The following is a 48,208-nucleotide window of genomic DNA, read 5'->3' as shown; positions in this document are numbered from 1 at the left end:
GGCTATTACTTACCATCACTGCCGTATTAGTTGTGGTTATGAGCAACCACTTAACGCTATTTTGGCTAGGCTGGGTGGCGATAAGTTTAGCACTACATAAACTATTAATGTTTTACCCTGAGCGCCCTCGAGCGGTGCTCGCCGCCCATAAAAAATTTATTGTGGCACGTGTTGCCGAATCCTTATTACTGATTGCATTTGGTATTTTGTGGTTCATTCACAATAGTCTGTACATAACTGATATAACCGCCTTTTATAACACCACCACGCTACCACTGTCTTTTGCAGAGCAAGTCGCTGCTTTTTTAATTGCCTTTGCGGCTTTAATAAAATGCGCTCAACTCCCAATACACGGCTGGCTAATTAAAGTGGTTGAAGTACCCACACCGGTGAGCGCTTTATTACATGCCGGAGTCATTAATTTAGGAGGCTTTTTATTAATTTTATTTGCGCCTTTGTTCATTCAAGCTAGCGCAGCACAATGGTTAATTTTAATTGTTGCTGGCTTAACTACAGTGATCAGCGCATTAATAATGACCACCCGAATAAGCGTTAAAGTTCGGCTTGCTTGGTCTACTAGTGCGCAAATGGGGTTGATGCTGGTAGAGTGTGCGCTGGGGTTATTTGAACTGGCTTTACTTCACCTTGTTACCCATTCGACTTATAAAGCTTTCGCATTTTTAAACTCAGGTAATGGCGTAAATGAAGATCTTATCCGCCGCCATATTCCAAAACAATCACCCGCATGCTTTGCTTGGTTAACAAGTGCGTTAATTTCAATAATAATAGTTAGCGCAGCATGGGTTATTAGCTCTTATCAGGGAGCGGTAAGTATTTGGTTGCTTTTAGCCTCAGCATTAACCATTTTGCTTGCTAATCAGCATGGTACGGCTACGGCTAAAACACGCAGTAAAAAACTGTTAATTGCACTATTAGTGGTCTTTAGCTATGTGGCCGCTAAAAATATCTTTGCGTTTGCACTTCCCCTTGAGCAGTGGCGCGAACCTGCATTTAGCCTAGCCGACAGCTGGGTAATAGCCCTTATTTTAACCTTAATGATAGCAAGCTATTGTTTGCGCTATCAGTCTTGGCGACCTCAGGTTAAGTCATTATCCACTTTATTATTTGCAGGCTTGTATTTGGATGAGTGGTTTACACGATTAACACTAAAAATATGGCCGATAAATTTGCCTAATAATGGCCACACTGATTTAAAAAATCATGCCGCTGGGATCACTATTGAGGAATCAAAATGAGCACTCTAACGCCTTCAGATAATAGAGCACTCTCGCTAAGCGACAGTCAAAATAGCCTACTTAACAAAGTATGCGGTTACATAGCACCAAACTGGCCGTTAGATCAGATGATTGCAGTAAACCCATTTTGGGAAATGCGCCATATGCCAATTGAAGATGTAAGCGCACGACTGGATACCTTATGTAATGCCAACATGCTAATGCCTAAAGGTTTTTATCTGCAAAAATATAACTCCGGCATAATTACCGACAAACACTTAGCTGATGCCGCAACGCTACTTAATAGTGACTTTAATAAAGAGCAATTATTACAAACGCTTAAGATTGATGTGCCATTAGTAGACTGGCACAACATTGCTGATTTACTCGACCAACAACGTAATAAGCATAAAATGGCTTGGCATGATGAAATTACTCATCAGTTAAGTCAGTTTTGTGCTGCGCATTATCAACAACTCGGTCCTATGCTGCATCGTAATGATACTCAAGCCCCATCTGAATTATATCGCCATTGGCTTACTGTTATTCAAGCTGATAAAGGCATTAGCATTGTTATGGATGAACGGCATTTAAATGGCTATTTTAAGCAATTACCCACATCCGCTGATGAACTAATTGCACTGACTCTTAAAACGCTTAACATAGATAATGACTCGTTAGAGTTATACGCGCACTCATTGCTCTTAGATATTAACGGTTGGGCATCGTGGCTTGCGTATTTACGTTTTCAAGGTCAGCTTTACGACACCCCAACAGATGAGATGAAGCAACTTCTAGCCATGCGCATGGCATGGGACTTAGTAATTTGGCAATACCTGACCGATCACGATAGTGCTACATTTAAACAACTGCAAAGCCAGTGGCAACAAGAAAAGGCGCTTGTTGTTGAGCGCTTACATGCACATAAATTAGCACAAAAGCCATTATGGGTGTGGGCAAAAGCAATGGAACTCAGCTTTCAATATCCGCTTAATGAGGCTCTGCAAACCGCGACAAAAGCCCCCGTGACAAACGCTCAATTACAAGCAGTGTTTTGTATTGATGTTCGCTCGGAAGTGATTCGCCGTGCGCTAGAGTCTCAAAGTCAACATATTGAAACGTTTGGCTTTGCCGGTTTTTTTGGTTTACCGCTGGAATATCAAGAAAATGGCAGTGCTATTACTCGCCCACAGCTCCCTGGGCTACTTAAACCGGCTATACATGCCACGCAAACTCACAAAGACGCGACACTTGAAGCATCACGCCAAAATAGTGCCACATGGCAAAGCTGGTCAAAATCGGCCCCTTCATCGTTTTCTATGGTTGAGTCAGCAGGCTGGCTGTATGCATTTAAATTAATAAAAAATACCTTTTTATCTAAAGGCGATGCTAAAAAGTGCACTCCGACTGACTGGCAATTAACACAAAACCAGCAACAACTTACCCTAAAAGACAAAACCGATTTAGCCCAAAAAGTGCTTACAACTCTAGGTATAAAAGAGTTGGCACCACAGGTAATGTTAGTGGGTCACGCTAGCCATACAACTAATAACTTACACAGTGCTGGCCTAGATTGCGGCGCCTGTGGCGGGCAAAGTGGTGAAGTTAATGTGCGAGTACTCGCAAGCCTACTTAACGATTCCCAAGTACGTCAAGCGCTTAAAACTCGGGGACTCACACTGCCAGAAAATACCCAGTTTATTGCAGCCATTCATAATACAACCACAGATGTGATCACCACCTATGATGCTCAACTGGATGATAATCTAAAAAAATTGCTCAGTGTGGCAACGCAAACAGCTCAGCAAGAGCGCTTAGTTAATATAGAACCAGAACTGGTTGATAAATCAGCGGATGAAATTAATCACGCTTATCATCAACGTGCCCGCGATTGGTCGCAGGTGCGCCCTGAATGGGGGCTTGCAAATAATGCCGCCTTTATTGTCGCGCCGCGCGCATGGACGCGAAATATTAACTTACAGGGACGCTGTTTTTTACACGATTATGAGTGGGAAAGCGATGGCGACTTTGCGATATTAGAGCTTATTATGACTGCGCCTATGATAGTCACCCATTGGATCAATAGCCAATACAATGCCTCGGTTAACGACAATCACAAATACGGCAGTGGTAATAAAATACTTCATAATGCGGTGGGCGGTAACATAGGCTTATTTGAAGGTAACGGTGGCGACCTGCGCATTGGCTTGGCCATGCAATCGCTACACAATGGCGATAAATGGATGCACGAACCTATTCGCCTCAATGTATATATTGCTGCGCCACAATCAGCAATCTCAGCAATTTATAACAAGCATACGATGGTGAAGGAACTAATTGATAACCATTGGCTAACACTCATTCGTTGGGGCGATGACAATACGCTAGAGCGCTTTGAAAATGGACACTTCACTGCAATTGCTCTCTCTACAGAGCGAGTATAATTTATGTTAAAAGCCGTCATTGCCACTAAACATAAAAAGGCACCTTTGATCGCTCCTGCATTAGAACCACTTGGCTATAATGTGGTAACAACCAGTCTATTTGATACCGATACGCTTGGGATGTTTACTAATGAGGTGCAGCGTGATTGCAGTGCCCAAACAGCGGCACTAATAAAAGCTCAACGCGCATGTGAACTCACTGGCGAGCAATGTGGGCTTGGTAGTGAAGGCAGCTTTGGAGGTGGGCCATACCCTGGGTTAATGAACTGGGATGAAGAAGTAATTTGTTTTTACGATAAGCGCACTAATACTGCTATTTATGGACACGCTGGCGGGCCATTTTCACCCAGCAGCTTAGCCATTAACAGCGAGACTAACGTTGAATCAATCACGACTGCATGCCAGCGCTATAAAGAGCAACACTGGATACTTGATGACACTCAAACACTTTATAAAGGGCTAAGCTTTGAAAGCTTGGTTGCTTTATTTACAGAAAAATCGCCCAAAGCCGGCATAATCACGCCGGATTTAAGAGCCATGTATAGTGGGCAACGCCAAGCTATTATTCGCCGCGCTGCCGAGGACTTAGCAAGACGGTTGGCATCAAAATGCCCACAATGCCAGAGTGCTAACTTTGTTGCTAAACAGCTCACTAAAGGCTTGCCTTGTGAGCTGTGTAACATGCCCACACAACAAGTAAAATCAACAACCTCTTTGTGTGATTGCTGCGGCTATAACCATATTGAAGCGAATGAAAAACACGTTGCTGATGCAACATATTGCCAGTTTTGTAATCCTTAAGAGTTATTATGACATCATTACAACCAACTCAATTATTAAATACTGAAGAGCGTATTAACCAAGCCGTTGCATTATTAAAAGCCGGCGAATGCGTCGCTTTACCCACAGAAACTGTTTATGGTCTAGCTGCAGATGCGACTAACAGTGGTGCCGTAGCGAAAATATTTACCGCGAAAGGACGCCCAACAAATCACCCGCTCATTGTGCATATTCCCAATCAGTCGCATCTACACAATTGGGCAAAAAATGTAAATAAGGCAGCCATCACGCTTGCTGATGCATTTTGGCCTGGCCCACTCACCCTAATTTTAAATGCTAAAGATAATTTAAACAGTCCGGTAACAGGCGGTTTGCCCACCATTGGGCTTCGCGTGCCTGCGCACCCTGAGTTTTTAGCGGTATTAAAGCAATTAAACACCGGTCTTGCAGCTCCCTCGGCTAATCGCTATAAGCAATTGAGTCCAATCAGTGCAGCTCATGTAATACGCGATTTGAATGGTCGAATTAGTGCGGTATTACAAGGAGGTGAATGTAATGTAGGTATTGAATCGACCATTGTAGATGCAAGCTCACAGCAGTTACGCATATTACGCCCAGGGCCAATTTCAGCAGCTGATATTTTGCAAAAAACCGGACTGCATGTCAGCACACCACATTCACATAACGAAGTGGTACCGGGTAATGTAAAAGCGCATTATCAGCCTAATGTCCCTGCCATGTTGGCTAATACTGAAGATTTCGCTAAAATTTTAACTGAGAACTCTCAGGGTAAAAGTCACTATTTAATCTATTCGACTCAAGTGCAACAGCAATTATTAGCGAGCGACATTCCATCCGAACGTATTACTAAGCTAAGTAGTTGCCCTATTGAATACGCTAAAAATATGTATAAAGCACTGCATCTTATTGATGAGAAAACACCATTGAATATTTATATCGAAAAACCGCCAGTAGGCAGTGAGTGGGCTGCAGTGAATGACCGACTTAGTCGCGCCACCACAGTATTTGTAGGATAAGTTAATTAACCGTTAGGTATTCAATAACCGTTGCTGCTGCCACTGGTTTATAAAAGTAATACCCCTGAAAGCGTTTACAGCCAATATCCACTAACATATCAAACTGTGCCTGTTCTTCCACGCCTTCAGCTATAACACTTAAGTTATGGCTGTTGGCAATGGCGATAATACTTTGCACCATACTGTTAGACTTAGGGTCTATTAAAATATCATCTACAAAGCTTTTATCTATTTTCAGTTCATCTATGGGTAAGCGCCTTAATAAACTCAGTGATGAATAACCTGTACCAAAATCATCCATCGAGAAGCGTATCCCTCTAGATTTTAAGCTATTTATCGTATCAATCACATGCTCAAGGTTATCCATAAACAGTGACTCTGTAATTTCTAAGATTATACTTTGCGGGGCAACATTGTGCGCCTCTATACTTTGCAATAATGTTGTAATGAAAGCACTGCTTTGAAATTGCATCACTGAAATGTTGATTGCTAATTCAAGAGGGGTATCGCTGTGTTGTTGCATCTTTGCAAATTCACTAATAGAACGCGCTAAAACAAAGTCACCTATTTTAAATATTAAATCACTTTGTTCTGCAATAGCAATAAACTCGGCAGGTGAAACCATACCCAATTCACCGTCATGCCAACGAATAAGTGCTTCCATAGCATGGATTTTTCCCTGTTCATTCACTTGGCACTGATAGGCCATAGAAAATGATTGTTCACTTAGCGCTACATTTAATCGCTCTTCTACTTTTAAACGGCGCAAATAAGCTTGTTTTATATCTGCATGGTAATGGCACAGCCATTGCCCTGTATCTTTTGCCCATTGATTAGCCAAATGCGCACTGCGGACCAGCTTACTTTTGGTTATGCCATGCTCTGGGTAGTTGGCCACACCAACACTCATATTTAAAGGACGTTCGGTATTTTTGGTTTCATATTGTTCAATAGAAGATGCTAATATTTGTTCAAAAGCGTGCCTATTTTGCTCATCCGATAAATGCGGTGTAATAATGCAAAACTCATTACCACTGTTTCTAAAAACTAGGTATGGAACTGCGAATGTAGCTTGCAACATTGCGGCATAGGCTTTAATTGCCTTATCGCCATACTCCATACCAAAGCGATTATTCATTGAGCGTAAATTGGTAATGTTTATGATTGCTAGACTAAAAGATGTCTCTTTTTTTGCTTCAAAGCTATCACGCAGTGCTTTTCGATTGGGTAACTTTGTTAAATCGTCGTTCCGAGAAAGGTAAAACAGTTCATCAACTCGTTTTTGCTCAGCACGAGCAATAAACCTAAAACCAAAATATAACACCGTACAAATCAGTAAGTAGATTAAAAAGTACCAGCATACCTTCCAATAAAAGACGTTTTTTATTGGCTGCATTGCCCGATTTGAGAGTGTCCATAATTGATAGCGATTATCAAATTTTGCAGATGTTAAATAAGGCTTACCACCTACATGTGTATCAATACTAAACACCTCTTCTGAGGATTTAAATATTTCTTTATCCTTGCCTGTTTGCTTTATCAAAGCATTATCAGATAACCCTAATGCCTGCTTAATTTTGGTTTTTGTATAGCTAGCTATATCTGCATCTTTTACGGAACTGTATTGAATAAAACCATCAATTTCTCTTGCTAGCATTATGTAATCGTCACTATTACTTTGCAAAATATTGAGGTATTTAGCGCCTCTTGATACCGCCATCCCTGCAGTCATTACAGCAATCACAGTGCCACTTTTGTCTCGTAATGACTTCCTTATTGGAATAACCCATTCTTGTAACGATAGATTAAAATAAGTTTGCCCTAACACCATTTTGTCTGAGCTAAGGGTTTGTGAAAAACTTTGGCGGGTTTTTTCATTTTCTTTCAGATTAATCATTGTTGAGGCATTTAAATTTGAGCTGTAGTAAATAATTTCCCCTTGGGGATTAAACAGTCCAAAGCCTAATAACACAGGATTCTCTAGTAAAATATTGTCGAGAAGTTTAATTGTTGATGTTTTTTCGGTTAAGTTATTGTTTGAAAGGATGTCTCTGCCAATTAAATCCAGCATAAGTTCTTTATTTCTAAGGGTGCTTTTAAGTGCTTGCGCAGAAAATTCGACACGGTTTTGGGAGCTTGTGCGGTATTCTTTTTCGATATTTCGCCATTCATAAGCCAACAAAACGCTTAATAGGACTAGACCGCCCAATAGCAAAAAACAAAAGAGTTTCCATAAATTATTTTTTATTAGTGCCATCTAATTTCTCACAACCCGTTTGGTAGGTAGTGTGTTATGTATTTGGGCCCTTAAATGCACTTTATGGCTAGCTTGGTTTTTTTTCAAGCTGTTTTATTGCAAAGTTGAGAAAAACACATAAAAAAAAGCCCATTATTTAACATTAAAAATAAAATAAATTAACAATAAAGTTGGTAAGTGTTTTATTTTATTGTTAAGACAAGGCTCGTATACATTTGAACCCGGTAAACTGTATTTACGTTTATCGCAGAGGTTATTGAGCGACTATTATAGTTTATTTATTAAATATAATATTGATTTAAAACAATAGCTTTAGTTATAAACTGCAAGTCAAATTAACCCTTGCATCAAGCGCTTTAGTTTAGTCATAATTTTGCAATAATCATCAGCGATAATAGCTGCATTATTAGTCAACAAAGCTTTATAAGACCCTCATGAGCGAATCTATGGTGCAATTAACCTTTGCACTACCGTCATTTGAAGATCCAATGTCTGCGGCATTAAGCCACAGCATGGAATTTGAAACGCTGTCATTGCATGCTAATAGCCAGCATCAAATTGCTTTGCAATGCGTTTTGCCTGAAGCGGCCCATGAAGGTGATATTATTTCGCTGAGCGCAACTTTACCAAATGCACGAGCAGCTCAGTACTACACAGAAAAAAAGCTCAATCAATTTGATTTAGAACAGGGACGGGTCACGCTTAGGTTGAACCAAATAGCGCATAGTCGTGGTTTTGTAATGCAAATGATTTTGCACGGTAAACACGGCACGTTAAAGAATAGTTTGCAGTTCGATATGCATATTAACCAATTTGGTAGTGGATATACTATACCAGTAACTTCGATTACCCCACCAAAGCCGCACCGCGTTCGTCAGTACCTCGCCAGTATGGGAACAGCTTTAATCTCACTTTTTTAGCTCTTGTTATAAATTTTACCATTAAGCTTTAATTAGTTAATCAGCAAAGCTCACTTTACCCATAGTAATATCTAAAATTCCACCTCTTTTATTTTTAGCACTTTGTCGCTGCCCTGCTAAACATTCGTTTGCCAAAATAGCAAACAGCACCGCCTCTTTGGCATCAGGGTGAACACCCAAATCATCAGTATTCTTAAACGCCTTAATATTTAGGCAGTGTATTAGTAATTGCTCCATCAATAATGGATTATGAATACCTCCACCACTGGCATATACCACACAGTTTTGAACCCCTTTAGCACAGTCATTTAACGCCCTAGCAATCGTAGTCGCAGAAAGCGCATTTAATGTCGCCAACACATCTTCATGGCTTAAATCTTGGGTTGCGGTTTGGGCTTGGGCTGCACGTAATAAGGCTAAATTAAACACCTCAGGTCCTGTTGTTTTTGGCAGTGGTAATTTAAAAAACGCATTATCGCTGAGCGATTTTAGCAGTATTACATTTACCTTGCCTGCTTTGGCAAGCTTTGCGCCCTCATCATAATGCATTCCTTTAAAATAATACTGTACATAGGCATCCATAATAGTATTGCCAGGTCCAATATCAGAACTGAATATAGCTGCAGTATCACTATTTTTAGGTAAAAATGTTAGGTTAGCAATGCCCCCCATATTAAGTAATATTCGGTTTTCATTAGGGCTGGCAAAAAACAAATAATCGCCATACACAGCCAACGGCGCACCTTCTCCACCAGCGGCAATATGCTTTTGTCTAAAATCGCCAACAGTGGTAATGCCTGTAGTAACGGCTATTTGGTCACTATCACCTATTTGCAAGGTGCCATGTTTAAAGCCATGGTGGTTATGCTGCGACTGCGGACAGTGATAAATAGTTTGTCCGTGACTGGCTATAGCATCAATACTCGCAGGGTCAATACCCCATGCAATCAAGCACTGATTAACCATCTCACCATGGAGTTTGCCCACCCAAGGGTGTAATAAAGTCAACACTTCTAAATCGCATTCGCGCTTGGCAAACACCTGCTTTATTTTACTTTTATACTCGTCGTTATATTCAACTGTAGTAAAATTTAACACCTCTATTTGTGTATGCAAACCTGCACCGGTTATTTTACATAGCGCCACATCTAAACCATCTAACGAGGTGCCACTCATTAAACCAATAATTAAACGGCTAGGCTTTTTAGCGCTATTGTAAAGTGCTTCGATATGAGGGTGCATTGAGAGACTCTGTCTGGGTGTTTTTTTTATTTTAAAAGAGTTTTAAGCAAAGTTATACCTGTATACACTTTAATTTTAATGAATGGGTTTTCATTGTTTAAGCGTTTAAAGCTTGCTAAGTTATTGGCTGATAATAACAAACTCATTTATAGCATGATCACTCTACGAGCATTTAAACGACACGATACCTGCCAAATAGTCACCATTTTGAACGATCAACAAGTAGCTCGCTATTTGTCCTCTAAAATTCCATTTCCTTATACCCAAGCAGACGCCCAGTGGTGGATAAACCATGGCTCAAAATTTGGCATCATTAAAGCCATCGAAGTTGACGGCCTGTGCGTTGGTTGTATTGGTGTTACTCCCGGTGAATTTGAGTATAGTCGCAATGGCGAAATTGGTTATTGGCTTAGTCAGCAATATTGGGGGCAAGGAATTATCACCCAAGCCATTAAGCTTATTTGCAAAGAAGCATTTGACAGTAGTGAGTTAAATAGAATCTTTGCTACGGTATTTTCAGGTAATATTGGCTCCATAAAAGCACTCACCAAAGCTGAATTTTCATTAGAAGCGCAACTCAAGCAAGCTATCTATAAAAACAACCAATTTTACGACGCTATTATTTTAAGCTTACTTAAAAACCATCAACCTAATCTAAATTAGAATAAATACTCTATGCAGGGTTGAATTAACACTCTCTCGCCCAAAGCTCGTGTATCAAGGTACAAATTTTGTCCGCCTATCCGCGCATTATTGTTTAGCAATGTATCGTTTTAAAGCTTAAACATTCGGTATATAGGTGGTTTTTTCACTCTATTTTGGAGATTTTTATGTCCACAACCAGCCGTCAATTTACTTTAGCATCGCGCCCACACGGCGCACCGACCAATGAAAACTTTGAACTTAAAAACGTAGGGCTGCCATCATTAAAGGATGGTGAAGTATTGCTGCGTACTATTTATTTGTCACTAGACCCCTATATGCGTGGCCGCATGAGCGATGCTAAGTCATATGCCGACCCGGTAGAAATTGGTGATGTAATGGTCGGTGCAACGGTTTGCCAAGTCGAATCATCTAAAAACGATACCTTTAGCGAAGGCGAATGGGTATTAGCATATACAGGCTGGCAAACTTACGCTATCTCAAACGGCGAGGGCTTAATGTCATTAGGCAAAGAGCCTAAAAATCCATCTTATGCACTCGGTATTATGGGTATGCCTGGTTTTACTGCCTACATGGGATTGTTAGATATTGGCGCACCTAAAGCAGGTGAAACTGTGGTCGTTGCAGCAGCAACAGGGCCTGTGGGGGCCACGGTTGGTCAAATAGCGAAAATTAAAGGCTGTAAAGTAGTAGGGGTTGCCGGAGGCAGCGAAAAATGTACGCATGCTGTTAAAAATCTTGGCTTTGATGCCTGTATTGACCATAAAGCTGATGACTTTGCCGAACAATTAGAAAAGGCATGTGAGCAAGGCATTGATGTTTATTATGAAAATGTGGGCGGAAAAGTATTTGATGCCGTATTACCTTTGCTGAATACCTCAGCACGCGTACCTGTGTGCGGGTTAGTATCGCAATATAATGCCACCAGCCTGCCTGAAGGCCCAGATAGAATGGGCATGCTTATGGGTCAATTGCTTACTAAACGAATAAAAATGCAAGGCTTTATAATTTTTGATGATTACGGCCACCGCTATGACGAATTTGCCCAAGACATGCAACAGTGGCTACAAGATGGAAAAATTCAATACCGCGAACATCTTGTCGATGGGTTCGAAAAAACCATCAGCGCATTTAACGATATGATCAGTGGTAAAAACTTTGGTAAAACCGTAGTAAAAATTAACAGCCCACTATAATAACATTCATGCTGTGTTGTAATTCAGCACAGCCCAATAAGGAAGATAATGATTAAACTACACCACTTAAATAAATCTCGCTCTAAACGTATTATTTGGTTACTCGAAGAGCTTGAAGTTGATTACGAAATTGTTGCTTATCAGCGCAACACTGAAACTTTTTTAGCCCCTGATGAGCTTAAAAATGTGCATCCGCTGGGTAAATCACCGGTTATCGAAGATGACGGCTTAGTGATTGCCGAGTCTGGCGCTATCACAGATTATTTGATCACTAAATATGGCAAAGGTAAATTTGCACCAGCCACAGGTACTGCGGAATTTGTAGACTATCAGCAATGGCTTCACTTTGCCGAAAGCTCTGCTATTTTACCATTATTGCTGAAAATGTTAGTACAAAAAGATGGCGCTAAAACGCAATTTTTAGAGGGCTATGCCGATGCTGAAACCGCTAAAGTAATTAGCTATTTTAACAACCGCCTTGAAGGTAAGCGCTATTTAGTAGGCGACACCCTAACTGGTGCCGATTTCATGATGTCGTTTATTGTTGAAATAGTTAAAAACGCTGGCCAGCTTACACACTTTAAAAACCTTGTTAAATATGATGAGCAATTGCAAAGCCACGAGAAGTTTCATACTGCTAACGAGCTTGAAGCTAAATACGATTAACTGGTTAAACACGAATGAAGAAAGGGTCATAAGATCCTTTTTTTTATGATCACCCTTTGCAAAATTGCATTTTAAATACCCGCCAATTCTCGCTCAGTAATACACTCATCAGACGCCATTTCGAATTCTCGACACGTTAATGGGCGATTTTCGTAAATAGTACACATTAACGTGTTTCTATCGAGAGCTTGACACCAGCCATCGTCGCCACGCTTCATAACTTCACTGCCCCATTTGTCGTAATCAATATACTGAAAAGGCACACCGGTATCACTAACAATACGCACTTCTAATTGACAACAACACGCTTGGCAATTAGCGCATGTGATGGGTTCGTTAGTCGGGGTTATATTTCTTACAGGGATAACGTTGTGCGGCATAATGGCTTACTGTTTAGAATAAGCCATCAGAATACAGGAACTAATAGCAATTGCATTAAATTAATATAATTTATCGTGCCAGTAATATCGCTTTAGTTTCGCTGTAGCGCTGTTGCTCACACAGTGCAAAACCACTTAGCTGGCGTACCTTATTACGCGCAAATAGCGGCACACTCATTCCCGCTAAAAACCGACATTGGGTTTCAATGCCCACATTGTGCGCTCCTTTCGTTGCCATATGCGCCAAAAACTCATCCACCTTTTGATAGATAAGTGACTCATTAATCTCTGGTGGGGTGAGTGAATACTCAAGCTTGACCGCATGCCCACGGCACACACTACAATGCCCACATTGCTGTGGCGCATTCGCATCATCAAAATAACGGGCTAAGTTATAGCTTAAGCAAGATTGCAGCTCAAAAAAGCGTACTAGTGCAGCAATTCGTTTTATTTCAGCTTGCTCTTTATCGGTAAAATAATCGTGTAACTGCTGGGCAAGTTCGATGTTATTAATCACCTCGCTATGCACTTTGTACACTTGAGTAATACGTTTGGTTTCAAGGGTGATAAGGTTTTTTTCTGCTAGGTAATCAAGTGCGGCTACCACACGTTTACGGTCAACTTGCGCGGCTTGGGTCAAGCTATCAAAGTTAAGTGTACCCCATATTTTTTTAAAGTCGGTATGGCTAAATATTTGTGTTAAAAAGGCTTGGCGCTGCTGATCAAACTGGCTAAGTAACTCACTTTTATCAACCAAAAATTTATACTTAAAATCGGCGTAATACGCATACTGCGGGGTTATTGCGCCTTGCATTTCCAATTGTACCAGCAAGGTTTTAAGGGCAAGCTGGCGAATATTACTCTCGCTTGAAAGGCTATATTCTTGCATTTCCCATTGCTGTTGGGCTTGGCGAATATCGTTAATCACGTGCTCAATACCGCTGAGCTCTGGGGTATCGCCGTACACAAAATTTTCTACTGTGTTTAAGCCATCTAAATTAGCCAATGTATAACAATTGGAAGGGTTGCCATCACGCCCTGCACGACCAATTTCTTGGCTGTAGTTTTCAATTGATTTAGGTAAATCGTAGTGAATCACAAAGCGTATGTCTGATTTATCAACCCCCATGCCAAAGGCAATAGTAGCGACCACCACATTTATTTTACCCGCCATAAAATCATCTTGAATTTGCCCGCGTAAGGTATCTTCAAGCCCTGCATGATACGCCACCGCCTGCAGACCCTGTGCGCTTAACATATTGGCCACTTGCTCAGCACTTTGCTGCAGCGTGACATACACAATACCGGGGCCGGTTTGCGCACGGACAATTTTAGTAAGCTCAGTGTTTTTATCGGCAGTTTTAACACTCAGCACACTTAAATCTAAATTAGCGCGATAAAACCCCGTTTGCACAATACATTGTGGCTCAATAGCAAAGCGTTCTGCCATATCGCGTTTTACTTTTTTAGTGGCTGTGGCGGTTAATAGTAACACTAACGGAATATTTAGCTCTTCACGGTAACGCGGTAGTTTTAAATAGTCGGGTCTAAAATTATGACCCCACTCAGATATACAATGCGCTTCGTCTACCACCAACATAGAAAGTGCCACTTGGTTAATAAATTCTCTAAAGCGTTCGTTTTTAAAGCGCTCAACTGACACCATTAACACTTTAATTTTACCACTGCGCACGTCGTTCATTACCGTACTGCTTTGCATTTGATCTTGGCTTGAATCAAGACTTGCGGCATAAATGCCTTTACTGTTTAAAAAACTTATTTGATCTTTCATCAACGCTAATAATGGCGATACCACCAAGGTTAAATGCGGTAAATGTAACGCAGTAAGTTGATAGCACAAGGATTTACCCGATCCAGTTGGGAATATAGCCAGTGATGATTGGCCATTTAGCAATTGCTCTATGGTTTGTTGTTGCCCTGCTCTAAACTGATTAAAACCAAAATGTTGCTCAAGAGACTGAACTAGCGAGGTACTCATAAAAGCGTCCTTTTTATGTCGGTGCCCATAAATACTGTAAATGCGCAGTAGATGAAATATTTGCATATCAGTATACAGCATATCGTTGGATTTATTGCTGACATATCCTTCAATTAGGCGCACACTATAGTCCTATAAAAGCATGCTTTGCCAAAATAATTTTTTTGATACCCAAGTCATTTTAAAAATCAACGTACAGAAATTGCTTCGGTATATTATTTTTAAGGGCATAGTCATGGACAAAACCATACCAAAAATTGTCATCATAGGCGGTGGCGCTGGTGGGCTGGAGCTAGCAACTCAATTAGGGCACAAATTAGGAAAGAAACAACACGCAAATATATTACTCATTGATAAAAACCGCACTCATATATGGAAACCGTTATTGCATGAAGTAGCAACCGGCTCTATTGATGCCGATTTAGATGGCGTTGTATACTCAGCGCATGCGGCCAAGCACCACTATAACTTCCAACTTGGTACCTTTTGTAACCTCGATAACAATAATAAAACCATTACCTTAAGCCCTCTATATGACGAGTTAGGGCATCAAATATTACCTAAACGAACCGTTCACTATGATCATTTAGTTATTGCCATTGGCAGTGTCAGTAACGACTTCAACACCCCGGGTATTAAAGACCATTGCTTTTACCTTGATTCAAACCAACAAGCCGAGCGTTTTCAACACGCCTTACTAGATAACTTTACTCGCCTTCATCAAGACGACGACCCATTGCATTCATTAAACATTGCTATTGTTGGCGGTGGGGCAACTGGCGTTGAGCTCTCAGCTGAGTTGTATCATGTTTCTGATTTACTCAAAATATACGGTTTAACCAATATGTCGGCGAAACGCTTGCACATACATTTGATTGAAGCGGGTCCTAGGATTTTACCTGCGTTGTCTGAGCGAATTGCCAGCTCAGCCAAACGTGAATTATTAAGATTAGGGGTTACCGTTCGAGAAAACACCCAAGTTAAACAAGCAACTGAGCATGGCTTTATCACTAGTAATGACGAGCAAATAAATGCGGATATTATGGTGTGGGCAGCAGGGGTAAAAGCCCCTGACTTCATTAAAGAGCTAGACATATTTGAGCTGACACGTAGCAATCAAATAAAAGTGAATGATTACTTACAAAGTAGCCTAGACCCTCAAATCTATGTGCTTGGTGATTGCTGCGCGTTTACCCAAGACGATGGGACGCAAGTGCCGCCACGCGCACAATCGGCTCATCAAATGGCGCAATGCGTTGAAAAAAATCTAATTGCTACACTACGTGAGCAGCCCCTGAAAAAGTTTGAATATAATGACCATGGCTCACTGGTAAATTTATCGCGCTACAGCACGGTGGGCAGCTTAATGGGTAACCTAACCAGTAGTAGCTTTTTTATTGAAGGTAAAATTGCCCGCTTTATGTATATTTCACTATATAGAATGCATCAGCGCGCTATCCACGGCAGTGCCAAAACCTTTGCTTTGTGGATCAGCGAAAAGGTGCTGCGTGTTGTTCGCCCAAAAATGAAACTACACTAAATAACCTGAACTCCGGATAATAAACATAAATATCATTTTGATTAAATATGTTAGTAAATCTCTTAACTAGATTTCAGGTTAAATAGCTACATCAGCCGCGGTAATAAATAAGATTAAACAAATATTTATTACCGCCGTCTTTAATTTTTCACAATTCCCATATAAATTTACATAAACCACTCACGGAATTTAGTAATGACCTTTAAAACGCTTATTTTTAATTTTGATGGTACCGGCAGTGAACCCCGCGACGCAGATCAGTTCAGTACAGAGCATTTTAAAGAAGACGCCAGTATTTCTAATATTCTAAAACTACACTTATTGCTCGGCGGTAAACTTGATGATTCACCCACTACCCCATTTTCACAGCAATTAAGCTTTTATTACCAAGGCATAGGCACCAAAGGCAGTCGTTTAAAACGAATTTTAAATCAAACACTTGCCCCACGTTCTGAAGATGTGGCCAGCATTTTGACTCAGGCTATCACAGATTTTAAGCAGCATTATCAAAGTGGCGATACTGTTCTACTTACCGGTTTTAGCAGAGGCGCTGCATTAGCAAGGCGTTTTGCTAAATGCCTAGAGCCATTAATAAATGAGCAAGTATATTTGTGTGTTTTTGACACCGTGGCCTCAATTGGCCTGTCAAAGATAAATAAAGCGACCCGTGGCGCAGAGCATGTGGTTTTTGAAAACCATACTATTGCCAATAATGTCGCTGGGGCCCTGCATTGTGTTGCGCTTGATGAGAAACGACGGGCCTTTGAGCCTACATTAATGAATCAACAAGCAAACATTACCGAGCTGTGGTTTGCAGGAGCCCACTCCGATGTAGGAGGAGGCTACTATCGCGATGGGCTTGCCGATATTTGCCTGCGTTATGCGCTTGAGTGGCTCATTGCTCAGCCGCTATCGGTTTCGTTATTAACCAGCCATGACATAGACTATGAAAACCTTTTACCTGAGAGTAACTTGGTTGCCCAAGATGATGTGACAGTTATTCCCGATCCACTGGCGCTAAGTCATCAGCAAAGTTACTTTTGGTTAAACCCATTTTTTAAGCTGGTTGATAGGCAGTGCTGTGTATTAATTAACGATGAGATTAGCCACAACGCTCCATTAATACATCACAGTGTTGCACAGCGAATTAATAAACTAACCAGCTATCGCCCTGAATCGTTAAAAAATATACATTATAAAATAATTTACAGCGATGACAGTACACTGAACTTTATGGGGCTAAGTGCTCATATAATGCTCGCCAATCAAAATATGAGCTTACTGAGTGTTAATCAAAGCCAAGATGTGATGGTATACGCTAGTGAAGCCTACAACGCTACCGGCTTAATGCTTGCCCAAGATGCAACGTATCGCTTTACTCCTTACCCTAACCAATTTTGGTATGACGATGGTGTAAAGTGCCCTCCTTCTGGCTGGCATCGCGATAATGTGCAACTCGGCGTTAAAGAAATCCCTATGGCATTACTTGAGCCATTTAGGCGTTTAGCCACGGCGCAGTGGTTTAGCTTAATAGGAACAATTGGCCAAAGCGATGACCATGCATTTGAAATTGCCGAAGGCGTTGAAATAACCATTAAAAAATCAGGAGAATTTTGTCCATTTGCTAATGATTTAAGTCGTTTTTATGGGGCGAATGCTGGCAGAATAAAGCTCAAGGTAACACGCTTAAGCTGATAAAGTGCCCTAATAATCAGTGCACTTTATACTGCAAAGTGCACTGAGCTAGGGATAGCTGGTGGATGTTATTGCTTTTTCATTTTATGCCCTTTCACGGCATAAAATAATATAAATAAGTAACAAGGTAACAATACAGAGTAGCCAGTTTGTAGCGAGGTAAAGCCGCTCAGTAAGCCCCATAACACCGGACCAAATGCACCGCCCGCTATGCCCATTACTAACAGTGCTGAGCCTGTGCTGGTTAGTTTACCTAAACCCGATAACGCAAGTGGGAAAACCGCCGGCCAAACAATGGCGTTTGCTAAGCCTAAAAAGGCAATTAGCAGTAAAGCATCTGGTAAATTAGCGCCTCCTAAAGGCACCAGTATGGCATTGGCAATAACATACGACTGCGCATCAATAAACAAAATGCACAGGGTGATCACAATACCCAATACACCCGATGCTGTTAAGGCCGCTTGCTGAGAGATAAATTTAGGGATAAGTAAAATACCTAAAATATAACCAAACACCATAAACATCATAGTGTATGAAGTCATTACCCCATAGTTTTCAATACCCAGCGATAGTGCAAAAGTACCTATGGTATCGCCAGCAATAACCTCTACCGCAACATACAAAAAGATAGCAATAGCACCTAACACCAAGTTTGGATGAGAGAGTGTTTCACGAATTTCACCTTTGTCGTTTATTGCTTCTACTTCATCATTGATAAGCTCAGGCAGCGGAGACTTTTTAACCGCAAAAGCTAATACACCAATAAATAAGGCCATGCCTAAGTAAGGTAAAATAAGACCATTTGCCATATCATCAACTTGCTCTTGGCTTAGATCTGTGCCCACGGTACCGGTAAAGTTACTTAAAATTAAGGCGGTAAAAACCATCGGTGAGATAACTCCCGCGCCTTTATTTAAAATCCCCATAATACTAATACGTACAGCAGCCGATTCTTCTGGCCCTAAACGTACTACATACGGATTAACCGCGGTTTGTAATAAGGTTTGCCCTGCGCCCATTACCAACTGCGCTAGTAAAAACAAAGGAAAAAACTGCGACATAGCAGCAGGAATAAACATTAAGCCTGCTAACATCATACAGCCCATCCCCAATGCCATACCGTTTTTGTAGCCGACCTTTTTGATCAGTACTGCCGAGGGCAGCGCAGTAAATGTGACCGCAATATAAAAGGAAAATAAAATTAACGACCCTTGAAATGGGGTTAACTGTAAAATTTGACTTAAGTAAGGCATTAACGAGCCATTAAGCCAAGTAGCAAAGCCCAGTATAAAAAATAATACCGCAACAATGGCCATTGGGACCACGCTACTATTTTTGGACGTATCCATAACATTCGTTGTCATGTTATTTTCCTTTATTTATATTTATTATGTTGTTAACAAACCCGAGCGCCGCCAATCCACGTGCTAATGACTTGTTGTTGTGTGTTTAATTGTACAAAATCTGCTGGACTACCCAGTATTAATCGCCCGTGTGTGGCAGGCAACTTTAAATACTGAGCAGGATATAAACTCGCCATTTTAAGCGCTTGCGCTAATGGCTGTTTTAAATGAGTTACAGTGTTTCTAACTGCGGTTGCCATATCAAGCGCAGAGCCGGCCAACTCGCCTGTTGTAGAGGTGAGTTTACCATTCTCTAAGCTGACAGTTCGGTCAAAAAAAGCAAACTGAGTATCATCTGTTCCCACTGGTGGCATCGCATCAGTAACTAAAAACACGTGCCCTATTGGTTTTGCTTTTAATGCCAGTTGGCATGCTGCGTAATCAACATGATGGCCATCAACAATTAAGCCACAATAAGTATCATCATTTAATAATGCACAGCCAACCACTCCCGGCTCACGCCCTTGTAGTGGTGACATAGCATTATACAAATGCGTAAATCCGGTTGCCCCAGCATCAACGCCCTGTTGAGCCTGTTCAAAGCTTGCATTGGTATGACCTAGACAAACCTGAATCCCTAAATCGCGCATTTTGGTAATATCGCTTGGTAGTACATTTTCAGGCGCTAAGGTGACTACGACTTTACCTAAATCTTGACGAGATAACACCTGCCACTCTTGTTCAGAAATAGGACGAATAAAATCAGCGCTGTGAGCCCCCTTTTTTGCCACTGATAAGTGCGGCCCTTCAAAGTGAATACCAATAATACCTGGCGTTTTTTGGGCTATCGCCTTAGCAATTACATCGGCTGCTTGGCGCATTACTTCTACGGTGTCAGTAATTAACGTTGGCAGCATAGCAGTTGTACCGTATTTGGCATGTGCTAGCAGTATTTTTTTAACCCCTGCAACACTGCTAGTACGGTTAAACAACTCACCGTCACCGCCATTAACTTGTAGATCAATAAAGCCAGGTGCGACTAAACCCGTTAGGTGCTCATCTGCCTGCTGTACGTTATCATCTATTGCCGTAATAATACCCGCATCAACGCTTAGCACTTTGTCGTTAACAAAGTGCTCGCCATCAAAAAACTGGGCTACATGAATTCGTTTAACTGACATTTATAATGTCCTTGTTACTTTTTTAAGCCCCTTTGGCTCATCAGGATTAAAACCACGGCTTAATGCCACTTTTGCCACATCAAGGTAAAAACGCTGTAATACTAAAAATGGCGCTAATCGCGGGTGTACTTTAATACCTTGTTGATTAAGACTAATCACTTGTGCACCGCGTTTTTTGACCTCAGCAATTTGCTGCTGATGTGACTCTTTGGTTTCATCTTCAACCGAGCAATCTAAAATCACTAGCCCTTGCTCAACTAAGGTCACCGGACCATGTAAAAACTCCGCACTACTAAATGACTCAGCATGAATAGCACACACCTCTTTAAGCTTAAGTGCCATTTCTTTTGAGATAGAAAACCCTAAACCTCGTGCCAATACCACCATATTCTTAATATTTGCAAACTCAGTAGGTTGTAGCTGAGTTGGTGAATCTATAATGGCATTAAGCGCGCTAGGTAACTCGTCAAGCCCTTGTAATAATGACTCATTTTGAGTCCAATTAGCAACAATATGTACTAGGGCTGATAACGTTGCCAAATAGCTTTTTGTTGCCGCCACCGAAATTTCATCGCCGGCTTTAAGAGGAACAAAATCATCGACTATGTCTTGTAGAGGTGACGCTTCATCGTTAACCAGTGCAATACAATAAGCGCCCGCCTCTTTCGCCATTTTTGCCTGGGCAAGAATGTCTGGGCTGCGTCCTGATTGAGAAATTACAATCACAACAGCGCCTTCAAGCTTTAATGTTTTACCATATACACTCGCCACTGATGGCGCTGCAGAACTGACCGGTACACCCGCTTCAATTTCAATTAAATATTTACCAAAAACACCAGCATGATCTGATGAACCGCGACCAATCATCATAACCACCTTAGGGGCCATATCGCGAAGCTTATGACCAATTTTTTCCACTAAAGGTTGGTTGGCAATAATTTGCTTTTCAATAACATTTGGCGTTTGCGCCGCTTCTTTTTCCATTAGTGTGTTAAACATCATAACTCCTGGCTGCTGTAATTAACGTGCTGTTGTTTAGCGTAAAGTACAGACCCCATTTCTGGTGACGATAATGGGGCTGATAAAATAGCTTGTATGTCTGGGTCTAACCATGTTGTCATCACGGTTGATAAGCCACCAATAAACGAAAGCCTAGGTGGGTTTTTATCTAATAATTGTCGTGCAATGTCGCTTAAATAAGCGCCACCTTCTTTTAAAATGGCAATTGCTGTGGCATCGTTCGCCTGTGCTGATTGAAAAACACATCCTGCAAGTTGCGCAAAAAAGGCTGCAGGCTTATTGGCAATCACTTCAACAAGTTGCATTGCATCGCTGACTTCTAAATAATTCATTAACAAGTTAGTAAGCGCACCACTTGGGATTAATTTATCTAGGCTAAGCAGCACATACTGACAAGCAGTAAAGCCAATCCATGCACCACTGCCTTTATCACCATGTGGAAAGCCATGACCACCAATCATAAACGATTGGCCATTAACGTATGAAAATCCACACGAGCCAGTGCCAGCAATCATCACTGCGCCATCCTCGCCCTGATGAGCGCCCATACAAGCAATAAGTAAATCAGTAGTTAAGTGCATGGTTTTAAATGGGTGTTGCCATTGTGTCATTTGATTATGCAAACTTGGTAAGTTAACCCCTGCTAGGCCAACCCCTGCAATAAGCTCAGATAAAGGCGTATCTTTAAGCCCTGCATCTTGTAATGCTAAACGCACTGATTGCTCAATAGAATGAGTTGCTTGATTAAACCCATGTAACGGGTTACCTGGGCCTGACACGCCGGTGCCGACTATGTCATTACAGCTATTGACGATAATTGCTTTACATTTAGTGCCGCCGCCATCGATCCCCACAAAGAGTTGATTGTTTTTAAGATTGTTGGTGATCATTTTTGCCTCTTAAGTTGTTCGACCGTTTTGCAAAACACTAAAATAAAACCGGACTGTCATACTGTATGAATCTTATACTAGCACAAATGACAGCGTTGTCATTATTTTTATTTACAAATAAATAACTTCTTTTTGTCTTCAATAATTTAAGGAAAAACGCACCTTATCGGTGCGTTACTTTGAGTTTTCTGCTAACACGATTTGCATAAGGCGTTTTAGAACGAACCCATACATCTTGTGTTACTTTGACTGGTTGTGTGTAGGTTTGCCATTGCTCAGACCCTTGTTTATATTCAATCACTAAACCAGGGTAAGCAATATTGGCAAACAACATACCGTTATCAATTTTAGCCCCCGCATTTGCAAGACGATAATGCACATCCGCACGTTCTAACTTGGCAAATTCCTTTAGCCCCATGGTGGCAGCAAATGTTTGCCATTGCTGATCGCGCTGCTGCTTTAATTCAGGGCTAAAGCGATTTGTTTGTTGGCTATAAACAAAGCCATTATGATCATACGGTACCGCCCAATCCGCTTTATGCCATGCACGCTGGGCCAGCGATAATAACCGTGGGAACAGCTTATATTCAGCCATATTATTGGTGCGCGTATTTTCGCTCCATAATTGACCCTGAATACCCACAAAACGTTTATCTTTTGCTAAAGGCGCGGATACGACCTTGCCTTGCTCATCATGCTTTAACGTGTCATCAGCTACATAAGGCTTATCTTCTCGATCGAGCCAAAATTCAGCATGAATAGGCAAATTATCTGGCATAAACTGAAATATCTTTTCAGTATTTATATGCCTTGAAGCCCAGTAATAACCATGCTCTTGTGGGTCTGCCTCATACGGGAAGTCAAAATACAATACATCTGGCGAAGAAAGCACTGCTTGCCAATTTCTATTAGCAAATTCATGTGCACGCTGATGGCCATTCCACATTAATAAATCCCAAACATTACCTTGCACAATCTCTGGCATATTTTCTGGGTTAGTATGCGATAAGCCATCGCTCCATGCTGCGGTTTCAATATTCATATCAGCCAACATATTGGCAATACGTTCAATAAAATAGCTGCCCAGCTGACCTGCTTCAGTAATTTCTAACTTATTTTGTTTAATAAAATCGGCACAAGCAGGTGAATCAACCCATGCACCTGCAGTTTCATCTGCGCCTATATGATAACGAGTTAGCGGATGCTGTGCCTCACTATGAATACTTTTTACTTGTTCCATTACCTCACGGATAAACGCATAGGATGAGTCTAAACACACATTAATAGTATTGTCGTTATAATGTTGTACCGACGAATAGAGCGTTGTATCAAGCGGGTCATACAGTAAAAACTGTTCGGCTTTTTGTTTATCGCCTTGTTTTATGTATTTATTATAACGCGCTTGCATGGCTTTAATTGCAGCGCGAGAATGCCCTGGCATGTCAAGCGATGGGATCACTTGAATGTGGCGCGCACTCGCCGCTTTAAGTATTTCTTGGTAGTCAGCTACCGAATAGTAACCGTTTGCTGCACTTGAAGTATCTAGTCCTGCGCCTAATTGTGGCATTAAACATTGCTGCTCACTTTGATCAAAACAGCGCTTTGCACCTACATCGGTTAGCTCAGGAAGTGATGGAATTTCTAAACGCCAGCCTTCATCATCACCTAAGTGTAAATGTAGCTTGTTAAGTTTATAAGCTGCCATTTGATCAAGTAACTTTAAAATAAAGCCTTTGTCACGAAAGTTCCGTGCTACATCAACCAACACCCCTCTAAACTGATAATGCGGTGCATCAATAACCTCTCCCACAGGTAATATATTACTGTTAACTTGGTATAAACTCGCTAAACTTTGCAGAGCATAAAAAACACCCGTTTCGTCAGCGGCATCAATAACAACCTCATCGGCTTTAATCGCTAATTTATAACTGCCATTAAGCTGATCTTTTTTAACAGTGGAATTAAGTGTGACTTTAATTGCCGCTGCATCATCGCTTACATTAATACCTAACAGTGCCAAGCGCTCAATTGCAGCCAATACACTTGATTTATCAACTTCTGCATAGTTAATATTAAGCCCTTGGCTAATATCAAGCGTTTGAGTTTGACTAAACTCGCTAACGCGTGGGGTAGGTATAATTTGTTGAGCAATCACATTGCTTACTTGATTTTGCGAGGTTAAATAAGCTGAAAAGTCATACTTTTCATTACGCTCAAACAAGCGCTCAGCAGTAAGCCACTGAGTTTTATCGCTCTCAGTACGTTTAAACTGACGAGTGTAATCGGTATAAGGCTCTACATGTGGTAATAGCTCTAAGCCCGTCTCCGGGTCAATTTTAGGCCTTGTACTTTCAATCACTTTAGCGGTGTCATTGTTATTCACCACGATATAGTTAGGAATAGCGTCGCTTTGCGATAATGACCAAAAATGCGCATAAAAAGTAATCGTTTTAGTCTCACCGGCTTTAAAGCCAGTAAACCCGTCTTTAAGCTCAATAACATGAATATCGCCATTAACGTGTTTAATAGTAAATTCATCGCTAACCGACTTTTGTATTGGCGTAATTTGACTAAAGTAAATTTTCCATTGGTCAACATTGATCGCCGAGTTGGCAGTTAAATGTAAGTTTGCTTTAAAACAGTGACCGTTTTCAATATTTGGATCGCACTGAGCTGATGGGCGGTTATCAACTTGCTGATATTTTATTTGTAATGTGTTGGCAAGTAACTCCACCGCACTGTCGTTTGCAGGGCTTAGCTGAACCGATACGGTGTTTTGTTCATCAACATTGCCCTGACACGCACTTAAACCCAGTGCTAAGCAGCATGCTGTCAGTAATGATTTAATCTTCATTCGCTACTTTCCTCTATTGTATTAACTTAGTCACTTAAGCACCTATTTCAAATGCTAAAAATTAAGTCGATTTTTCAATGCATTCATTCTTAGTGTGGTTAGTTTATAATGTACCATCAGCTAAAAAACATTTTATGCTTTTAAATCAATCACTATTCATATCTAGCAATTGCTACCTTAGCCAAACAATGCACTAACGAAGGTTTTAAATAATAATTAACATTGCGCTTTAATTTATGACAACGCTGTCATTTAACGGTTAATGTATCCTTTTTTTTCTTTTATAGCTACACAAGGGGGCAAAAAAGATACAAATAATTTACATGCATACGTATGGTTTTATTTTAAATCATTGTATTTAAATGAGATTTAAATATTACCAAATCATTACCTGAAACTTTATCTACCATTCTCACAAGAAAGGCGTATAAATTAACTGTTAATATTCAATGATGTCTTTATAATTTAGCCGTCAAATAATAAAAACCGAGTACAGTTAACTGCATTTGCTGTAGTTGTTTGCCGATAAAGATAATTTAGTACCCAAAATGATATGTAAAGGTCTATTAAGCCGATGAGAACAACAATAAACGACGTGGCAAAAGATGCCGGGGTATCAATAAAAACGGTATCAAGAGTAATAAATAACGAAACCTCGGTACGTGACAACACCCGTGAAAAAGTCATGGCGTCGGTCGAAAAGTTGAACTTCCAGCCTAACTTAGCTGCAAGAAGTCTTGCAGGAACAAAAGCTTACAGCATAGCTTACATATACGACAACCCTAATGCGTACTACATTATTGACATGCAAAACGGTATTTTAGATGCGTGCAAAAAGCAAGGGTTTGAACTACTCATTCACCCTTGTGACGCTAAAGAAGCACATATTTTTGATGAAATTACGAATATGATTAAACGCACACGTATCGCGGGAATCTTACTCACCCCGCCCTTTTCTGAAATGCCTGAGTTTGTTGAAAAGCTAACTCAACTAGACCTAAAAGTTGTGCGTATTTTATCAGGGCACGACGCGCCTGACTCATTAACACCCTGTATTATGATTGACGATAATCTCGCCTCAAAGTCAATTACTGAGCATCTAATTAATAACGGCCACACGCGCATTGGCTTTTTAGCCGGGGGCAGCGAGCATAACTCGACCAAAGAGCGCTTGGAAGGTTACAAAGCAGCGCTAACCCAATACGACATTACTATAGATCCAAGCTTAATTATTGATGGCGAATATTCATTTGAGTCGGGGGTTGAGGGCGCTAAAACACTCATTAGCCAAACAAATAGGCCAACCGCTATTGTCTCATGTAATGATGAAATAGCCGCCGGTGCGTTATTTGCAGCCAGATTAATGAACATTGATATACCCAGCGAGCTTTCTATAACAGGGTTTGAGGATAGTCCATTCTCGCGTCAAACCTGGCCAAAACTCACCACCGCCCATCAGCCTAATAATAAAATTGCCGAAGATGCGGCCAGCTTGTTAATAGCCCAAATTCGTAATGGCAATGACCGCGATATTATAAAACTATACACTCCTGAACTTGTCGTAAGAGACTCTACCGCACGCCCTAGTTAACCGTGTAAATGGGATCACCGTATTATTAATATTCCCCTGTGCGTTGTAAAAAAACCTTCAGCGCAGGGTTATATTAAAAACGGCCTACTTTTTGAATATACCTTCTGTATTACTGAGTTTATTAACAGTTAGACGACTTTCAATGTAAATTTTACACTTAGGCTCGGTTGATCTTTCAAGGTTACATAACTCAGTTCAACTCTCTAATACCGATTCGCTTAATTAAGTATTATTGCAGATTGGTATAAATATACAGGAGTAAATTATGGCCAAATCAGCCCAATTGTATAGAATGGCAACCGATGAACATATTTGCCCATTTGGTTTAAAATCTAAAGATTTGCTTGAACGTCAAGGCTTTGAAGTAGACGATCATTTACTCACCTCAAGAGCGCAAACCGATGCGTTTAAACAACAACACAATGTAGAAACAACACCACAAACGTTTATAGATGATGGGCGTATCGGTGGCTACGACGAACTTAGAAGTTTCTTTAATAAACCGCCTGCCGGTCAGCAAGGTACAACCTATACCCCTGTTATAGCGATTTTTGCGGTTACCTTGTTGCTAAGTTTAGCCTTTTCGTTAAGTGGTGCAGGGCTAAGCGTGTATACGCTTGAGCTTTTTGTAGCATTAACAATGGCCGTACTAGCCATACAAAAGCTGCAAGATTTAACCAGCTTCTCAAACTCGTTTATCACTTACGACTTATTCGCCATGAAAGTGATCCCTTACGCTTACGTATATCCATTTTTAGAAGCCTTTGTAGGTATAGGTATGATTGCAGCACTACCCGCTTATATGGTTGCCCCTGTCTCCCTATTTATAGGTAGTATTGGCGCAATCTCTGTTATTAAAGCTGTATATATAGATAAGCGAGCACTAAAATGCGCCTGTGTTGGCGGCAATAGCAATGTACCGCTTGGCTTTATTTCATTAACCGAAAACCTATTTATGATAGCAGCCGGTCTATGGATGCTAGTCAAATAATAAAAAGGCGCGGTAAGTTAAAACTTACCGCGCCAGCGCAAACTCTTCGAATATTAAAGCCACATGAGTTATTTTAGTAAATGAGAATTACCCCTCACTTATCGCTGTATTTAAACCGGCCTCAGCATCAGCGAGCATAGCAAACTCCTCATCTGCACTTTTGGCCACTAAATGTTTAGAGCTAAAGCCAAAGTAATACGCCGCACCGACTATAAACAGCACCATAGTGTATAAAAAAGCACGGGGGTCAAAGGCGTACACACCGGTCAGAGCAATCAAGGATAAACACAATGCTATGCTTGAAGTGACAATGCCGCCAGGCGTTTTATAAGGTCGAGGTAAGTCGGGTTGTTTTAAGCGCAACATTATATGACTGAACGCCATTAACGCATACGATACTGTTGCACCAACCACCGCCATAGCTAACATTAAATCGCCCTCACCACTTAGTGAAGCTAAAAAACCAAATACAGCAGGTACAATAAGCGCTCGTGCAGGCACTTTACGCACTGTAGTAATTGATAACGAACGCGGTAAATATCCTGCACGCGATAACGCAAACACCAACCGACTATAGCCATAAATAATAGAGAAAAATGAAGCCACCAGCCCTGCTAATCCCAGTATATTAACCACGGTTGCTAAATCGCTATTGCCTGTTGCATTTAACGCATCTACCAGCGGAACTGCACTTGCGCCCATTGCTGTTGCACCTGCTGCGCCGGGTACTAACACAACCACTAACAACGCAGTAAACAATAAAAATACCATAGCGCCAATAATACCTTTAGGTACATCTTTAGCCGGATCTTTTGCTTCTTCAGCCGCCAATGGCACGCCTTCAACCGCTAAAAACAACCACATAGCAAAAGGTAATGCAGCCCACACCCCATACCAACCCAGAGGTAAAAATTCATTCGCACCTGCGGCATCTGTTACTGCAACATCAAATAAATTGGTAGCATCAAAATTTGTAATTAAAACCACTGCCGTTGCAACAATAGCCAGTACCGCTAAACCGCTTATGACCATCATTACTTTTAGCGCTTCACCTACACCCGCTAAATGAATACCTACAAACACCAAATAAAATAGTGCATAAACCCATGGGCCATTGAACCCCGTTAACGCCTCCACTGCAGAGCCAATAAATATCACAATGGCGGCCGGTGCTAACGCATATTCAATTAATACCGCAAGACCGGTTAAATAACCCCCCGTTGGCCCCATTGCTTGACGAGCAAAACTATAACCCCCTCCAGCAGCAGGAATAGCAGCCGACATTTCAGCCAGCGATAACACCAAAGTTAAATACATAATCGCCATTAACACTGCAGCTATCGCGAAGCCGCCCCAGCCAGCTTCTGCAATACCAAAGTTCCACCCAGCAAAGTCACCTGAAATAACATACGATACCCCTAACCCTGCCAGCAATAACCAACCTGCAGTGCCACCTTTGAGCTGCCTTTTTGCTAAGTATTCTGAATTATTAGTAGACATAACATCCTCTTTATCGATTTTTTATTTTTAGTTACCGTTATTCCGCATTTAAAAAATGACGGCTCGATTGTTGATGCTCAATCACATCATCCTGTGTCCGATCTTTTAAGTTCACTCCTGTTAGTTTTAATGTTTTAGCTTCATTTAATAAGTAGGCTGCCCGTCTTGCCGCATCGATATAGGGCAAACCAGCAGGACGAATATTAGATATACAATTACGCAGCGAATCGTTAAGCCCTGTTTTAGGCTCCCAGGTTAAATACAGTCCCAAGCTATCTGGTGAGCTAAGCCCAGGACGTTCACCAATGAGCACCATCACAATTTGGGCATTCAATAACTCACCAATATCATCACCAATGGCTACTCGCCCTTGTTCAACTAAGGTGATTGGAGCAAGAGTAAGTGGCTTATTAACGCTCAACTGTGAAAGTAATTCAGCTATAAAAGGAGCTGCATTTTTTTGAACCGCCAACGATGACAAACCATCAGCGACTACAATGGCTAAGTCGTATTTTTCTTGGGTGCTTTGCTGTTGCTCAGCAACAAAATCAAGTAATAATTGACGACTATTCTCATTTAGCTTTCGACCCAAATCTGGTCGTTGTAAATAAGTAACTCTATCAACCGCTTGGCTATGTAAATGCAATACACGCGCATTAGCTGCATTAACAGTCGCTAACTTTGCTTTCATTTCATTGATATCAAGTGGAAAATTGACTGCATCGCGCGCTTGCGCATGCGACAGTTGAAACGCCAGCATTTCAGAGGTTGGTAAACTAATACCCGCTCGACCAAGTCCTATGCGGGCATCAGTAAACTGGCGTAAGTCACGCCATGGGTTGTGTACCACATTGCCATTATTTTTATGATCAGTATTAGCAAGGTCATTTGATTTAAAATCAGCAGTCATGAACGACCTCCCGCCAGTGCATCTAACGGCTTAGCAAATGCAGCGGGAAGACTGTGTGATAAAGTAACATCGCTACTGTTTTTCATAATGTTCATGTTAGTAAGCCACTTTTCAAATTCTGGCGCGGGACGAGAGCCTAGAACTCGGCGCACGTATAACGCATCATGAAATGAGGTAGTTTGGTAATTGAGCATAATGTCATCGGAGCCCGGAATCCCCATCACAAACGAGCACCCAGCTACACCAAGCAGCGTAAGTAAATTATCCATATCATTTTGGTCAGCCTCGGCATGATTGGTGTAACACACGTCACATCCCATCGGAATACCCAGTAATTTGGCACAAAAATGATCCTCAAGCCCCGCGCGGGTAATTTCTTTGCCATCAAATAAATACTCCGGGCCTATAAATCCCACCACCGTATTAACTAATAGCGGATTAAATTTTCGTGCAACGGCATACGCGCGAGTTTCGCAGGTTTGCTGATCAAGCCCGTGATGAGCATTAGCCGAAAGCGAGCTGCCCTGTCCCGTTTCAAAATACATCACATTATTGCCTACCGTGCCACGCTTTAAACTCAGCGCGGCATCTTGTGCCTCAGCTAAAGTATTTAAACTAAAACCAAAGCTCGAATTGGTGGCTTCTGTTCCACCAATAGACTGAAACACTAAATCAACTGGCGCCCCCGCTTCTATGCATTCAATCGTATTAGTGACATGGGTAAGCACACAGCTTTGGGTAGGAATTTCATATTTTTGAATCACCTCATCCATCAATGTCATCAATTTAATAGCCTGCGCCACGTTGTCGGTTGCGGGGTTTATACCTATCACCGCATCACCATTACCGTACAGCAACCCATCTAAAATACAGGCGGCAATGCCGTTAATATCATCCGTAGGGTGGTTAGGTTGCAAACGCGTGGATAAATGCCCAGGTAAGCCAATGGTGTTTCTAAATGCACTGGTTACATGGCATTTTTTAGCAATCAGGATAAGATCCTGATTGCGCATTATTTTGCTGACAGCTGCAGCCATTTCCGGGGTGATCCCTTGTCTTACACTTGCAAGTACCGAGGGAGTTGCAAAGTCACTTAACAACCAATTACGAAAATCTCCCACGGTTAAATGAGCAATCGCCATAAATGCATTAGCATCGTGATCGTCCATAATTAAGCGAGTTATTTCATCGTCTTCATAAGCAATCAGTGCCTCATTTAAAAATGCCTTCAACGGAATATCCGCTAAGGTCATTTGGGCAACCGCTCGCTCTTGCGCTGATTGTGCAATAACACCCGCTAACCTGTCACCTGAGCGATGAGGAGTGGCTTTTGCCATTACTTGCGCCAAATTTTTAAAATTATACACCTGCGTGCCCAGTGTATATCGGTACCTTTGCCCCATGATCTACTCCACATAACAACTAGTTCAAACCTTGGTACAGGTTTTGCTGACCTATAAGCTATAAATCAATTTTGTTTAGTTTCAAGAGAGCTTAATTCATACCAAGACACTATCGAATTTTGGCAAATCATCATTTTTAGCTTTATTTCATATAGTTAACTATAGTTACAGGTGGTAACTTAATCTTAATAAAAATAAAAAAAGCAAAGAGTAACGCCATTATGACGCAGCAAGATTTAGCTAGCGCACCACAAAAGAGAATGGTGCATACCCAAGATATAGATGAGCAGGCGCATAACCTAACGCAGTGGCAGCAAAAATATGATCAGCTCAGTGATGGGCGATTTTTTGGGTGTATAGAAAGCGTGGATTATTCTAATATTCATGCATTTGAAGAATACACAGAGCGTGCTCTTCACCAACAATGCGCAATAGCGCCACGATCTATTTGGCTTGGGATCCCAAAGCAGTCGCAGCAGAGCAAAATTAATGGCTTAAATGTGGCAAGTAATCAATTTATGTGTCGCACTAGTGAGAGTAACTTTGAGCTTATTACACCTGAGCAGTTTAATATTTATGGTTTAGTAATAGACACGCAATCGTTAGAACATATGGCTCAGATACAGGGGATGCACTTAAAAAATATAACGTCTTCAGGTACTGAGCGACTGACAACATGCAACGCCATGCTAAAAAGTGCCCGGGGTATAATAAACAGTATGGTTAGCAACAACGCTTTTGGCCTAAATGCCGATTTACAGCAAGACATGCTTAATATGCTGGCATTACATTTACTAAACGAACAGCTCCCATGTCAACGCATCGCTCCCAGTTATAAACACCGCAAAGCGGTTGTTGATAAAGTAAAAGATTATATAAAAGCGCATCCACAAAACACGGTAACAATTACTCAATTATGCGAACTCACCTTTGTGAGCAGGCGTACCTTACAATATAGTTTTGAGAGTATTTTAGGGATAAACCCACTGCGGTTTTTACGTTTAACCCGATTAAATAATGTTAGAAGAGAGCTAAAATTAGCAAAGCAAGATAAACCCATTTCTGTGGTTGCTGCCAATTGGGGGTTTTGGCATGCAGGGCAATTTACCAAAGACTACACGCAATTATTTGGTGAGAACCCTTCGCAAACAGTGATAAACCATGCTTCTTATTTGGCAAATTCTAAATCGATAACACATGAGTAAATAGGCTATGGGTTTCGGGTGTCGAGCTACGAGCTACGGGCTACGGGAGGCGCTGCGCTGAAAGAATAGATTTAAGGGCTGATATGACTAGGTGCTAGACTGTTTGCACAAGCTCGCTACTCGTCACTCGAAGCCCGTTGCCTTCTCATTTACTCCTCATTCACTTCTCTTTGTGCAAACATGTTTTAAGTGATTAATTCACAAAGAGATCATGAGACGCTGCGCGGAAAGAGAGGGCTAAAGGTGCTAGGTTGTGTTCGCTGCTCGTGACTCGAAACCCGTAGCTCGTAGCTCGTAGCTCTTCGCTCGAAGCCAGTCTTATTTCGGTAAGTTCAAAAGCCCTATTTGATCGATGCTAATTAAGCCGCGATTAAATAGGACTCTTGTCCTGCATGTTTGTTGTTACGTTTAAACGAACCTTTACCTTTTTTAGCTTTAACAATTTGCGGTTTAAATACTTTAGAGGTTACCAGTGCCGCCAATGCGTTGTGCTTTATCACTCCTCGACCGGTGTTTACTGCGGATTTTTTAACCGCTTTTGCTTTGCCTTTTTTAGCCATTTGTTTTTTCCTATTAGTAAAATGAGAGGGGATACATATCCCACACTGATATTGATGGCGATTGTATGCTTAATTTTCAAGCATGCAACCATTTTTAATGTCTTTTTCAATTTTTTCAAGCATAAAAAAAGCGCCGTTTAAAACGGCGCCTTTGCTGGTTAATTTAGGGTCTGTTGACCTTTCAAGGTTAAATTTGCAGCAGTCTGTTTGGTATTTAGGCAAGGCAGCGCCTATGTAGTGTGGTTATTCCCCATAAATAGGCGATAACGCAGCATCAATGCCAAACAGGCGCTGCCCGAAGGGTTCTGCCTAGGGGCGATTTACTCTTTGTTGCTCGGTTTTTACTTAGCCCACTAGGTTACAAACCTCGCGCCGCGATTAAACCGCCCCTAGTTTGAACAAATTTTAATCCGCAAAGGCCAACAGACCCTAGTTTAAAATTAAAAGCTAAAGCTTAGTTTTGCATAGTAACTACGGCCATCAAAGCCATAGGGTACAGCACGCAATGGGTATTTAAATGCCCCATTAGAGATAGCATTTAATACTTCATCATCACCTAGTTCATCCGGTGTTTCATCAAATACATTATCCGCACCAACCGATAGCGAAAACATCTCGTTAATTTCATAGCTTACGTTTAAATCTACGAGTACTGCCGTTTCTACGGTACTCGTTGCTTTAAATGAGCCATCAGTAGCTAGCTCAATATGATCGTTAGCAAAATACTTCACATCGGTTTCGCCAAAGTAATTAAAGCGAATCATTGAGCTGTACGAATCACGCTCATAATCAAAAGTAAGCGTTGCACGTTCACCCGGTTGTCCATCAGTTAAGAAGCTACTCTGAATATCATCAAGTGCCACATTTTTTGGAATACCTGGCGCTGCATTCACACTATCAATTTTAGTTTCGTTTAAGTTACCCGCAAACGTAGCAGAAAAATTACCGTCATATAAATCAGTGCGGTATGACGCAATAATGTCCACGCCTTGAGTGGTTGAATTCACTGAGTTTGAAAAGTAATTCGCTTGCACTGCACCCGTTGCTTGCAGAGCAGCAACCGCCTCAGGACTAAACGCCACATCATCAGCCGATAACAAGCTGCCTAATGTAATACGGTCTTCAATTTCTACACGGTAAAAATCCACCGTTAACGATAAATCACTGGTCACATCGTAAACAAAACCGGCACTGTAGTTAGTTGATGTTTCAAGCTTTAATGTATCAACGCCTAAAGCAGCAGGAAATGCAGAGCCCGTTGTCGCTGTAAACGACTGACTTAACGTGCCGTCAGACCCTAAGTTAGTGGTAAACGCAGTGTAACCACTTTGCTGTAATGATGGCGCTCTAAAGCCCGTTGATAACGCACCACGTATTGCAAAATCATCATTAAATTCATAACGTGTTGCTACTTTACCTATGATATCGTCACCCGCATTCGAAAAATCTTCATAGCGAAGTGCACCGCTCACATTCCATGCATCGCTTAACATGGTTTCTGCATCTACATATACTGCGTAGCTATCACGATCGCTTTTATTTGAAGCTTCAGGACGAAGGCCGTTATAAGCTTGAAAACCACATTGTGCAAATTGACTCGGATCGTTCACCGATGGGTATGATGTATCCGTGTTGGCTGTGCCACACGCGTATGATGCTTCTTCACCTGGTACAATTTCATAGTTTTCTTTACGGTATTCAGCGCCAATTGAAACATAAACAGGCTCACTGCGACCAATATCAATAATTCCGTTTATATCTGCATTAAACGTTGTTTGATCAAATCTAAATCCACCCGAATAACCCTCTGTTGGGCCAGCATTCGCGGCTATATCGGCATCGCTTGCACCCGGATTATTAAATAAATACTCCGCCGCGTATGACGCATTTAAAGTATTTCGTGAGGTAAAATCGTATTGGTTTTCACCGTAAACAGCAGAAACATCGTAGGTCCAATCAGGGTTAATTTCACCTTTAAAACCAACAGCTACCGAAATATCTTGTGCTTCATTGTCGATTTGCGGTAAAAAACCGTCGCTGTAAACTTGCGTTACGTTTTTAGACGCTTCATTAAAATTACGGTAAAAGCCGTTGCCTAGTGCAGTACGCTCAGAGTAACCACCAAATGAGTAAAGCTCCCCCTCACCCATTGGCAGGGCCATATTGTAAAATACCGAAGTAAACTCACTCTCTGCATTACCTTGTCCCCAACGTACTTCGTCCGATAAAGTACCTGGTGCAACATTAAGTGAACCACCGGTATCTCGCTCTGCGCGGTTAGTTTTATCTGCATCGCGGTACTCAAGCGATAAATTTATAAAACCGCCTTCATTACCTAATTCAAAACCACGATTTAAACCGGCAGAAATTGTTTCTCCATCACCTATCGCTGTTTCGCCATATTGTACGTACCCGGTGGTTAAATCTGTTGAGTTATTAAGTGATAAGTTGATAACCCCTGCAATTGCATCTGAGCCATACTGCGCCGCCGCACCATCACGCAACACTTCAACCCCTTTTAAAGCAATAAGCGGGATCGCATTCATATCAGTACCCGCAGAGCCGCCGCCCACAGTACTGGTTAAACCAAAAATAGATTGATTATGACGGCGTTTACCGTTTACTAAAACCAAGGTTTGATCTGGTTGTAAGCCGCGTAATGTAGCAGGGCGAAATAAATCAGAACCATCAGAAACCTGTGTTCGTGAGAAGTTAAATGACGGCGCCGTTGCCTGTAAGCTCTGTCCAAGCTCGGTAAAGCCGCCTTTGTTTAAATCATCTGCGTCAATTAAATCAATAGGTGATGACGACTCAGTGGCAGTTCGGTTTGAAACTCGCGATCCTAAAACAGATATTTGCTCGATATTTTTTTCAGCTTTAGCTGACGCTTCTTGTGCATTAACCATACTTGGCGCAGTGAAAGCAAAAGCAACCGCTACAGCCAATGTGTTTAAACGATATGTTAACATAATGATGACCCTGTTTTGTGTATTCTTATAATGTGTGTGGGGTATATTCCTGTATCCCCTTGCCAACATCCTAGCAACATACACAAACAAAAAGAAACAAAAAATTTGATAAAATTAGCATAAGAATGCAAATAACTTTAAAAATAGGAAAATAACACCTTTAGAAGCTCAAAATACAACCAAAGTAGCAATTTAATATCACAACCCCAAAAGTTAACACAATATTAAAATTGAAGTTTTATTTATAATTGGTAAAAACAACAGCTTTGTATGTTTTTCACTCTGCGTTGAGCAAAAAACACACTCAAAATGACGTTTTATGCGGTTTTTATTAGACTAAAGTAGATAGTAAAGGGTAAGAAAGGGGACTCAGCAGAAACTATACATAGGTCGTTATGTAGTATTGTCCGTTTTTAAACAATATTTTATACAGGCCTATTTAAGAGGTGTAACTATGCCAATCAAACTCACTAATAAGATGACAAAGTAGAGGGTCTACGCCTGTTGATTCACAGTATGCACGTAATTGCATGGGGGTTTGTTTATCAAAAATAACTTGCCTAACTACATACAACATATGATTGAATGTGATTAGATCATCATCATTAGTACCATCTAAATCATGGCAACTCATCAGTAAGTTACATATTTTAGTATCGTATCCCCATAACTTTAAAACGTAGGCCGAAATAAAATTGGCACTTACATATCCATCGGTCATGGTTTGAGCATGCTCACCTGGCGAATCGCTTTGAGCTTGAGACAATAAAATAATCTTGCCAACAAAACTCAATAACGCCACCGAGAAAAGTAGCTCTTGATGTTGTAGACTAAATCCAGCTTGTTTAGCAAAGCGCTTAACACAGCTAGCGTAATTCGCCGCTATATTCAATTGCTTTTCATGTACGTCACTAGGAATAGACGATTCAAAGTTTTTAGCAACTAATAAAGACGTTGTAATTGCCATTAATATGGTAATTCCAAGCCTCGATACAGCTTCATCTATTGACGATGTAGGCCTAACAAAACCAAGATAAGCGGAGTTTGCAAGTTGTAACAATTTAGCCGTTATTATTGGCTCTTGAGAAACAACATTAGCTATATCGTGCAAATCAAATTCATTGCTTTGTATTAAGTCTTTGAGTTCTTTTAAAATAAGAGGATAAACAGGAAAGCTAATCATAGCCCCTAATTGCCTGCGAACATTAAAAGCAAAAGGCAATGACTTTAACGCCGCCACATTGTTAAAAAGCGCGGTTATGTCTGCCTCATTAAACGGTTTAGCAAGGTAAGCATGTACAACATTAGGTTGTCGCATCATAGTACTAAGCGTCATATCGCCGGTAAGTAGTGCCCTGACCGGATAGGGGTTTTGTGAAGAGCACTGCTCTAAAACATCCAATCCATTCATTTGCGGCATTAAATAATCACTTAATACTAAATCAACGTCTTGCCTGGTATTTAAAAGCTGCCAAAATTCATCTATATCCGCTGTTGTCATAATATCAACCTCTGGAAAGGCTCGATGAATAGTCCTTTGTAATACTTTTAATAAAAAAACATCATCGTCTAATATGATGACCGCTATCGAACTCATTGCGCACCTTGAGTATTGAAATGGTTTAAATAATTACAAAAATCATCCTGCTCTAAAGGCTCACTATAGTAATAGCCTTGTATGTAGTCACAGCCTAACTTTTTAATAAGTTCACACTGATAGGCTGTTTCTACCCCCTCAGCAACAACTTTTAGATTTAGATCATGCGACATACGCGTAATATTACGAACCATACTTTGCATCGCTAAAGACGATTCAATATCAGCAATGAGGGTTCTATCTAGTTTAACGCCATCTACAGGCAGCTTTGAAAGGTAGCCAAGTGATGAGTAACCTACACCAAAGTCATCAATCAATAGTTTAAACCCCAACGATCTTAGCCTTATTAATTGCTGTTCGCAGGCCGCAAAATCTTCTATTAAATAGGTTTCTGTTAGCTCAAAAACCAACTGTGACGGCTCTAAACTATTGCTACTTAAACACTCAAGCATGTAGTCAATCCAATCGGGATCATCTTTTAATTGCCTAGCAGATAAGTTAATTGCCAATAAACGCACGCCTGTATTGTTCTCTGCCCAATATTTTAGTGTTTTACAACTTTGAGAAATAACCCAACGCCCGATTGGTATAATTTGGCCATCACATTCAGCAATCGGGATAAAATGAGCTGGCGGTACCCAGCCATGTTTACTCGGCTCATACCAGCGAATAAGCGTCTCAGCAATCAATATTTGGCCTGTTTTAGTGTCAACTTTAGGTTGAAAGCGTAATGAAAGTTCATCATTACTTACCGCTGTTAATAATAAACGGCTTAACTCAAAATTCTTTTTATAATCGGCTACCAACTGAGGATCAAACCGAGAAAAAATATGCTGCTGTTCACCTACCTGGTAATTCATCGTCAACTGCATTTGATTAACGAGTTCTTTTCCCTCTAAGCTATCCTCAGGAAACAAACCATACACACCATAAAGCTGCACATGGGCATCGGTGTATTTACTAGGGAGTACTTTTTTCAGAACATTCATCGCCTTATTTAAATCGGTTAAAATGTCACTATCAGATTTAATTTCCGGAACAAATAATACGAACCGATCGGCGCTCTTATGAAGAACTTTGACCGCTTTTTCTGATACACCTTTTAGCACCTCCAAAACCAATTTTATAAGGTGGCTGCCATCTTCTATCCCTAACAGATCATTGATTAATTGAAACTGCGCAATACCTATATAAACGAGGGCATAACATTCTTTATTCGCTTCACATAAAGCTAAATGATGATAAAAGTCAGACTCGTTGGTTACCACGGATTGTGTTCTGGTGAGTTGAAAAATATTGCTCATGCTGTTTGAGTTAATTGATAACTTTAAAAGCTGGCAAAAATCGTCATGTAAACAACGCTCTATCATAATTTCTTCGCTTTTAGCTAGATCAGAGGCGCGTGTATAATTAATAAAAAGTGTACTGCTTTTCTTATCAACAAAAGACTGGCTTACCGATTTGTTTTGAGCTGTATCTAAATGGGCGAGGTGTTTGTTTTCATATGTATGAATATCTGGAATGATTTCAGCAGCAGGCGCATTAAAACGATTAATAATACCGTCATTGTCTATTTCTATTAAGCCAGACATACTGCCCATTAATAACTGATCTCTTACTCTTTTAGCTCGGCGCTGTTCATATTTTACTTTCGCCTCGCTAATGTTTTCAAGTAGCTCACTATCAATCCATGGCTTTTCTAAAAAACGAAATACCAATCCCTGATTTAATAACTCAACCACAGACTTAAAATCAGCATATCCACTTAGCACTAAGTTTACGCAATCGGGCCAATTATTTTTAACCTGTCGTAATAAATCAGCGCCGTTCATTTCTGGCATTCTAAAGTCAGTAATGATTATCTCAACTTGATTAGCCGCTAATATTTCAAGCGCCTCAAAACCAGTGGATGCTGTTATTACATCATAACCAGAACGAACAAGTACTCGTTTTAAAGACTTCAATACATTGAGTTCATCGTCTACTAATAAAATTCGCAAAGCCACTATTTACACCCCAAGAAGAGTTCTATTTTTACCAAATAAAATATTTACACTGTTTATCAATGTATCGTTACTAAATGGCTTACAAATATACCCATCAGCACCGGCATTAACTGCATCGATTAGTTGAGTTTCAGGCATCCCTGAAATCACTAACACCTTAATATCTTTAAACTCTTCACAAGAGCGAATAAAACGAATTACCTCTATACCACTAAGCCCTGGCATAGATAAATCCACAGTGATCAGCTCTGGCTTTCGTTGATGCATTAACGTACCCGCCTCAAACCCGCCTGCGGCTTCTACGACATCAAAACCGCTTCGTTTTAAAACACGCTTAATCACAGAACGGACATTAGCCTCATCATCAATAATTAAGACCTGTGGCTTGTGCGACAAACTTTGTGGAACTGGCATTTTATGTCTGACTAAAAAATCAATAAAGTCAATTACCTGCACTCTATAATTACCACGACCAGTCAGCTTATGCCCTTTCAGGTCACCCGCGTTAATCCAACGGCTTACCGTGCGTTGATGAACATCGCAGTAACGAGCAATCTCACTTGGCTTTAATGTTTTTAGCATGTTAATAATATTCAGCTTGATTTTAAATTTATATTAACATAAATTTAATAACAAGACGACAAATAAGACACTCAAGACATAAGTGACATTTACTAACCGTAAATTCAGTAACACACCCTATTCAAGAATAGTCTAGAATAAATCCTAAGCTATTATTAATAGTTAAAAACACCCACAATTGTGGCTATCTTTATTACCAAGGGGCATCTATGTTCGCCATTGATACTTTTCACACTCACGGCAGCGATATAGATAAATTTATTCAACCTATAAGCCAATTTGTGGACCATGGCCCAGACTTGCTGCTTGGGTTTGCAACAACCGATACCATTAAATACCTTTATAATAATCAGCCACACTTTTTAAAAAACACTCAAAATTGTTTAATCATCTCTTCGTGCCTTGGCTCAGCAACCGAACAAAACCTATCAATAAATGAGCAAAGTATTAGTTTATTCTCGATTAAAGACTCAAGGGGTCATTATGGGATTGCCAGTTGCAATACAACCAATAATCTAAGAGAAAAAGCCCATCAAACCGTACTCAAAGCCATTGCTAATGCTGGCCAGCCAGGAATAGCCCCAAAAATGGTCTGGTGCTTTCAAGTCCCTGGGAACGAAGAGCTAGTATTACAAGGAATTCAAGATGCGATAGGGCAGCGTATACCCGTTTTTGGAGGAAGTTGCGCCGACAACGACATTTCAGCTCAGTGGCGTTTTAGCGATGCTAATAATGTATATCAACAAGGCTTTATTATTGCGGTGTTATATCCCTCTGTAGAAACGTTCGGCTTTTATAGTTCAGGCTACGATAAAACTGATCAGCAGGGTACGGTTACAGACGTTGATGGTCGTTTATTAAAAACAATTGATAACTTACCCGCCTTTGATGTTTACAATCAATGGCGTAAAAACTTAGGGTTAGAGCAGTTAACAACAGGAAATATACTTGCTCAATCAACGATGACCCCATTGGCAAGCGCCCTTTCCTCTGATGATGATATTCCTAGGCTGCTGCTAAGCCACCCAGCGGTAGCTGAAAATGGCACGCTAGAATTATTTTCAAATTTAAGCGTTGGCGATACTGTTTATCTTGCTTCGGGAAGCCCTGAACAATTAATAAAACGAGGCGATATGGTCGTTTCTTCACTGACCAAACTGGCAGACTTACATGCAATAAAAAACATTACCGGTGCTATTATTATTTTTTGTGGTGGCTGTATGCTATCAATTAAAGACGCCATGCAAGAAGTAAAGCACTCTATTAAAACACAACTGCCCAATATCCCCTTTATTATGGGCTTTACTTTTGGGGAGCTCGGCACGTTTAGCGATGCAACCAGTAAGCATGGTAATTTAATGATTTCTTGTGAAATTTTTGGTGGCCCGGTATGAGTAACAATGAAATACTGTTAGAAAAGCTACACTTATTACAGGTTCATAATTTAGCTCTTGAAGAAAACCGCGCCTTTAATAGTTTGATTTTAAATGGATTAGATGCCATTTTAAAGAACGACAGAACTGAAACTTTACTCACTGAGTTTTTTGATATTTTGCAGCAAGCTATTCATTTTTCTGCAGCTATTTTAATTAAAATAAACCCCTGTGATGAAATGGCTACATTAATCACAGCATCACACCCGCAAAGCGATGCAATCATTACCCAACTTGAAGTACTCAATAAACCTAATAGAAACATTAAAAATGTATTTAACTTACACCAACTTCCTAATTGGCAAGTAACCGATCCTTTTTGGCATTCGCAGCATGCAATGCTCACCACCCCAGTAAGTACCAGCACAGAGAGCTATCAGTTATATATTTTTTCTGAAACGATTGGCGCATTTAATCAACACGACATTACTTTAATGCAACGCTTTGTCAGTTTTGCAGGGAATACGATTTCACAATTTGAAAAACGAAATCTACTTGTTAAACAAAAAGAAATGCAAGAAAAACAAAATAACATAGAGCAAATGTTAATCAACTCTGAAAAAATGGCTTCGTTAGGTCAAATGGCAGCAGGCGTTGCACACGAAATAAATAATCCTTTAAGCTACATAGTCAGTAACATCCAAAATTTGGCTTACAACCTAGAGCAATTTAGCCATTTAATTAACGCACTCAAAGCAGACAATGCCATAACGCAGCAAACATTAGCAGATACGCTACAGCATTATCAATTTGATGAATTACAATCAGACTCAAGCGATATCATTACTGAAATGAGTGAAGGGGCTGATCGTGTTAAAGAGATTGTACAAGGGTTAAGGCAATTTGCTCATCCAGATCAAACCCAAATTGGCGACATTGATATAACCGAGCTTATTGATAACACATTACGTGTTGCCTGGAGCGAAATTAAATACAGCGCCAACGTTGAAAAACACTACAACACAGAACCAATCATCATCACTGGTCGTTCGACTCAACTCTCTCAAGTATTTTTAAATTTATTTTTTAATGCCGCTCAAGCTATTTGCGACAAAGTTGGAGTGATCAGTATTACCACTAAAGCCGATAAAAAAAATGCCTATATAACGATTGCAGATAATGGCTGTGGAATTGATAACGATAAACTTAATAAAATTTTTGACCCATTTTACACTACAAAACCAATTGGCCAAGGCACAGGGTTGGGACTGGCTATAAGTAAAGCAATAATAGAACAACACGGTGGCCTAATTAGTGTTAAAAGTCAGTTAAATCAAGGCACTACTTTTAACATTACCTTACCTAAAAAGCCTAACTTAACTGACGATGCTTTGAGTATTTTAAACGCGAAAAAAATCACTAATGAATGATTTTTTATCACATTATCAGTTGTTTACAGCCAAATTTTAAACTAAATTTAATCTTATAACTCATAATCACATTGGTGGTAAAAAGATCAATGACAGATATTGCTCAATTAGAACAGTTAAAGCAGCAGCCACCGAGCATTTTATGCTTAGATGATGAAGCCAATGTACTTAAATCTTTAGTGCGCTTATTACGCCAACATAAATTTGATGTGAGTGTTTCAACCAGTGGTGAAGATGCACTGGAAAAAATGCAAAATAAACAGTTTGATGTGGTAATAAGCGACATGCGCATGCCACACATGAGCGGTGCAGAGTTTTTAGCCAAAGCCAGAAAACTCGCCCCCGATAGCCAACGTATTTTGTTAACTGGTTTTTCTGATTTAGAGTCAACAATAAGTGCGGTAAACGAAGGAGGCATTCACGCCTATGTGCAAAAGCCTTGGCAAAATGACCACTTAATTAGTGTTATACAATCGGGCGTAGAAAAGTTTAGACTAAAAAAACAAAATGAAATTTTACAGTTTCATGTAAATCAGCAAAACCTGCAATTAAAAGAACTTAACAGTAATCTAGAACAACTCGTCGACAAACGAACAAAGCAAATTAGAAACGTACTAAAAAAGCTCGAAGTCGCAAATGAAAATGAAAAACGCGAGCACCAATCCACCGTTGAGCTGCTTTATAACTTTATTAACGCAAACCCTTACCTCGATGGAAAAATAGCCGAAAGTATAGCAGGCACATGTACCCAAATTGCGCGCTTTCTTAATGTATCTCAAAAAAGTATTACATTGGCACCTATGGCAGGATACTTAGCTCAAATTGGTTTACTTGCTATGGATCCTGAGCTTTACAACAAACCCATTAATAAGCTGAATGAAGTACAAAGAAAAACCTTTTATACACATCCTAGTATTTCACAATTAATGCTCATGCCAGCAACTCATTTAAGCGATGTATCTGATGCTATTTATTATCAATTCGAACGTTACGATGGCCAGGGTATCCCTAAAGGACTGGCAGGAAAAGATATTCCCATTGGAGCTATGGTACTGAGCGTAGCACGTGATTATTGGGATTATTACCAGCAAAGTGAGCCATTACTAACAACAAAACAACGCCATCAGTTTGCCCTAAATAATATAAAACTTCACAGTGGTAGCTTTTACCATCCAAAAATTGTAAACGCACTAGAAGCAAGCCATGCAGCGCTTATCGCTTCTGACACTTCAATTGGCTCAATTAAAGTAATGAGTGCTCAAGAGCTTGAAGAAAATATGACACTGGCAAACTCACTGCACAGCCATACAGGCATTATGCTTTTACCTAAAGGACATGTTTTTAATACAAAATCGATTATTAAACTACAACAACTCGAAGCTAAAAAGCCGACCCCATTTAGAATTATGGTTAAAACTGCTAAATGATTGATCTAAATTGCTCTTTTATTCGTTACAATGGGCTTAAATAAATTAATAACTTTGCTTGAAGGAGCACAACGTGTCGCGATTTTCTGCCGTTACCGATAATCCCCACGACGGGCGTTTTAACCAAAAAACGGGAATATTACTGACCAACTTAGGCAGCCCTGATGCCCCCACAGCAAGCGCGTTACGTGTTTACTTACGTGAGTTTTTATCTGATCCGCGCATTGTAGAAATTCCGCGTATTTTATGGATGATCATACTGCATGGTATTATTTTACGCATTCGCCCAAAACGTTCTGCCAAGCTATATAAAAGTATTTGGACTGAAAATGGCTCGCCACTAACCCATATTACTCGCCAACAAAGCCTTAAGCTTAATGACCTGTTAAAGCAACATGGCTACACTAATACCGAAGTTGTCATGGCAATGCGCTACGGCAATCCATCAATCGAAGCGGGCCTTGAAGAGCTTAGAGACAAAGGTTTAACCCGTATTATTGTGCTGCCGCTTTACCCGCAGTATTCAAGCCCAACTACAGGCTCCACATTTGATGCGGTTGCCAATGTATTAAAAAAATGGCGCTGGGTGCCAGAGCTGCACTTTGTAAATGGGTATCACAAAAACCCAACCTACCTAGAATCACTCGCTAACAGCATTAGCGAAGATTTAGAAAAACACGGAATGCCACAAAGAATGGTGTTTTCATACCACGGTATGCCTAAACAGTTTTTAGATAATGGCGACCCATATCACTGCCTATGCCAACAAACCACGCGTTTAGTGGTTGAAAAACTAGGGCTAGACAAAGATAAAGTGCTCACTACTTTTCAAAGTCGCTTTGGTAAAGCTGAATGGTTAAAACCATACACAGATGCAACTCTTGAGAGCTTACCTAGCGAAGGAATTAAAGATATCGCAATTATCAGCCCTGCATTTAGCGCCGACTGCCTTGAAACACTTGAAGAATTAGAAGGTGAAAACCGAGAAATTTTTGAAGAAGCTGGCGGCGAAAAATACCGATACATTGCAGCCCTAAATGACCGTGATGATCACATTGACGCCATGTTTGATGTGTTAAAGCCAATGCTATAAAAAAGAGAGCAGCGGTTAGGTTTTAGCTCTCAGCGTTCAGCTGGAGATTAGCCAAGTGCGGTGAAAGCTTGTAGGCGCGAGTATATCTCGCGCTTTCTCTTGTATCACTTTCTGATAGCTGACAACTTATAACTCAAAGCTGCGCTTAGCGCTTACGTGTCACTATTAATGTGATTGCCCCGGCAATTATCCCCCAGCATGCTGAACCTACCGACCACAAAGTTAAATCAGAAGCCGTTACTAAAAAAGTAATAATGGCTGCTTCAGTATATTCAGCACTATGCAAAGACTGCTGCAAACTATTGGCTATGGTGCCAAACAAAGCAATACCCGCCAGCGCCAATACCAAGGCCTGTGGCAAGCTTGCCACAATTGCCACTAACATAGCCGCACATAACGCCATAATTATATAAAACACGCCACCAGCAATACTTGCCCAATAACGCTTATCAGGGTCTTTATCGGCCTCTTCGCTCATACAAATAGCCGCTGTTATGGCTGCTAAATTAATAGAATAGGTACCAAAGGGAGCCGTCACACAATTTATTAACCCGGTCACAGTTAATGACGATGATATAGGCGCCTTATAATTATGTGCTTTCAAAATAGCAAAACCGGGTAAGTTTTGAGAAGTCATAGTTACTATATACAAAGGAATACTAATGCTTACGAATGCCTGCAAGCTAAACGTTGGCGCAATATAGGCAAAACTACTCGCTTGCCAATGCACAGTACTGGTATCGATGTTGCCCATATACCACGCTAAAAATATACCCGCGAGCAGCACACTTAGCATCGCAAAACGAGCAAAAAAGCGCTTACCAATAAAGTACACCACCACCATTAAACCAATCACCAATGGCATTTCGTTCATAAAGTTAAACACGTCAATGCCAAATGTCACTAATACTCCCGCTAACATGGCACAAGCCAGCTCACTAGGAATACGGTTCATTATTTTTGCAAACCACCCCGTTATCCCCGACACCAGCACCAATAAGGCTGATAACATAAAGGCACCAATGGCTTCATGTAGGCTATAGCCTTGCGCGCTTGAGATGAGTAATGCAGCCCCAGTGGTAGACCATGCTATTAAAATGGGCACTTTATAATAAAACGACAACACAATAGAGGTACTGCCCATTACCAAGCCCAGCATTAATATCCAGCTTGCCACTAATTCAGGTGTGCCACCTAAAGTGATCACCACTTGGTAAATCAATGCTATTGAACTTGAAAAACCAATAATAACGGCAACAAGTCCCGCCATAGTGCGACTAAGTAACTGATCAGTCCCTACCATAATTCCCTCATTTCATGCTTTAACGTTACAACATACTTTGCCTATTTATACTTTGCAATTTTGAATAATGAATAATGAAAAATGATCACGTTGCTAAAAAATTTTATTGGTCAGTTTTGTCTTTCAAAATCATTGCAATTTAAAAAACACATACGTACCTAAAAACATGCCACAGGGTGTGTCATTACTAAAAAAAATCATACTTATTAAATCAAAAACAAATACCTAAAAAAGGTAAAGTAAATACTTACAATAAGTTACAAAAACACCCATTAACACTTTATGGTTACAATTTAAATTTGATCTCATCCTATTTTTAATATAAAACTTAACAATTAGTTCACCAATAACCCTAAAAGAGAAACAGATGAAACGTTACATTGTTTTAATTATCGCTATTCCTTTGTCTGTATTTGCCATTTATACACTGCTTAATAATCAGCAAAAAACCGATGAGGTAGACCCACTCATTGCCATTGACATCGTCCCTGTTGATTCTGAATTTGTAAAACAAACTCGTAAACCATTGCCCATTGATATGAGTAAAGATCCTATTAAAACCAAACCCTCAGAAACAAAATTAGCCGTTATTGAAAGTTCGTTTGACGCAATTAATAAACCCTCAACCAAGGCCAAAGAAATCCTTAAAGCGGCAAAAGTACTGCCTACCGATTTGCAAAATGAAGCCTATATAGAATTTGATTTAGCAGCGCTTAAAACCCTTAAAGCGGGCGATAATTTTGACCTCGCCATACCGCAAACTGCCGAAACCTACAGCGCTGAAATAACTAACGTTACCAGTGCCAGTAACGGCGATAAAAGTATTGTAGGCCAAGTGATTGGTGCCAACGGAGCAATGCACACCACCATACTAACCGTGGGCAATGATGCGGTGTATGGTCAATTTACTGCACCTAGTGGCAATT

36 protein-coding genes are annotated in these 48,208 nt (G+C 40.6%); 18 read left to right on the top strand and 18 right to left on the bottom strand.

From position 1 onward, the window contains the following. The 4 genes from P20311_RS14940 to P20311_RS14925 form a co-directional block, all read left to right on the top strand. A partial coding sequence (locus P20311_RS14940; RefSeq protein WP_036985262.1) for an NADH-quinone oxidoreductase subunit L occupies positions 1 to 1,256 on the top strand: 1,256 nt, incomplete at its 5' end. Beyond that, positions 1,253 to 3,679 (top strand): YbcC family protein, encoded by a 2,427-nt coding sequence (locus P20311_RS14935; protein ID WP_008114395.1) that lies wholly within the window; start codon positions 1,253 to 1,255, stop codon positions 3,677 to 3,679. The genes P20311_RS14940 and P20311_RS14935, both read left to right, overlap by 4 nt. A gap of 3 nt (positions 3,680 to 3,682) precedes the next feature. Next, positions 3,683 to 4,480, top strand: coding sequence for a DUF6671 family protein (locus P20311_RS14930; RefSeq protein WP_008114393.1), 798 nt, complete (start codon positions 3,683 to 3,685; stop codon positions 4,478 to 4,480). A gap of 8 nt (positions 4,481 to 4,488) precedes the next feature. Continuing rightward, on the top strand, positions 4,489 to 5,496 hold the full coding sequence (locus tag P20311_RS14925) for an L-threonylcarbamoyladenylate synthase (RefSeq protein ID WP_008114392.1): 1,008 nt from the start codon (positions 4,489 to 4,491) through the stop codon (positions 5,494 to 5,496). Position 5,497: 1 nt separating this feature from the next. Here P20311_RS14925 and P20311_RS14920 read toward each other — a convergent pair whose 3' ends face one another. Then, positions 5,498 to 7,753, bottom strand: a complete 2,256-nt coding sequence (locus P20311_RS14920) for an EAL domain-containing protein (RefSeq protein WP_008114389.1) — start codon at positions 7,751 to 7,753, stop codon at positions 5,498 to 5,500. A gap of 434 nt (positions 7,754 to 8,187) precedes the next feature. Between P20311_RS14920 and P20311_RS14915 the strand changes: the two genes are divergently transcribed. After that, the gene (locus tag P20311_RS14915) at positions 8,188 to 8,673 is read left to right on the top strand and encodes a hypothetical protein (protein WP_008114385.1); all 486 of its coding nucleotides are present in this window, start codon (positions 8,188 to 8,190) and stop codon (positions 8,671 to 8,673) included. 36 nt (positions 8,674 to 8,709) lie between these two features. On the opposite strand, the gene P20311_RS14910 is transcribed toward P20311_RS14915, so the two are convergent. After that, entirely contained in the window at positions 8,710 to 9,915 is a 1,206-nt protein-coding gene (locus tag P20311_RS14910) for an anhydro-N-acetylmuramic acid kinase (RefSeq protein ID WP_008114383.1), read from the bottom strand. 153 nt (positions 9,916 to 10,068) lie between these two features. Here P20311_RS14910 and P20311_RS14905 point away from each other — a divergent pair, with 153 nt between their 5' ends. The 3 genes from P20311_RS14905 (at position 10,069) to P20311_RS14895 (ending at position 12,440) form a co-directional block, all read left to right on the top strand. Then, positions 10,069 to 10,578 carry a GNAT family N-acetyltransferase gene (locus P20311_RS14905; protein WP_036985263.1) on the top strand — a complete coding sequence of 170 codons (510 nt, stop codon included), beginning with the start codon at positions 10,069 to 10,071 and terminating at the stop codon, positions 10,576 to 10,578. Between the two features lie 167 nt (positions 10,579 to 10,745). Further along, complete coding sequence (locus P20311_RS14900; protein ID WP_008114379.1) at positions 10,746 to 11,774, top strand: NADP-dependent oxidoreductase; 1,029 nt, start codon at positions 10,746 to 10,748, stop codon at positions 11,772 to 11,774. Between the two features lie 48 nt (positions 11,775 to 11,822). Then, the gene (locus P20311_RS14895; RefSeq protein WP_008114377.1) at positions 11,823 to 12,440 is read left to right on the top strand and encodes a glutathione S-transferase family protein; all 618 of its coding nucleotides are present in this window, start codon (positions 11,823 to 11,825) and stop codon (positions 12,438 to 12,440) included. A gap of 71 nt (positions 12,441 to 12,511) precedes the next feature. On the opposite strand, the gene P20311_RS14890 is transcribed toward P20311_RS14895, so the two are convergent. Both P20311_RS14890 and P20311_RS14885 read right to left on the bottom strand, forming a co-directional pair. Continuing rightward, positions 12,512 to 12,820 carry a YkgJ family cysteine cluster protein gene (locus P20311_RS14890; protein ID WP_036985260.1) on the bottom strand — a complete coding sequence of 103 codons (309 nt, stop codon included), beginning with the start codon at positions 12,818 to 12,820 and terminating at the stop codon, positions 12,512 to 12,514. Between the two features lie 70 nt (positions 12,821 to 12,890). Continuing rightward, positions 12,891 to 14,819, bottom strand: a complete 1,929-nt coding sequence (locus P20311_RS14885) for an ATP-dependent DNA helicase RecQ (RefSeq protein WP_008114373.1) — start codon at positions 14,817 to 14,819, stop codon at positions 12,891 to 12,893. Positions 14,820 to 15,054: 235 nt separating this feature from the next. Here P20311_RS14885 and P20311_RS14880 point away from each other — a divergent pair, with 235 nt between their 5' ends. Then, positions 15,055 to 16,359 carry an NAD(P)/FAD-dependent oxidoreductase gene (locus tag P20311_RS14880; protein ID WP_008114371.1) on the top strand — a complete coding sequence of 435 codons (1,305 nt, stop codon included), beginning with the start codon at positions 15,055 to 15,057 and terminating at the stop codon, positions 16,357 to 16,359. A gap of 195 nt (positions 16,360 to 16,554) precedes the next feature. Then, positions 16,555 to 18,054 (top strand): DUF2235 domain-containing protein, encoded by a 1,500-nt coding sequence (locus P20311_RS14875; protein ID WP_008114369.1) that lies wholly within the window; start codon positions 16,555 to 16,557, stop codon positions 18,052 to 18,054. A gap of 68 nt (positions 18,055 to 18,122) precedes the next feature. On the opposite strand, the gene nagP is transcribed toward P20311_RS14875, so the two are convergent. The 5 genes from nagP to P20311_RS14850 all read right to left on the bottom strand — a co-directional run bounded on the left by nagP (position 18,123) and on the right by P20311_RS14850 (position 25,342). Further along, the gene (nagP, locus tag P20311_RS14870; RefSeq protein WP_036985259.1) at positions 18,123 to 19,418 is read right to left on the bottom strand and encodes an N-acetylglucosamine MFS transporter NagP; all 1,296 of its coding nucleotides are present in this window, start codon (positions 19,416 to 19,418) and stop codon (positions 18,123 to 18,125) included. A 32-nt stretch (positions 19,419 to 19,450) separates the two neighbouring features. Then, positions 19,451 to 20,578 carry an N-acetylglucosamine-6-phosphate deacetylase gene (nagA, locus tag P20311_RS14865; RefSeq protein WP_008114366.1) on the bottom strand — a complete coding sequence of 376 codons (1,128 nt, stop codon included), beginning with the start codon at positions 20,576 to 20,578 and terminating at the stop codon, positions 19,451 to 19,453. Next, the gene (gene nagB-II / locus P20311_RS14860; protein ID WP_008114364.1) at positions 20,579 to 21,577 is read right to left on the bottom strand and encodes a glucosamine-6-phosphate deaminase NagB-II; all 999 of its coding nucleotides are present in this window, start codon (positions 21,575 to 21,577) and stop codon (positions 20,579 to 20,581) included. It lies immediately after the preceding gene. Beyond that, positions 21,577 to 22,488 carry an N-acetylglucosamine kinase gene (gene nagK, locus P20311_RS14855; protein WP_008114362.1) on the bottom strand — a complete coding sequence of 304 codons (912 nt, stop codon included), beginning with the start codon at positions 22,486 to 22,488 and terminating at the stop codon, positions 21,577 to 21,579. The genes nagB-II and nagK overlap by 1 nt, the downstream gene beginning before the upstream one ends. A 163-nt stretch (positions 22,489 to 22,651) precedes the next feature. Continuing rightward, positions 22,652 to 25,342 (bottom strand): family 20 glycosylhydrolase, encoded by a 2,691-nt coding sequence (locus tag P20311_RS14850; protein WP_008114360.1) that lies wholly within the window; start codon positions 25,340 to 25,342, stop codon positions 22,652 to 22,654. Positions 25,343 to 25,916: 574 nt separating this feature from the next. Between P20311_RS14850 and P20311_RS14845 the strand changes: the two genes are divergently transcribed. Both P20311_RS14845 and P20311_RS14840 read left to right on the top strand, forming a co-directional pair. Further along, a complete protein-coding gene (locus P20311_RS14845) occupies positions 25,917 to 26,933 on the top strand; it encodes a LacI family DNA-binding transcriptional regulator (RefSeq protein ID WP_008114359.1) in 1,017 nt (338 codons plus the stop codon). 265 nt (positions 26,934 to 27,198) lie between these two features. After that, positions 27,199 to 27,924 carry a MauE/DoxX family redox-associated membrane protein gene (locus tag P20311_RS14840; protein ID WP_008114358.1) on the top strand — a complete coding sequence of 242 codons (726 nt, stop codon included), beginning with the start codon at positions 27,199 to 27,201 and terminating at the stop codon, positions 27,922 to 27,924. An 87-nt stretch (positions 27,925 to 28,011) separates the two neighbouring features. On the opposite strand, the gene eat is transcribed toward P20311_RS14840, so the two are convergent. From eat to P20311_RS14825, 3 genes are read right to left on the bottom strand one after another with little or no spacing between them, the layout of a single operon-like run. Continuing rightward, on the bottom strand, positions 28,012 to 29,424 hold the full coding sequence (gene eat / locus P20311_RS14835; protein ID WP_008114357.1) for an ethanolamine permease: 1,413 nt from the start codon (positions 29,422 to 29,424) through the stop codon (positions 28,012 to 28,014). 37 nt (positions 29,425 to 29,461) lie between these two features. Beyond that, complete coding sequence (eutC, locus tag P20311_RS14830; protein WP_008114356.1) at positions 29,462 to 30,334, bottom strand: ethanolamine ammonia-lyase subunit EutC; 873 nt, start codon at positions 30,332 to 30,334, stop codon at positions 29,462 to 29,464. Continuing rightward, positions 30,331 to 31,737 (bottom strand): ethanolamine ammonia-lyase subunit EutB, encoded by a 1,407-nt coding sequence (locus P20311_RS14825; protein WP_008114355.1) that lies wholly within the window; start codon positions 31,735 to 31,737, stop codon positions 30,331 to 30,333. Before P20311_RS14825 ends, eutC begins: the two co-directional genes overlap by 4 nt. 221 nt (positions 31,738 to 31,958) lie before the next feature. On the opposite strand from P20311_RS14825, the gene P20311_RS14820 reads away from it, so the two are divergent. Beyond that, a complete protein-coding gene (locus tag P20311_RS14820; protein WP_008114354.1) occupies positions 31,959 to 32,942 on the top strand; it encodes a helix-turn-helix domain-containing protein in 984 nt (327 codons plus the stop codon). Positions 32,943 to 33,301: 359 nt separating this feature from the next. On the opposite strand, the gene arfA is transcribed toward P20311_RS14820, so the two are convergent. From arfA to P20311_RS14795, 5 genes are all read right to left on the bottom strand, one after another. Then, on the bottom strand, positions 33,302 to 33,502 hold the full coding sequence (arfA, locus tag P20311_RS14815) for a ribosome alternative rescue factor ArfA (protein WP_008114353.1): 201 nt from the start codon (positions 33,500 to 33,502) through the stop codon (positions 33,302 to 33,304). Positions 33,503 to 33,942: 440 nt separating this feature from the next. Beyond that, positions 33,943 to 36,471: a TonB-dependent siderophore receptor gene (locus P20311_RS14810; RefSeq protein WP_008114349.1), complete on the bottom strand. Its 2,529-nt coding sequence runs from the start codon at positions 36,469 to 36,471 to the stop codon at positions 33,943 to 33,945. A gap of 439 nt (positions 36,472 to 36,910) precedes the next feature. Beyond that, the gene (locus P20311_RS14805; RefSeq protein ID WP_008114348.1) at positions 36,911 to 38,068 is read right to left on the bottom strand and encodes an HDOD domain-containing protein; all 1,158 of its coding nucleotides are present in this window, start codon (positions 38,066 to 38,068) and stop codon (positions 36,911 to 36,913) included. Next, entirely contained in the window at positions 38,065 to 40,074 is a 2,010-nt protein-coding gene (locus P20311_RS14800; protein WP_008114345.1) for an EAL domain-containing protein, read from the bottom strand. The genes P20311_RS14805 and P20311_RS14800 overlap by 4 nt, the downstream gene beginning before the upstream one ends. A 3-nt stretch (positions 40,075 to 40,077) precedes the next feature. Continuing rightward, complete coding sequence (locus tag P20311_RS14795) at positions 40,078 to 40,671, bottom strand: response regulator (RefSeq protein WP_269077464.1); 594 nt, start codon at positions 40,669 to 40,671, stop codon at positions 40,078 to 40,080. A 194-nt stretch (positions 40,672 to 40,865) separates the two neighbouring features. On the opposite strand from P20311_RS14795, the gene P20311_RS14790 reads away from it, so the two are divergent. The 4 genes from P20311_RS14790 (at position 40,866) to hemH (ending at position 45,979) form a co-directional block, all read left to right on the top strand. Next, on the top strand, positions 40,866 to 42,050 hold the full coding sequence (locus P20311_RS14790; RefSeq protein ID WP_008114342.1) for an FIST signal transduction protein: 1,185 nt from the start codon (positions 40,866 to 40,868) through the stop codon (positions 42,048 to 42,050). Next, complete coding sequence (locus P20311_RS14785; protein WP_008114341.1) at positions 42,047 to 43,459, top strand: sensor histidine kinase; 1,413 nt, start codon at positions 42,047 to 42,049, stop codon at positions 43,457 to 43,459. The genes P20311_RS14790 and P20311_RS14785 overlap by 4 nt, the downstream gene beginning before the upstream one ends. Positions 43,460 to 43,548: 89 nt before the next feature. Beyond that, the gene (locus tag P20311_RS14780; RefSeq protein ID WP_008114339.1) at positions 43,549 to 44,886 is read left to right on the top strand and encodes an HD domain-containing phosphohydrolase; all 1,338 of its coding nucleotides are present in this window, start codon (positions 43,549 to 43,551) and stop codon (positions 44,884 to 44,886) included. A 73-nt stretch (positions 44,887 to 44,959) separates the two neighbouring features. After that, positions 44,960 to 45,979, top strand: coding sequence for a ferrochelatase (gene hemH / locus P20311_RS14775; protein WP_008114337.1), 1,020 nt, complete (start codon positions 44,960 to 44,962; stop codon positions 45,977 to 45,979). A gap of 145 nt (positions 45,980 to 46,124) precedes the next feature. Here hemH and P20311_RS14770 read toward each other — a convergent pair whose 3' ends face one another. Continuing rightward, positions 46,125 to 47,282 carry a benzoate/H(+) symporter BenE family transporter gene (locus P20311_RS14770; RefSeq protein WP_008114336.1) on the bottom strand — a complete coding sequence of 386 codons (1,158 nt, stop codon included), beginning with the start codon at positions 47,280 to 47,282 and terminating at the stop codon, positions 46,125 to 46,127. Positions 47,283 to 47,649: 367 nt separating this feature from the next. Here P20311_RS14770 and P20311_RS14765 point away from each other — a divergent pair. Then, positions 47,650 to 48,208, top strand: a 559-nt coding sequence (locus tag P20311_RS14765) for a hypothetical protein (protein WP_036985258.1), incomplete at its 3' end; no start/stop codon positions are given.

Source organism: Pseudoalteromonas sp. BSi20311, assembly GCF_000239875.1.
GTDB lineage: Bacteria > Pseudomonadota > Gammaproteobacteria > Enterobacterales > Alteromonadaceae > Pseudoalteromonas.
Note: the sequence above shows the minus strand (reverse complement) of the source record. Positions and strands in the feature narration are given on the sequence as shown.

What these genes read in the sequence shown, in the direction of transcription:
- P20311_RS14935 (WP_008114395.1), top strand. Translation starts at nt 1,253, where the DNA reads ATGAGCACTCTAACGCCTTCAGATAATAGAGCACTCTCGCTAAGCGAC.
- P20311_RS14930 (WP_008114393.1), top strand. Translation starts at nt 3,683, where the DNA reads ATGTTAAAAGCCGTCATTGCCACTAAACATAAAAAGGCACCTTTGATC.
- P20311_RS14925 (WP_008114392.1), top strand. Translation starts at nt 4,489, where the DNA reads ATGACATCATTACAACCAACTCAATTATTAAATACTGAAGAGCGTATT.
- P20311_RS14920 (WP_008114389.1), bottom strand. Translation starts at nt 7,753, where the DNA reads ATGGCACTAATAAAAAATAATTTATGGAAACTCTTTTGTTTTTTGCTA.
- P20311_RS14915 (WP_008114385.1), top strand. Translation starts at nt 8,188, where the DNA reads ATGAGCGAATCTATGGTGCAATTAACCTTTGCACTACCGTCATTTGAA.
- P20311_RS14910 (WP_008114383.1), bottom strand. Translation starts at nt 9,915, where the DNA reads ATGCACCCTCATATCGAAGCACTTTACAATAGCGCTAAAAAGCCTAGC.
- P20311_RS14905 (WP_036985263.1), top strand. Translation starts at nt 10,069, where the DNA reads ATGATCACTCTACGAGCATTTAAACGACACGATACCTGCCAAATAGTC.
- P20311_RS14900 (WP_008114379.1), top strand. Translation starts at nt 10,746, where the DNA reads ATGTCCACAACCAGCCGTCAATTTACTTTAGCATCGCGCCCACACGGC.
- P20311_RS14895 (WP_008114377.1), top strand. Translation starts at nt 11,823, where the DNA reads ATGATTAAACTACACCACTTAAATAAATCTCGCTCTAAACGTATTATT.
- P20311_RS14890 (WP_036985260.1), bottom strand. Translation starts at nt 12,820, where the DNA reads ATGCCGCACAACGTTATCCCTGTAAGAAATATAACCCCGACTAACGAA.
- P20311_RS14885 (WP_008114373.1), bottom strand. Translation starts at nt 14,819, where the DNA reads ATGAGTACCTCGCTAGTTCAGTCTCTTGAGCAACATTTTGGTTTTAAT.
- P20311_RS14880 (WP_008114371.1), top strand. Translation starts at nt 15,055, where the DNA reads ATGGACAAAACCATACCAAAAATTGTCATCATAGGCGGTGGCGCTGGT.
- P20311_RS14875 (WP_008114369.1), top strand. Translation starts at nt 16,555, where the DNA reads ATGACCTTTAAAACGCTTATTTTTAATTTTGATGGTACCGGCAGTGAA.
- nagP (WP_036985259.1), bottom strand. Translation starts at nt 19,418, where the DNA reads ATGACAACGAATGTTATGGATACGTCCAAAAATAGTAGCGTGGTCCCA.
- nagA (WP_008114366.1), bottom strand. Translation starts at nt 20,578, where the DNA reads ATGTCAGTTAAACGAATTCATGTAGCCCAGTTTTTTGATGGCGAGCAC.
- nagB-II (WP_008114364.1), bottom strand. Translation starts at nt 21,577, where the DNA reads ATGTTTAACACACTAATGGAAAAAGAAGCGGCGCAAACGCCAAATGTT.
- nagK (WP_008114362.1), bottom strand. Translation starts at nt 22,488, where the DNA reads ATGATCACCAACAATCTTAAAAACAATCAACTCTTTGTGGGGATCGAT.
- P20311_RS14850 (WP_008114360.1), bottom strand. Translation starts at nt 25,342, where the DNA reads ATGAAGATTAAATCATTACTGACAGCATGCTGCTTAGCACTGGGTTTA.
- P20311_RS14845 (WP_008114359.1), top strand. Translation starts at nt 25,917, where the DNA reads ATGAGAACAACAATAAACGACGTGGCAAAAGATGCCGGGGTATCAATA.
- P20311_RS14840 (WP_008114358.1), top strand. Translation starts at nt 27,199, where the DNA reads ATGGCCAAATCAGCCCAATTGTATAGAATGGCAACCGATGAACATATT.
- eat (WP_008114357.1), bottom strand. Translation starts at nt 29,424, where the DNA reads ATGTCTACTAATAATTCAGAATACTTAGCAAAAAGGCAGCTCAAAGGT.
- eutC (WP_008114356.1), bottom strand. Translation starts at nt 30,334, where the DNA reads ATGACTGCTGATTTTAAATCAAATGACCTTGCTAATACTGATCATAAA.
- P20311_RS14825 (WP_008114355.1), bottom strand. Translation starts at nt 31,737, where the DNA reads ATGGGGCAAAGGTACCGATATACACTGGGCACGCAGGTGTATAATTTT.
- P20311_RS14820 (WP_008114354.1), top strand. Translation starts at nt 31,959, where the DNA reads ATGACGCAGCAAGATTTAGCTAGCGCACCACAAAAGAGAATGGTGCAT.
- arfA (WP_008114353.1), bottom strand. Translation starts at nt 33,502, where the DNA reads ATGGCTAAAAAAGGCAAAGCAAAAGCGGTTAAAAAATCCGCAGTAAAC.
- P20311_RS14810 (WP_008114349.1), bottom strand. Translation starts at nt 36,471, where the DNA reads ATGTTAACATATCGTTTAAACACATTGGCTGTAGCGGTTGCTTTTGCT.
- P20311_RS14805 (WP_008114348.1), bottom strand. Translation starts at nt 38,068, where the DNA reads ATGAGTTCGATAGCGGTCATCATATTAGACGATGATGTTTTTTTATTA.
- P20311_RS14790 (WP_008114342.1), top strand. Translation starts at nt 40,866, where the DNA reads ATGTTCGCCATTGATACTTTTCACACTCACGGCAGCGATATAGATAAA.
- P20311_RS14785 (WP_008114341.1), top strand. Translation starts at nt 42,047, where the DNA reads ATGAGTAACAATGAAATACTGTTAGAAAAGCTACACTTATTACAGGTT.
- P20311_RS14780 (WP_008114339.1), top strand. Translation starts at nt 43,549, where the DNA reads ATGACAGATATTGCTCAATTAGAACAGTTAAAGCAGCAGCCACCGAGC.
- P20311_RS14770 (WP_008114336.1), bottom strand. Translation starts at nt 47,282, where the DNA reads ATGGTAGGGACTGATCAGTTACTTAGTCGCACTATGGCGGGACTTGTT.